The following is a 56,488-nucleotide window of genomic DNA, read 5'->3' on the forward strand; positions in this document are numbered from 1 at the left end:
GCCCGGTGTGTGGGGGGGGTGGGGGGCCCCGGGGGGGGGGCCGGGGCGCCGCCGCCGGGGGGGGGGGGGGGGCGGCCGTCCGGCGTACGGGTCAGGCGAGCGGCCCGTTCGGGACGATCTGCAACTTGCGGCCGGTGCCCTTCTTGAAGGTTTCCAGGGCCTCGGCGTACCGGTCGAGGCCGAAGCGGTGCGTGATCATCGTTTCGGAGTCGATGACGCCCTTGCCCAGGAGTTCCACGGCGCGGCCGTAGCTGTGCAGGATCGCCATGCTGCCGACGATGCGGATCTCGTCGTTGTAGATGCGGAACGGCGAGAACCGCGCCTTCTCCTGGTCGGGGGCGCAACCGAACTGCTGGAAGGTGCCGCCGCGGATCGGGCGGGTCAGACCATCCTCGATGGCGCGGATGTTGCCCGTGCAGTCGGTGACGACCTGCCAGCCGCGCGGGTGGTCGTCGGTGAGCGCGTCCGCTGTGGTGGCGACGGCGTCGGCGCCGAGTTGGCGGGCCACCGTGAGCCGGTCCTCGTTGATGTCGACGACCGATACGGAGGCGGCACCGGCCCGCTGGGCGACCTGGAGGTAGAGCAGGCCCATGGTGCCCGCGCCGTAGATCAGGAAGTTGTCGCCGAGCCGCGGGCCGACGATGTCGAAGCCGCGCACGATCGTCGACAGCGGCTCGATGAGCGGGGCGTGCTCCAGGCGGACGGTCGCCGGCAGCCGGTAGAGGTTACCGACAGGGACCTTGACGTATTCGGCGCAGGCGCCGTCGACGGTGATGCCGATGGTGCCCCACTGCTCGCAGAGGTTGCCGCGGCCGATGGAGCAGAAGTGGCAGGCGCCGCAGTAGAGGGCCGGGTCGGCGGCGACGGCGTCGCCCTCCGCGTAGCCGGTGACGCCCGCGCCGACCGCGACGATCTCGCCGGAGAACTCGTGGCCGGGGATCACCGGGTACCGGGTGGGCCCGAACTCGCCCGCGAGCATGTGCACATCGGTGCCGCACAGCCCGGCGGCCGTGACCTTGACGACGACCTCGCCGGGGCCGGGCGTGGGGTCCGCGACGGTGGTCACGGACAGCTTGTTCGGTTCCTCGATGACAACTGCGCGCATGGTCGTTACCGCCTTTCGGGAGAGATGCGGGAGAGGGTACGGGTGCTCCGGGGAGGGCTCCGGGGCGGGGATCCGCCGTCGTGGTCCGGTCCGGTCTCCGCCCCGGGCCCCGGTGGTCAGGCCGTGAGGAGGTTGCGGGACTCGACCTGCCGGATCTTCTCGACCTTGGGCGCCGAGCCGCCGCCCGCGAACTCCGAGACCAGCCAGTGCTCCAGGCAGACCAGCGCGGCCTCGACGCCCATCGTGCGGTTGCCGAAGCAGGCGATCTGCGCGTCGTTGGACTTCCGGGCGCGCTCGGCGCTGTAGCTGTCGGGGATCTGCGCGGCGCGGATGCCGGGGACCTTGTTGGCGGCGATGGCCATGCCGATGCCGGTGCCGCAGATCAGCACGGCGCGGTCGTGGTCGCCGCGCGCCACGCTCCGCGCGACGCGCTCGGCGACGTCGGGGTAGTCCTCGGACGGGGCGGCGCTCATGTCGGTGACGGGGTGGCCGCGTTCGGTGAGGTAGGCGATCATCGCGTCCCGCATGACGACGCCTGCGTCGTCGGCGCCGATGGCGATGCGGACGGTGTCCTGGGCGGTGGTCACGGTGTTCTCCTGAGGGGTGGGGCCGTGGGGCCGGGTGGATGCGGGTGGCGGAAGTGCGGGCCGGTCAACCGGCGGCGATCTCTTCGACAACCTTGCGCAGGCCCTCGGTGTCGTGCGCGAGACGCCCCAGGAACAGCCCGTCGACGGCGCCGCCCAGCTCGGTGTACGTCCCGGGGCCCGCGGTCCCGCCGTAGATCAGCCGGCCGCGGACGTCGTGGTCGCGCAGCGCACCGCGGATCGCGCCGGCGACCGCGCGGACATGGTGCGCGGGTGCCGGTTCGCGGGCGCCGATCGCCCAGACCGGCTCGTACGCGATCACGACCTCGCTGCCGGGGGCGGCGCAGGACAGGGCGGCGCGGACCTGGGTGAGCGTTTCCTCGACGGCGCCCGTGAGGTCGTCGGCGCGGCGTTCGCCGGCGCAGATGACGGGGACCAGACCGGCGTGGGTGGCGGCCCGGGTCTTGGCGGCGACCGTCTCATCGGTCTCGCCGAAGTGGCGACGGCGCTCGGCGTGGCCGACCGCGACATAGCGGGCGCCGGTCTCGGCGAGCATGCCCGCGGAGACCTCACCGGTCCAGGCGCCGCTCTCGGCCCAGTGGACGTCCTGGGCGCCGTAGCCGATGCCGGTTCCAGCCAGCAGCTCGCGGGCGTCGGCGAGCGCCGGGAAGGCCGGGAGGACGAAGAGGTCGACGGGGCGGGGGAGCGCGGCCAGGGCGTCGCGGAGCGCGGCCACCTCCGCGAGCCAGGCCCGGGTCCGCGCCAGGCCGAAGTAGAGCTTCAGCGAGACGCCGACCACCGGGCGCGGGCGCGCGGCGGACGTCGAGTTCTCAGGGATCACGTCGTTCATGATGCTTCAAACAGAATCACATGTGAAGTTCTCAAATCAAGACGTGAATTTCACAGCTTGGCTGTGATGAGGCGGCGCGATCCCGAGGCGTGTCACGGATCGGGCGGCCGCACCGCGCGACCGCCCGGCCCCCTCACCCCGGCAACCCCCACCGCGGCGCCGGACCGTCCGGCGTGACCGGCGCGGGCCGGGTGTCCGGCCGCTCCCCGGGCGGGGCGATCAGCGCGGTGCCGCCCTGGGCCAGCCGCAGCCGCAGCGTCCCCGGACCGGCCGCCTCGTACGGCAGCGGGCGGCCGTGCCCGTCGGTGACCGCCACCGGGCCGGGCGGCAGCGAATGCCGCACCACGCACGGTGCGCCCGCCTCGCTGAACAGCCGCACCCAGCGCGTACGGCCCCCGGCGCGGGCGGCGCTCAGCAGGAACGCGCCCTGGGTGCGGAAATCGTGCAGCCGCGCCTCCCGCCAGGCCGCCGGAACGGCCGGGAAGACCCGGATCACCCCGCCCCAGCTCTGGCAGAGCATGTCGTGCAGCGACTGCGCCGCCGACAGCGGCGTCTCGATGACCGGGCCCGACTCCTCGTACATCGTGTTCGGCCGGATGAAGCGGTCCAGCAGCGTCCGCAGATGGCCCAGCGCCTCCTCGCCCCGCCCCATCTGCGCGCACATCGACGCCGCGCCGGTGAACGTGTAGCCCTGCAACGCGCCCTCGAACCCCACCCAGTGCCGCAGCGACGTCTCGATCAGCTCCCGGTGCTCCGGCTGCTCCCAGGTGACGTCGTACAGCGGGTACACCGCCAGCAGATGGGAGTAGTGGCGGTGCGACTTCGCGAACGGGACGCCCGCGCCGATCATGAAGCCGTCGGCGTTCACCGGATACGGCGCGAGCCGGGCCAGCACCTCCCGCCAGCGGTCCGCCGCCGGATCGGACACCCCCAGCGTCCGCGCCGCGTCCAGCAGCGTCGCGCAGCCCCACCGCAGCAGCGCCAGATCGTAGGTGCAGTCCGGCGCGTTCACGCCGTACTCCGGTGAGAACGTCGCCGGCAGATGCAGCCGGCCGTCCCGCCCCGGCTCCAGGAACCGCAGGTAGTAGGCGACCGCCCGGCGCAGCAGCGGGAAGAGGACGTCGCGCAGCACGCCCTCGTCCATGGTGTGGCGGTAGGTCAGCCACACGTTGTGCAGCGCCCAGGTCAGATTGCCGGCCTCCGGCGTCGGCGGGTCCTGCCCCGGAACGCCGATCGGGTACCCGCCGTTCGCCACCGCCGCGCCGCCCCGAAGGAACCGGTCGGTGGTCCGCGGGATGCCCGCGCACCCGGCCCGGTACGGCGCCTCCAGCTGCTCCGACAACGCCTCCCGGTACTCGCTCAACGTCCGTGTCACGGCGTCGAGTTCGAGGTGGTTGGCGCCGTGGATCGGCCAGTACTCCAGCTGGACGTTGAGGTTCCACCAGGTGGCGGGCCACGGCGTCGGCTCCAGCCAGGGGCCGCAGGTCGCCATCACCGGCGCCGTGGCGCGCGCCGCGGACGCCGCCTTGTAGAGCTGGATCCAGTAGAACCGCTGGAGCCGGGAGTCCGGTACGGACAGGAAGCCGCGGCGGAAATAGGCGTGCCACCACGACCGGTGGTCCGCGGCCAGCGCGTCGTACAGCTGTGCGGCGGCGTCCCGCACCGTCCGCAGCGCCCGGCGCCGCACCGCGCGGTCCGGGCGCGCCGGGACGACGGCCGCGTACAGCGTCCGCGCCCCGTGCCCGCCGGTCCGCTCCCGCCACGCCGTGACGTGCGCCCCGCCGGCCAGCAGCGGCTGCACGGCGGCGCGCGCCCCGGTGTGCTCCTCGATCCGGGCGGGGGGATTGCCGGTGTACCCCTCGGGCACAGGCTTGAACGCGGCGCGCGGGCTGATCGCCTCGGCCGGGTGGAACCGCCAGCGGAACGCCCGCTCCCCGGCGCTCGGGACGACCTCGACGGCCAGCACGGAACGGGAGGTGTGCACCAGCGCGCGCACCGTGAGGGTGCCGCGGTCGGTGGTGACCGTGCCGGTCAGCTCCGCGTCGCGCAGCCGCAGCCGCCAGTCCACCGCGGTGATCGTGCCGGATGGCTCCAGCGTGAAGTGCCCCACCGGCAGCCGCGCCAGCCCGAACAGCGCGCCGAACTCCGGCCGGTGATCCTGGACTTCGCTGTGCTGCACGGTGAACCGCACCGCGTTCGCGCCCGGTTCGGCGTACACCTGGCTGCCCAGCAGCGCGTTCCCGAGGAACGGTGCCTCGTGCCACGCCGCGGGCAGTCGCCGCCAGGCGGGGTCGGCGTCGTCGAGGATCCGCACCCAGGGATCGGCGGGCTCCGCGGTGGGCTCCGGGGTGGGCTCCGGGGCGGGCCTCGGGGCGGCCGTGGACGTCTCCCCGCCCCCGGTGGCGCCCACCGCGCCGACGGCCAGCGCCACCCCGAGGACGCGCCGTCTCGGCGGGGAGGCGGGGGAGCGGTGCGACGGGGACGGTTCGACGGCCATGCGGCCTCCAGTCGGCGCGCGCGGCGGGGAACGGGCAGCACGGGACGGCCGCCCGCCGCACCGGCCCCACCGCATGGTGGGGCCCCACCGGTGGATCCGGAAGCCCTCGTACGGGGTGCAAGCCGGAGCGCTGAGCGGATTTCGGACGGCCAACCGGTGTGTGGGGGACGGGGGTTGATGCGCAGGACGGGGTGGGTTCCCGGTGCGGGGCGAGGGGCGTACGCCGCTCCGGGCCCCGCTCAGTACCCCGCCGGATCCGCCGCCATCCGCGCCCGCCGTTCGATGAGCAGCGCGCCGAGCGCCGGATCGTGGTCCCCGCCGTCCGGTGCCCTGCCGGGTCCGCCGCAGTTCGGCCGCACCGCCGTCCGGGCGATAAACCCGCAACCCACCCTTTCCACTGCTTATCTGAAGAACCATCCTGATATGCGTCAGGGATGATTCCGTACACCCGGTATGCGGCGACCGCCCTGCTCGCCGCCCTCGCCGTCGGCTGCGGTGCCCCGCCGGCCGCCCCGCCGTCCCGCCCGGCCCCGTCCGCACCGGCCGCGGCGGGCGGTCACGCCGGTGCCCCGCCGCCCTCGGCGGCCAAGGCGCCCTTCACCCTCGTCGCGTCCGGGGATGTCCTCGCCTCGTACCCGACGGTGCTGGACACCGCGAAGGAGGACGCGCCGGACGTCGCGCGGCGCGGGGTCGCGCCGACCGGGTACGACTACCGGCCGATGCTCAAGGGCATCAAACCCGTCATCGCCGAGGCCGACCTCGCGCTCTGCCACCTGGGGACCCCGCTCGGCCCGTTGACCGGACCCTTCACCAGCTCCGGCGCCTTCCAGGCCCCGCCCCAGGTCGCCACCGCTCTCAAGGACGCCGGGTTCGACTCCTGCGCCACCGCCTCCGGCCACACCCTCGACCGCGGCGACGCCGGGATCCGGTCCACCCTGGAGGCGCTCGACACCGTCGGGATGCGGCACACCGGTTCGGCGCGCGATGCCGCCGAGGGTTCCCGGCCCGCGCTGCTGCGGGCGCGCGGCGGCGCCGAGGTCGCGCACCTCTCCTACGTCCTCGGGGACCGCCGGGCCACCGCCCGCGGCGCCCGGCCCTGGGCGGTGAACCTCGTCGACGAACAGCGGATCATCGCCGACGCCCGCGCCGCCCGGCGGGCCGGTGCCGACCTCGTCGTGGTCGGCGTGGAGTGGGGCAGCGAGTACCGCACCGCCCCCGACACCACCCAACTCGCCCTGGCCCGCGCCCTCACCGCATCGGAGACCGACGGCCGCCCCGACATCGACCTGATCCTGGGCACCGGCTCGCGCACCCCGCAGGCGTACGAGAAGGTCAACGGCGTCTGGGTCGTCTACGGGCTCGGCGACCAGATCGCCGGTTCCATGAAGAAGCCCGAGGGCAACTGGGGCACCGTCGCGCGCTTCCGCTTCGCCCCGCCGGAGCGGTCCGGCGAGCGCTGGCAGGTGACCGACGCGGAGTACGTCCCCCAGCTCTTCACCCGCGACCAGCCGCTGCGCAGCATCAACCTCGGCCGCACCAAGAAGTGGGTCAAGGAGCGCGCCGCGATCGGAAAGACGGTGCTCAGCAGGGGGGCCGCCGCGTCGGGGCTCAAGGCGGGACGCTGAGCGCGGGGGTGTGGGCGGCGCCCGCCGTGCGCGTGGCGGAGGCTGCGGGGCGGGCCGGGCGGCCCGCGGTCCGGAACGCCGCGGCGGTTGCCCGGCGGGCGCGTCGGCGGGCGGCCGGTCCGGCACGCTGACGGCCCGCGCCGGTCCAGCACGCTGACGGCCCGCGCCGGGCCGGGCGCCCCGGCCCCGGGAGGGCGGCCGTCCCCGCCGGCCGCCCTCCCGTTCCCTGCCGGTATGTCGATCCACGGCGGCCGCGCCCTGCCTGTCATCCGCCGACGGCGGTACCGTCCTTGCGCCGGATGATCGACCCCAACCCACCCACACACCCCAGGAGTTACCGGCCATGAAGATCACCCTTGACGCCGACAAGTGCTGCGCCGCGGGCCAGTGCGTGCTCGTCGCCCCCGAGGTCTTCGACCAGCGGGACGAGGACGGCGTCGTCGTGCTGCTCGACGACGCGCCGCCCGCCGAGCGGCACGACGCGGTCCGCGAGGCCGCCGCCTTCTGCCCCGCCGGCGTCATCGAGCTGCACGCATGACCGCCCGTCCCGTCGCCGTCGTCGGCGCCTCCGCCGCCGGACTGGCCGCCGCCGAGACGCTGCGCCGCTCCGGCTGGACCGGGCCGCTGACCCTGATCGGCGACGAACCCCACCTTCCGTACGACCGCCCGCCGCTGTCCAAGCAGCTGCTGCACGGCACCTGGGAGCGCGAGCGGCTGCTGCTGCGCACCGCCGACCAGCTCGCCCCGCTCGACCTCGACCTGCGGCTCGGCACCCGCGCCACCGGCCTGGACGCCGCCACCCGCACCCTGACGCTCGCCGACTCCACCCGCCTGACCTGCGCCGGAGTGATCGTCGCCACCGGCGTCGCCGCCCGCACCCTGCCCGGCGCGGACGGCCTCGACGGCGTCCTCACCCTGCGCACCCTCGACGACGCCGTCGCGCTCCGCGCCCGGCTGTCCGGCGCCGGGCACCGCCTCGTCATCGTCGGCAACGGCGTCCTCGGCTGCGAAGCCGCCGCCGTGGCGCGGGAGCTGGGGCACGAGGTCACGCTCATCGGCCGCGACCGCGTCCCGATGGCCCATGCGGTGGGGCCCGAGGTCGGCAGGCTGCTCGCCGAGGAGCACCGCACCCGCGGCGTCCGCCTGCTCACCGGCGACGTCGCGGAATTCCTCACCGGTCCGGCACCCGGCACGGCCGGTGGCGTCCGGCTCGCCGACGCCACCGAACTGCCCGCCGACACCGTCCTGCTGGCCATCGGCTCCGAACCGGCCGTCGGCTGGCTGCGCGGCGAGCCCGCCCTCGACACCACCGACGGGCTGCGCTGCGACGCGTACTGCGCGGCGGCACCCGGCATCTACGCCGCCGGGGACGTGGCCCGCTGGGACCACCCGCTGCACGGCGTCCCGCTCCGCTTCGAGCACCGGATGAACGCCACCGAACAGGGCATGGCCGCCGCCCGCAACCTCCTCGCCGAACTCGTCGCGGAAGCCGCGCCCGGCGCCCCCGTCCCGGCACCCGCCCCCGAGCGCCGTCCCTTCGCCCCCGTGCCGTACTTCTGGTCCGACCAGTACGGCATCAAGCTCCAGGCATACGGGCTGACCGCGGGCGCCGACCGTACGGAGACCACCGTCCTGGACCGCGCCGCCCGCAGCGCCGTCGCCCTCTACGGGCGCGACGGCTGTGCCACCGGCGTCCTCGCCACCGGACTGCCGCCGCGCCAGGTCAGGGCGCTCCGCGCGGTCGTCGCCACCCCGCTGCCCTGGGAGGAGGCACGCGCCCGCGCGCGGGCGGTTCTCGCCCCCGCCTGACGGTGCCCGATCATGGAGGGATGACCGACTCGTACGTACGGGTGCGCGGCGCCCGTGAGCACAACCTCCGCACCGTCGATGTGGACATCCCGAGGGACGCGCTGGTCGCGTTCACCGGGGTGTCCGGATCGGGCAAGTCCTCGCTGGCCTTCGGCACCCTCTACGCCGAGGCGCAACGCCGCTACTTCGAGTCGGTCGCCCCCTACGCCCGCCGCCTGATCCACCAGGTCGGCGCACCCAAGGTCGAGGAGGTCAGCGGGCTGCCCCCGGCCGTCGCCCTCGAACAGCGCCGTTCCGCGCCCTCCGCCCGCTCCTCCGTCGGCACCGTCACCACCCTCTCCAACTCCCTGCGGATGCTCTTCTCCCGCGCCGGTGACTACCCCGAGGGCGCCGGGCGCCTCGACTCCGACGCCTTCTCGCCCAACACCGCCGCCGGTGCCTGCCCCGAGTGCCACGGACTGGGCCGCGTCCACCGCGTCACCGAGGACTCCCTTGTCCCCGACCCCACGTTGACGATCCGCGAGGGCGCCGTCGCCGCCTGGCCCGGCGCCTGGCAGGGCAAGAACCTCCGCGACATCCTCGCCACCCTCGGCCACGACATCGACCGGCCCTGGCGCGACCTGCCGCCCGCCGACCGCGACTGGATCCTCTTCACCGACGAACAGCCCGTCGTCACCGTCGAACCGGTCCGCGAGGCCGGCCGTATCCAACGCCCCTACAAGGGCCAGTACATGAGCGCCCGCCGCTATGTGCTGCACACCTTCGCCGACTCCAAGAGCGAGACGCTGCGCACCCGCGTCCGCGGCTTCCTGATCACGGAGCCGTGCCCGTCCTGCGCCGGACGGCGGCTGCGTCCCGAAGCCCTCGCCGTCACCTTCGCCGGACACGACATCGCCGACCTGGCCGCCCGTCCGCTCGGCGCGCTCGCCGCGCTGCTGACTCCCACCGCGCGCCGCGACGACGAGGGCGTCGCCGCCACCCTCGCCCGCGACCTCGTCGCCCGTATCGAGGTCCTCACCGAACTCGGCCTCGGCTACCTCGCCATGGACCGTCCCGCACCCTCCCTCTCCGCCGGGGAGCTCCAGCGGTTGCGCCTCGCCACCCAACTGCGCTCCGGCCTCTTCGGCGTCGTCTACGTCCTCGACGAACCCTCCGCCGGGCTGCACCCCGCCGACACCGAATCCCTCCTCGCCGTCCTGGGGCGGCTCAAGGAGGCGGGCAACTCCCTCTTCGTCGTCGAACACGACATGGACGTGGTGCGCAGCGCCGACTGGCTGGTCGACGTCGGCCCGCGCGCCGGTGAACACGGCGGCCGGATCCTGCACAGCGGACCCGTCGCCGGGCTCGCCGACGCCGCGGAGTCGGCCACCCGCCGCTTCCTCTTCGACCCCGCCCCGGCCCCGGACCGCACGCCCCGGAAGCCCACCGGCACGATCGCGCTGCGCGGTATCACCCTGCACAATCTGCGCGGACTCGACGCCGACGTCCCGCTCGGCCTCTTCACCGCCGTCACCGGCGTCTCCGGCTCCGGCAAGTCCACCCTCATCACCCGGGTCCTGGCCGACGCCGTCCGCGACCACCTGGGGACGGACGGGGAACCGACCGGAGCCCAGGACGCCGAGACCGCCGAGGACGCCGCCGACGACCGTGCCCGGATCGCCTCCGCCGAGGGCCTGTCCGCCGTCGACCGGCTGGTCCGCGTCGACCAGAAGCCCATCGGCCGCACCCCGCGCTCCAACCTCGCCACCTACACCGGGCTGTTCGACGCGGTCCGCAAGGTCTTCGCCGCCACCGACGAGTCCCGCGCCCGCGGCTACACCGCCGGACGCTTCTCCTTCAACGTCGCCGCCGGACGGTGCGCGACCTGCCAGGGCGAGGGCTTCGTCGCCGTCGAACTCCTCTTCCTGCCCGGCACCTACGCCCCCTGCACCGCCTGCCACGGCGCCCGCTACCACCCCGAGACCCTGGAGATCACCTACCGCGGCCGGACCGTCGCCGACGTCCTGGCGATGACCGTCGACGCCGCCGCGGAATTCCTCGCCGACGTCCCCGCCGCCGCCCGCAGCCTGCGCACCCTGCGCGAGGTGGGCCTCGGCTATCTGCGGCTCGGCCAGCCCGCCACCGAACTCTCCGGCGGCGAGGCGCAGCGCATCAAACTCGCCACCGAACTCCAGCGCACCCGCCGCGGCCACACCCTCTACCTCCTCGACGAACCCACCACCGGCCTGCACCCCGCCGACACCGAGGTGCTGCTGCGCCAGCTGCACGGTCTGGTGGACGCCGGGCACACCGTCGTGGTCGTCGAGCACGACATGGGCGTGGTCGCGGGCGCCGACCATGTCATCGACCTCGGGCCCGGGGGCGGCGCGGACGGCGGCCGGATCGTCGCCGCCGGGACCCCGCGGGAGGTCGCCGCCACCCCCGGCAGCCGCACCGCCCCCTACCTGGCCCGCGCCGGGGCCCGCCCGGAAACCCGCTGACCGTCGGTTGACGGACGCACGTACGCCGCGCGGGCCGACTCCGCCGCCGCCGCGTTCATCGGCGGCGGCGCGTCCGCCGCCCCGGTGCCCCACCCGGACGGCGAACCGCCCACGGTGAACGCCAGCTCCCGCGCCCCGCGCAGCTCGCCGGTGGTCAGATACGTCCGCTGCCGTGCCTCGCCGTCGAGCCGCACCGCCTGCACATAGCGGCCCTTCGCCGACGTACCGGGCGCCGTTACGGTGAAGCGGCCCGCCGGGTAGAAGCGGCGGTCCAACCGCAGGTCGACGCGGTCGAATACCGGGGTGCTCAGCCCCCAGGTGTCGGTGCCGGGCTGCACGGGGAACACCCCGATCGACGACAGCACCATCCACGCCGACATCGTCCCCAGATCGTCGTTGCCGGTCATCCCGGTCGGCGTGTCCGTGAACAGCGTCAGCGCCGCATGCACCACATCCGTCGTCTTCCACGGCTGACCGGCCGACAGATACGTGTACGGCGCGATGAGATCCGGCTCGTTCTGCGGGTTGTACTTGTCCGCGTTGTAGTAGTCGTACGGGCCGTTGACCCATACCTCGCGCGCCGTCTTCTCCGGGTCCTTCAGCAGCTTGTCGTAGGCGAAGAAGGAGTCCAGCCGCTCGGTGGCCTTCGCCTTGCCGCCGATGAGGGAGATCATCCCGGGCAGGTCCTGCGGCACCAGCCACTGGTACTGCCAGGCCGTTCCCTCGTGGAACCCCTCGCTCTTCGCCGGATCGGCGGGCCCGGTGAACGCGCCCTTCCCGTCCCGCGCCCGGAAGAAGCCGGTCGAGGCGTCGAAGACCGTGCGGTAGCTCTGCGCCCGGGCCGCGTACCGGTCGGCGTCCGCACCATGCCCCAGATCGCGCGCCATCTGCGCCAGCGCCGCGTCGGCCAGCGCGTATTCGAGCGTCGCCGACCCACCGTGGTCGAAGTCGGAGTCCCCGGGCTTGGTGTGCGGACGGCCCTTGAGGAACGGGACGAAACCGTCCTTGAGGTACTGCGCGTTGCCCTCCCGGCCCACCGCGGGCGAATCGGCCGGCGGCACCCCGTCGGCGTTCCGCTTCAGCGCCGCGTACGCCTCCTCCTCGTGCCCGGCGAGCAGCCCCTGCCGGTAGGCGTTGGTCAGGAACGGCGTGACCGGGTCGCCGGTCATGATGTTGGTCTCGACCGTGCCGTAGCCCCACTTGGGCAGCCAGCCGCTCTCCTTGCCGACGCGCAGCACCGACAGCGCCATGTCCCGCGACTCCCGCGGCGCGAGCAGCGCCAGCAGCTGCGCCTGGGTGCGGTAGGTGTCCCACAGCGACCAGTTCTGGTAGTACGTGAACCCGCGCGCCCGGTGGACGCGCTGGTCCCAGCCCCGGTAGCGGCGGTCCACGTCGGTGCCCGTGTTGGGCGCGAGGAACGAGCGGTACAGCGACGAGTAGAACGTCCGCCGCAGCGTCGGATCGCCGCCCCAGGCCCGCACCTGCCCGAGCCGCCGCTCCCACGCCGCGTCGGCCGCGGCCCGCGCATGGCCGAAGGAGGTGCCGCCCTCCGCCCGGAGGTTGCGCGCCGCGCCCGCCGCGTCCACATAGCTGATCGCCGTGGTCGCCTCGACGGTGCGGTCCTTCCGGGTGTCGAAGCGGACGTACGCGCCGTGCCGCCCCGCCGCCGTCGACCCCTTCGCACCGGCCGTCACCTTGTCGCCCTGCCACGTCCCGTAGGAGGCGAAGGGCCGGTGGAAGCGGGTGAGCGTGTACACGGTGTAGGGCTGGGTGTCCTGGCAGAAGCCGCGGCCGGTGACGGCGGTGCGCACGGTGCGCGAGTCCAGCACCTCGACGCGGCTGGACACCACCTTGTGCAGCGCCTGCCCCGCGTTGAGCAGCACATTGGCCTTGCCCGTCGCCGGGAAGACGTACCGCTGCCGCCCGGTGTGCGCGGTGGCGGTCAGCTCGGCGCCGATACCGCCGTACGACGTCAGCTTGACGCGGTACGAGCCGGGGCGGGCCGACTCGTCGTCGTGGCGGTAGGCGGCGGCGTACTTCGCGTAGTCGGTCTCGGTGACGTCGCCGGTGGTCGGCAGCGTCGGCAGATCGCCGCCGAGACCGCAGCCCACACCGGAGACGTGCACGGCGCTGAACCCGCGGATGTGGTCGTCGTCGTAGTCGTAGCCGGTGGTGTGGCCGGTGTCGGGGGAGAGCTGCACCATGCCGAACGGCACGGCGGCGCCCGGGTAGGTGTTGCCGTCGTTGCGGCTGCCGATGAACGGGTTGACCAGGTCGGTGAGGCGGCCGGACGGGGGCGCGGCCTGCGCGGCGGGGGCCGCGAGCGCGCCCCCGACGAGCGCGGCCGCCAGCACCGCACCGGCGGTGCGCAGCCGGGTGCGACGGGGCCATGGCATGGGTGGACCTCCGGGAGTGAGCGCTGCGCGGCCCACCGGGCGCGGCGGGGGGACCGGGCGTGGCGGGGCACCGGGGCCTCCGGCACGGCGGGCACCGGGGCGACGCGGCGGAGCGAGTCGACAACGTTGTCAGGGCGGGCTCATTCTTGGGGGCGGTCCGGTGCCCGTCAAGAGGGCGGAACGGCCCGGCCGTCGCCCGGCGTCTTGATGATGACACGTCAAGAAACTCCGTGGCATGGCCTTGTTCTCTGCGCGGGGCCGTGCCTCAATGGGCTCCGCATTCAGGTTGCTGAACATGCGTCAGATCCGTGTGCCGGCACGGGACCGCGCCGCGGCCCCGCGCGGACGCCCGCCGCCCGCACCACGACGGCCGGCGCCCCGACCTCGTCCTCCCCCCCCACGAAGGCGGACCCCCACATGAGGCACCTCAAGCTCGGCATCGGCAGCGCACTCGCCGTCGGCGCGGCACTCGCCGGCACCCTCGCCATGGCACCGGCCGCCGGTGCGGTGAACCCCGACACCGCCACCCTCGGCTTCGACTGCGGCAGCTACGGCAAGGGCACCGCCACCCTCACCGCCACCCAGGACGGAACGGCCGCGACCATCAGCGTCTCCACCTCGGCCATCACCGCCCCCATCGACGTGGCCGCGAACTCCGTCACATCCACCCTCACCCTCACCAAGAACGGCTCCGGCACCGCCACCTTCAGCGGCAGCTCCAACCCCGCGATCCCCTCCGGCAGTGCCGTCAGCACCGGCCCGCTCACCGGTACCGTCGCCTCCGGCGACAGCCTCGAAGCCACCTCCCTCAAGGTCGTCGTCTTCGGCATCACCGCCACCTGCAAGGCCACCGGGGCCCAGGACCCGGGGCCGTTCGTCTTCTGAGCCACGACGTGCTCTGAGCCGCGACGTGTTCTGAGTCACGAAGTGCTCTGAGCCACGACGTGTTCTGAGCCGCGACGTGGAAAGGCGGCGGGTCCCGGGGCGCTCCCCGGGGCCCGCCGCCCGTCCGTCGTCAGGACGTTCCGTCACCCGCCTCCCGCTGCTCGGCCTTCCCGACCTCCGAGCGCCGGTACGAGTAGCCGAAGTACACGCCCAGGCCGACCAGGAACCACACCACGAACCGCACCCAGGTCTGCCACTCCAGGAAGGTGATCAGCCAGAGCGAGAAGACCACGCCGAGCGCGGGCACCACCGGCATGCCCGGGGTGCGGAACGTCCGGGGCAGTTCCGGGTGTTTGTAGCGCAGCACGATCACCGCGATGCAGACGACCACGAACGCCAGCAGGATGCCGATGTTGGTCAGCTCCGCCGCCTCGCCGATCGGCAGGAATCCGGCGATGGCCGCCGACGCCGCCCCGACGATCCAGGTCACCCGGGTCGGGACGTGCCGCGTCGGATGGGTCTTGGCGAACCACTTCGGCAGCAGCCCGTCCCGGCTCATCGAGAACCACACCCGGGTCACGCCCAGCATGAAGGTGAACATCACGGTGAGGATGCCGATGATCGCGCCGACCGCGATGACGTCCGCGACGCTGCTGAGCCCCACCGACTTGAACGCCGACGAGAAACCGCTCTCCGGGTCGATGTCCTTGTAGTTCTGCATACCCGTCAGCACCAGGCACGCCAGGACGTACAGCACCATCGAGATGGCCAGCGAGTAGATGATCGCCTTCGGCATGTGGCGCTGTGCGTCCTTCGACTCCTCGGCCGCCGTGCTCATCGCGTCGTAGCCGAAGACGGCGAAGAAGACGGTGGCCGCGCCGGTGAACGCGCCGCTCACGCCGAACGGGAAGAACGGGTGGTAGTTCGCGGTTCTGATGTGGAAGAAGCCGACCGCGATGACGCCGATCACCACCAGCACCTTCAGCCCCACCACGATCATCTCGAAGCGGGCCGCGTTCTTGATGCCCAGCGTCAGCAGATACGCGATCAGCAGGCAGAGGACCGCCGCGAAGAGGTCCACCCGGTGGCCCGGTCCGGTGCCGGGCGCGCCCAGCATCCAGTCCGGCAGCTTCGCCCCCATCTCGCCCACCAGGAAGCTGAAGTAGCCGGAGATGCCGATGGCGACCACCGCCACGATCGCGGTGTACTCCAGCAGCAGATCCCAGCCGATGAACCAGCCCGCCAGTTCACCGAGGACCGCGTAGCCGTACGTGTACGCCGATCCGGCCTTCGGGATCAGACCGGCGAACTCCGCGTACGAGAACGCCGCCGCGGCGCTGGCGATGCCCGCGATCAGGAAGGAGATCAGTACGGCGGGTCCGGCCTTGCCGTTGGCGACCGTACCGGCCAGGGTGAAGATTCCGGCACCGATGATGCCGCCGACGCCGATCGCGGTCAGTTGCCACAGGCCCAGCACCCGCGTCAGTTGCTGGGCCGATCCGCCCTCCGCCTCCTCGATGTGCTCGATCGGTTTGCGGCGCAGTACTCCGTGTCCCGGGCGCAACCCCATTGGTGACCTCCGTACCCTCCGTCGTGGCCTGACGGCGGCTCATGATGGACCCTCGACGGCCGGCAGGGAAGGCATCTCCCCGGGGGTTCACGCCGGCCGGGCGGGGAGTTCACCGGGGCATGCCGCGGCGGGCGTCAGCCCGCGTCCTCCAACCGGAAGCCGACCTTGAGGCAGACCTGGTAGTGCTCGATCTCGCCGTCGGTGAGGTTGCCGCGCACCTGGGCCACCTCGAACCAGTCGAGGTTGCGCAGGGTCTGCGAGGCCCGCCGTACGCCGTTGCGGATCGCGGCGTCGACGCTCTCGTGGGACGTGCCCACGATCTCTGTCACACGGTAGGTGTGGTCGGTCACGGTGGTCTCCCTGGCCGGGGCGGCGCTCCGCCCGTGCACCTCTCACCGTGCCTCAGCGCCACCGGGCCCACCAGCGGAGTTGACCCGCCCGGAGCGGTACCGGCCGTGGGGCCTGTCGGCGCGGGGCGGACGGGAGTGTGACGACGGGCCCTACGGGACGACCGTCACGGGCCAGCGTCCGGCCTTGACCAGGCGGACCGCCACCGAGCCCATGATGCGGTGCCCGGCCGACTCGGAGGCGCCCACGACCACGGCGTCCGCCCGCAGTTCGTCGGCCATCTGCACCATCCCGGCGTACGGGTCACCGCGCAGCGTGTGGAACTCCCAGCGCATGTGGTACAGGCCCTGCAGCCGCTCCGTCGACCGGCGGATCTCCGCCATCAACTCCTCGGCCACCTCATGGGCGGCGTCGACGACCGGCGCGCCCATCGCCGCCCCGGCGGGCAGCACCGGCTGGATGTAGACCAGCGCCAGCTTCGCGCCCTGGCGGCGGGCCAGCCCCGCGGCGTAGGCGGCGGCGCGCCACGACGAGTCCGAGCCGTCGACGCCGACGACGATGACCTTCGGGCCGTCCGTGCCCCGCTCGAACGCGGGCTGCTGCTTCTCCTCCACCCCTTGAGATTATCCGTACGTCTGTCCGCACGGACGGCCGGGCAGCGGGTGGAGCGACGTCCGGTCAGGCGGCGCGCGGCGGCCAGCTGCCCGGCTCCAGTACGCCCAGGACGTAGGCGCGGGCCACCAGCGCGGTACGGCCCTGGACCCGCCAGCGGCGCGCCAGCCGGGAGAGGTGGTAGTTGACGCCGTCCACGGTCAGCCCCAGCGCCGAACCGATCGCCGCGGTGGTGGCGCCGCCCGCGGCCAGCGCCAGGATGCGGCCCTCCACCGGGCTGACCCGGCCGCGCGGCGCGGGCGGCGGCGCCGACTCCCGGACCTTCAGCAGCGCCAGCAGCGCCGGGGGCCGCGCCGACGGATCGCCCACCGGGTCGAGGGACAGCTCGCCCTGCCGCGCCACGCCGTCCGTCCCCCGCCAGCCCACCGCCACCGGATACCGGGAACGGCGGCCCAGCCGCAGTGCCTCCGTCAGCCGGTCCAACTGGGCCGTGTCACGCGGCCGGAAGAGGTCCAGCAGGTTACGGCCGCACAGCCGCCCGGGGGCGACGCCCCACTCGGCGGCCATCGCCGGGTTGGCGATCAGCACCCCGCCGTCCGCCCGGCACACCGCGACCGGGGTGGGGAGCCGGTCGAGCAGGGTCAGGAAGTGATTGCGCCACGGGCTCTGCGGGGCCGGTCCCGGCGGGCACGGAGGCGGGAGCGGCGCGGCCTCCGGCGCGTCCCCGGCGGCCTCCGGACCGCCTCCGTCCGGTGTTCCGCTGCGCACCGTGCCCGGCTCGGCTCCGTCCGCCATGCCCTGTCGACCCTTCCTCGTCCCGCCTCTGAGCGGCGGGGAAAACCACTGCACAATCATGCAGTCGCCGACCCGGGCGGGGTACCCCTAAACCTGCGGTCCGCCGCGGTGACCTGTACCGGCGTCCCCTCGACAATCGCACATCAGGGGGTGCCCGTCCGGGGTCCGCGTGCCAGGGGCGGGGATCTCGCCCGTGCCGCGCCGACGGGCCCGTGACCGGCCGCGGCGTTCCCCGGCGGGCGCGGCGGAGCGGCGGGTACGTTGACGGGGCCGCCGGGCCACGGGCCGGGGGCACACGGCGCGGCGCCGGGCCACGCCGCCTCCGCCGGCCCGCGGCCGGTGCCGGAACAGGGGAGCGTATGGCGAGGAAGGCTCTGATCGTCGGCGGCGGCATCGCGGGCACGGTGACCGCACTGGCGCTGCACAAGGCGGGCATCGCGGCGGAGATCTTCGAGGCGTATCCGACGGGCGCCGATGACGTCGGCGCGTTCCTCGTCGTCTTCACCAACGGCCTGGAGGCGCTACGGGTGATCGACGCGCACGGGCCCGTCGTCGCGCACTCCTTCCCGGCCCGGCGGGTCGCCCTGATCGGCGCGGACGGCGCGCCGCGCGGCGAACGCCCGATCTCCGGCGGGGACGGCACCGGCCTCGGCCCACGCACCCTGCGCCGGGCCACGCTCTACCGGGTCCTGCACGACGAGGCGGTCCGCCGCGGTATCCCCGTCCACCATGGCAAGCGGCTGATCGGCGCCGATACCGTTCCCGGCCCGCACGGTGACCGGGTGGCGGCCGCCTTCGCCGACGGCACCACCGCCGAGGGCGACGTCCTCATCGGCGCGGACGGGCTGCACTCGGTGACCCGCACCCTCATCGACCCGGACGCCCCGCGTCCGCGCCACACCGGGCAGAACACGGTCTGCGGCTACGCCCGCGCCGACGACGTCCCGCTGGCGCCCGACACCTACACCATGGTCGCCGGATCGCGGGGCTTCCTCGGCTGCACCCGGGCGCCCGGCGGGGTGGTGTGGTGGTTCGCCAACGTTCCCGGCGCGGAGCGGCCCCGGGGCGGCGGCGCGCCCACCGCCGCCGAGTGGCGCGCCCGGCTCGCCGCACTCTTCGCGGACGACGCCACGCCCGCCGCCGCCCTGGTCCGGGCCGCCGGGGACACCGTCGTCGCCTCCAGCTCCTACGACATCGCCCGCACCCCGCGCTGGCACCGCGGCCCGCTCGTCATCCTGGGCGACGCGGCCCACGCCGCCGCGCCCAACGCCGCGCAGGGCGCCTCCATGGCCATCGAGGACGGCGTGGTGCTCGCCCGCGCGCTGCGCGACCACGCCGACGCGCCCACCGCGTACGCCGCGTTCGAGGCGGCGCGACGTGAGCGCGTCGAGAAGGTGGTCGCCGCCAGCGCCGGGCTGGCCGGACGGGTGGGAACGGCCGACGGCAACCGGGAGCGGGAGGCCGAGGGGCGCCGCCACGCCGAGGGGGACGGCGGCTCGGACTGGCTGACGGGGTATCGCCTCAGGTGGTGAGGCGGGGGTGCGGCGGCGCCCGGCTGCCGTCCGCGGCGCCGGGCCCGTAGGGGCCCAGCATTCCCCGGGGCGGCTGTCAGCCGTCCGTCCGCCGCCCCGCCCCCTGCACCACCAGCAGGGCCAGGCCCGCGACCGTGACGTTGCGGGTCGCCGCGTCCAGACCGTTCCACTGCTTCGACTGCCACATCGCGAACCACTCGCCGCCCACCGCGAGGAAACCGGCACCGAACAGCACCAGCACCATCAGCAACCCGGCCACCGCCACCGTCCGTGCCCGCCCGGGGGTGTCCCGCCGCAGCCGCAGCGCCCACCACACCGTTCCCGTGGCCAGCAGCGCCGCGGCCGTCGTCTCCCAGACGATGATCGCTATGTATGCGCCGTCCTGCACCGTGCGGGAGGTCACCGCCCGCCACATCAGGTCCTCGTCCCGGAACGTCGTGTCCATCGCCAGGACATGACGGACGAACTCCTGGTTGGTGCCGAAATCCGTGAGGTTGCCGAACGCGACGAGCGCCATGTACAGCGCGACGATCCCACTCAGCACGACCGCGGCGACCGGCGATCCGCCTCGCGTGGTCCGTTCGGACATGGTTCCTCCCCTGGTCGGCCGGGCCCCTGCGGCCACGGCCCGTGCAGCCTGCCACGGCCGCCGCCCGAACGTGCCCGACCTGCCGTTCTCCGCCACCGCCCGGCGCCAACTCCCGTACTCTGCTGCCCATTCGGCCGGGTGAGCGACCGGCGGACGGCGGCGCGGTGCGCGGTCGCGGATCGAGACGGAAGAGCGGGACGGATGAAAAAGGTGTGGGGCGTCGGAGCGGTGGCCGTGGCGGCGGCCGGGATGATCACGGTGGCGGCCACCGCGGGCGCGGAGACAGCCCCGGCGACCTACGCCACCAGCACCTCCGTCGGCGTCCACAACGCCTACGAGAAGGACAAGTACCCGTATCTCGCGGATGCGTTGGACTCCGGTGCGTCCCTCGTCGAGCTGGACGTCTGGACCAACGGTCTCGGCCGCTCCTGGCGCGTCTCGCACAGCAACCCGCTCGGCAACAACAGCAACTGCGAGGGCGCCACCACCCCGGCCGACCTGCGCACCAAGGGCCGCGACCAGGACTTCGGCGGCTGCCTCGCCGATATGCGCGCCTGGCACGACGCGCACCCCGGCCACCGGCCGGTGCTCATCAAGGTCGAGATGAAGGACGGTTTCAACGACAAGGGCGGCCGCGGCCCCGCCGCCTTCGACGCCCTGGTCCGCGGGAAGCTGGGCGGCGCGGTCTACGGCCCCGGCGACCTCACGGCTGGACACGCCACCCCGGACGAGGCGGTGCGCGCCGGAGGCTGGCCCGAACGGGACGCGCTCAAGGGGAAATTCCTCTTCGAGCTGATCCCCGGCACCGTCGAGGAGAACAACCCCTTCGACAAGCTCTGGACGGACGTCGAGTACGCCCGCCACCTCAAGGACCTCGCCGCCACGGGCAAGGTGTCGCAGGCCACGGCCTTCCCCGCGGTGCACGGCGCGGCCGCCGGTGACCCCCGCAGCCGGTACGCGGACGCGTCGCTGCGCCCGTGGTTCGTGATGTTCGACGGCGACGCCTCGACGTACCTCGCCGACGGCATCGACACCGCCTGGTACGACACCCGCCACTACCTGCTGATCATGACGGACGCCCACAAGGTGGCCCCGGCGATCGACGGGACCCGTCCGCCGGAGGGCGACGCGCTGGCCCGGGTCCGGCAGCTCGCCGGGGCGCACGCCAGTTTCACCACCGCCGACTGGTACCCGCTGCCGTCCGTCCTGAAGACGGTGGAGCCGCGCGGCGGGAAGTGACGTGGGGGCGCCGGGCCTTGCGGGTCCGGCGTGTTACTTCTTCAGCTCGGGCCTGCGCCGGTGGAAGAGACGCGCGCCCTCCGCGAGGCCGCGCTCGACCACTTTCGGGTTCTGCCGCAGCCAGGCGAGGGCCTGCGCGTGGCCGGGCTCGGGCATCAGCCCGTACTGGAGGAGGTAGGCGGCGAGCCGGTTCAGGATGCGGCTGTTCTCTACGCCTTCTCTCAGGAAGGCTGCCAGAAGGTCCTTACCGGCCGCGTCGTACGAGGCGAGGTGCTGGAACTCCACGACCAGGGACTGCTGTTCCGGCGAGATCGACGAGGACGGCAGGCCCTTCGCCAGCTTGCTGAACGGCTTCTCGGACGCCTCGTAGGTGTCGCCGATGGCCAGCTTCGCGGCGGCGGCCGCCTCCACCCCGAAGGCCCGCAGCTCCGCGGCGATCTGCGCCGTCTTCCGCTGCGTGGCGCTGTCCCCGTCGTACTTCGCCTCCTTGTCGGCCGGGAAGCGCTTCTCCACGAAGTCCACGGCGTGCTGGAGTTCATGGGTCAGCGTGGTGGCGAAGTCCCGCAGCTCCCGGGCGGTCGCGGTCGCGGACGGCGGGTCGATGGTGAGGACGCCCTCGCCCTCCTCGACCGAGAACGCGGCCCGGCCCCGCGGCGGCTTCGCCTCCCGGAACGTCACATGCCGTCCGGCGTGTTCCACCTTCGCGATGAGGGAGTCGAAGGGCGCCTCGATGCCCTGCGCCCGCGACCCGGGGTCCGCGGCGTTCAGCAGCGGCATGAACTCCTTCTCCTGGAGGTACTTCCGCGACCACGGCCCGTAGGACAGGGTGCGCTGCACCGGCGCCGCGTCCTGATGGCCGCAGCCGGGGCCGTGGGTGTGCCGGGCGGCGCCCATCAGCCGGGACGCCGCCGCATTGCCGATGCTGCGCTGCAACGCGTGCATTGCCGCCACCGGGCCGACCGCGGGCGTCCGGGGTACGGCGGCGCGCGGACGGTCCCGGGCGGCGTCCTGGTTGCGGTTCTTGACGGGTTCCTGCGCGCGCATGGGCGGCCTTTCGGAAGAACACGGGGGCGTTCTCCCCTGCCTACCGGCCACATGCGGGGAACGGTAAGAGCCCCCGGGGCAGACCTCCTGCCCGAACGGGCAGCCGAACTGCCCGGCGGCCGGGGCCGGTTCCGCCCGTCCCGTCAGGCGTCAGCCGCGAGGAACCGGCGCCCCCGCGCGCCTTCCTGCACCAGGGCGTCCCCGACGTTGTGCCGGATCAGGGTCTCGGCCATACCGGTCTCGTTGGGGAAGTCCATCGGCACGATGCCAAGACCCTGCCAGCCGGCGCCCTCGCCCTCCAGCAGGCTCTTGACCTTCGGGTTGAGCCGGTCCGCGTTGGAGCGGGGCGGCAGCAGCGCCGCGGTGCTGACGTGGTTGACGAACAGCTTGCCCGGCTCGGCGACGGCCTTGCGGAACTGCGCCTCGACCTTCGGGAACTTCCCGATCGGCTCCGTCATGTAGTCGTCCTGGATGTCGAACAGCTCCGGCGCGCCGTAGCGCACGCCCGGCATGCCGTCGGCGTCCGCGAGCAGCACGACCCGGCCGCGCGCCTCGCCCAGCGTCGGCAGCCCGCCGTCCAGCCGGAACAACGGGCGGTAGCCCTTGGCGTCGAGGTAGATGTCGAAGATCCGGCGGAACTCCTCCGCCGCCACCTCGGAGTACTCCTGCTGCACCCGCATCAGCACCGTCTCCGACGGCTGCGCCGCAAGGAAGTCCCCGCAGGCGTTGAGCACGTCGCCGAACATCAACTCCTGGTAGAACGCGCCGTGGTGGATGGCGAAGACATCCTCGATGGCGCGGCAGCGGACGTCGAGAAAGCGGATACCGCTCGCCAACTGCTCGCCGATCGCGGTGTTCTGGCACTCCACCCAGGGGCCGCCGTGCCGCGCGCCCGAGTCGTGCGTACCGGGGATCGAGAGCCGCTGTACGGGGGTGGCGTCGCCGACCGCCGCCAGCCAGTTCTGCGCGGTGACCGTGGCCGTACGGCGGCCGGGCGCGGCGACCGCGGAACCCGCCCCGGCGCCCGCCAGCATCCCGGCGCCCGCCAACGCGGCCGCACCCTTGAGGAAACCCCGCCGATCCAGCCCCATCCCCGCCACCCCTGCCCCTGGTCCGTCGTACGCCCGGACCTACCGGTGCGTACAGGTGATCGAGATATCGAACCATATGGCCCCGCCGCACGACACCCGTGCGACGGGGCGGAGCGGGCGGCGCAGGGGCCGGAGCGGGTCAGCGGCGTACCGACAGCGACAGCGCGAAACGCCTCGCCGCGTCCGTCCACCAGTGCGTCAGTTCCATTCCGGCGGCGGCGAGTTCGGCGCGTACGCCCGCCTCGCGGAACTTCGCGGAGACCTCGGTGCGCAGCTCCTCACCGGCGGCGAACGGCACCGCCAGGCCGAGCGCCGGGACCTTCACCGTCAGCGCGTGGCGGGCGCGCAGCCGCATTTCGATCCAGGCGTCGTCGGCGTTCCACCGTGCGAGGTGGGTGAAGGCGTCCGGGTCGAAGTCGGCGTCCAGTTCGCGGTTGATGACGTGCAGGACGTTCTTGTTGAACGCGGCGGTGACGCCCTGCGGATCGTCGTACGCCGCGACCAGCGTCGCCTCATCCTTGACCAGGTCCGCGCCGAGCAGCAGCGCATCGCCCGGGGCGAGCAGGGCGTGCATCTCGCGCAGGAACACGGCGCGTTCGGCGGGCAGCAGATTGCCGAGGGTGCCGCCGAGGAACGCCAGCAGCCGTGGGCCGGGGGTGTCCGGCAGCGTCAGTCCGTGCTGGAAGTCGGCGACCAGGGCGTGCACCGTCAGCCCGGGATGGCCGGCGAGGAGCGCCCGCCCGGCCGTCTCCAGGGCGGACGCGCTGACGTCGACCGGTACGTAGGTGTGCAGGCTCTCCAGCGCGCCGATGAGGTGACGGGTCTTGTCCGACGAGCCGGAGCCCAGCTCGATCAGGGTGCGGGCGCCCGTCGCCGCGGCGATCGCGCCGGAGCGGGCGAGCAGGATCTCGCGTTCGGCGCGGGTCGGGTAGTAGACGGGCAGCCGGGTGATCTCGTCGAACAGTTCGCTGCCGCGGGCGTCGTAGAACCACTTCGGCGGCAGCTCCTTGGGGCGGTGGGTCAGCCCCCGCCGGACATCGGCGCGGAGCGCCGCCGCGGTGGCGTCGGCGGGCAGGGTACGGGTGAGGGAGAAGGGGCTCACGGGGTGCGCTCCTTGAGCGGGGTGAGGTGGACGCCGCCGCGGGTGGCCCGCAGCAGGGTGCCGTCGGGCACCTCGGTCCAGTGGGGGGAATCGTCGTACGGCTCGGAGGCGACGACCGTGCCGCCGCCCGGGATCGACAGATGGAACAGGGTGTCGCCCCAGGCGGTGGCGGCGATGGCGGTGCCGTCGGTCAGCAGGAACGTCAGCCGTGAACCGGGCGCCGCCTCGGCCACCGCCTCGACGGTGTGCGCCAGCGCCTGACCCATGTCGTCGCCCCGGGCGAGCCGGCGTCGGATGAGGGCCCAGCAGAACGCGGCGTCGCAGCGGGCCGCCAGCCGCAGCAGATCGGCCGGCGGCAGCGACGTGGTGAGCGGCGCCAGCGACTCCGGCCAGCCGCGGACCGCGCCGTTGTGGCTGAAGAGGTGCCCGCCACCGGTGTACGGCGCGGCGGCCGCCTCGGCGTCGGCACCCGATTCGGTGGCGTCGCGGACCGCGGCCAGCAGCGCGCCGGTGCGGACCACCCGCGCGATGCCGGGCAGGCATTCGTCGGCCCAGATCGCTCCGGCGCGGCGGTAGCGGGCCGGTTCGGGGTCGTCCGGTGCGTACCAGCCGACGCCGAAACCGTCGGCGTTGACCGTGCCGTGCCGCTGGTGGCGGGGTGCCCACGACTGGCGGTACAGGCCGTGCGGCGGATCCAGAACGACCTGCCGCACGGGCACGGGCGGGCCCAGATAGGCGAGATGACGGCACATCGCTCACCGCCCTCCCCGGAACGGCCCGGACGTCCCGGGGCGCCTCATGCGTCCCCCGGGGCGGCGTCGCGGGCGGTACGGAACCCGGCGAAGATCTGCCGCCGCACCGGCAGGTCCCAGTTGCGGAACGTGCCCCGGCAGGCCACCGGGCCGACGGCGAACGACCCGCCCCGCAGCACCTTGTACGCCCCGCCGAAGAACACCTCCGAGTACTCCCGGTAGGGGAACGCGGCGAACCCCGGATACGGCAGGAAGTCGTCGGCGGTCCACTCCCACACATCGCCGATCAACTGCCCCACACCCAGCGGCGAACGGCCCTCCGGATAGCTGCCGGCCGGGGCGGGCCGCAGATGGCGCTGGCCGAGGTTGGCATGGGCGGGCGCCGGGTCCGCATCGCCCCACGGATAGCGCCGGGAGCGGCCGGTCGCCGGATCGTGGCGGGCGGCCTTCTCCCACTCGGCCTCGGTGGGCAGCCGCCGCCCCGCCCAGCGCGCGTAGGCGTCGGCCTCGTACCAGCTCACGTGCAACACCGGCTCGTCGGGCGGCACCTCCTCGGTGACGCCGAAGCGGCGGCGCACCCAGCCGCCGTCGTCGCGCCGCCAGAACAGCGGGGCGCGCAGGCCGTGTTCGCGGACCTGCGCCCATCCCTCGGCGGCCCACCAGCGGGGCTCGTCGTAGCCGCCGTCCTCGATGAAGCGCAGATAGGCGGCGTTGCTGACGGGCGCGGTGTCGAGGTGGAACGGTGCCACGAAGCGGTGGTGTGCGGGCCGTTCGTTGTCCAGCGCCCACGGTTCGGTGGAGGTACCCATGGTGAACGGGCCGCCGGGGACGAGGACGTCGGCGGGCAATGGGCCGTCGGCGGTGTCCGGGGGCGGCGGCGCCGTGAGGACGGCCGGGCCGCGGCGCAGCTGGTGGGTGATGAGCATCGTCTCGTCGTGCTGCTGCTCGTGCTGGGCGATCATGCCGAACGCGAACGCGGCGTCGAGCAGCGGGCCGCCGCGCAGCGCGGAGCCCTCCAGGATGTCCAGGACCCGGCCGCGGACCTCGGCGACGTAGCCGTGCGCCTCGGCGGGACCCAGCAGCGGCAGCGACGGGCGGCTGGCGCGGGGGTGCGCGAACGCGTCGTAGACGGAGTCCAGCTCCGGGCGGAGGGCGTCGCGGCCGCCGACGGTGCGCAGCAGCCACTGCTCCTCCTGATTGCCGATGTGTGCGAGGTCCCACACCAGCGGCGACATCAACGGGGAGTGCTGGGCGAGGAGATCGGGCTCCTCGACGCAGCCGGTCAGCAGGTGGGTGCGGTCGCGGGCGGCGAGCAGCGCGGTGGCCGCGCGGGTCCGCAGCGCCTCGGGATCGTGGGTCACGGGCTGTCCTTCCCAGAGGTGGGACCGGCCTCGGGCGGACCCGCGGCGGCCGCTGTGTCCAGGGCGTCCAGGTGATCGTCGGCGGGGCAGCGGCCACGGGCGACATAGCGCGCGGTGAACGCGTCGACGGCTGCCAGGACCTCGGGCGCGGCGCCCAGCCGGGGCAGCGCCTCGCGCGCGGCGTCGAAGCAGGTCAGCGCGGCGGCGTGCAGCTCCGGGTCGGTCAGCGCGGCGCGCGCCGCCCGGCGCCACAGCGGATTACGGGGCGCGGGGCGGGCACCGGCGGTCTCCGCGAGAGGCTTGACGGCGCGGTAGGCGCGCTCCGCGGCCTCGGGGTCGTCGAAGAGCGCGGCGGTGACGGCCAGCGGGACCACCCAGCCGCGCTCCCCGGCCTGCGCGTCGATCATCCGCAGCTCCAGATGGCCGCGCGGGCGCACCGGCGGGAACAGCGTGGTGACGTGGTAGTCGAGGTCCTCCCGGGTCGGTGGCCGGGGCGCCCCGCCGCGGACCCAGTCGCGGAAGGTGAGCTGTTCGGGGGCGTCCCAGGGGCCGTGCGGGCCACGGATGCACATCACCGGGGCGTCGAGGACGTACCGGGCCCAGGCGGTGCGCGGGTCGTCGTCCTGCGGCGGGGCGAGGGTGCGCGCCGGGTCGAGCCGGGACCACACCAGCTGCCGGGTGGTGCGGTAGCCGGTGGGGCAGCCCTCGCTGGTGGGGGAGTTGGCGAACGCGGCGGACAGGACGGCGCCCAGCAGATGCGCCATCAGCCAGCGGCGGCCCAGGCCCAGCGGCCCGGGCTCCTCGTGCCCGGCGTCGACGCAGACCTGCACCGAAGCGGTGGCGCACATCATGGAGCGCCCGGCCGGGCCCCAGCGGTCGAAGTACGCCTCCATCGCGTCGTACCGGGGCTCGGCGAGGACCCGGCTGGGGGCGTGCCAGGGGTTGTGGCCGTGACCGGCGAGTCCCAGGCCGTGGGCCCGCATGACGGGCCGGACCTGTGCCAGGTCGGCGGCGACCGTCTCGACGCAGGCCATCAGGGAGGCCGCGGGCGGGGAGCTGAGCTCCAGCTGGCCGCCCGGCTCGAAGGTGAGGAGGGACGCGAGGGGGAGTTCCCGCAGCGCGTCGGCGGCGGTGTGCAGGCGGGACGGTGCGACGGGACATCGGGGGGCGCGGGCGTCGTGGACCAGCCACTCGACCTCGACGCCGAGCCGGCGGGGCGGACCGGTCTTGAAACAGATTCCGCGCAGATGGGCTTCGAGTTCGGCTTCGGTGACCGCGGGTCGTACGGGCATCGCTTCCCTCTCCCCTCCGGGGCGGCTGGGCTGCCGTTCTCCACCTAAGCCGCTGTGGCGGGTGTGCTCAAGGGGGCTTGGCGACCCCGGAGGCGGCGGGCGGCACCCGGCGGGCCGGAGCGCTGCGGCGCGCCGGGGGAGCGGGGTGCCCCCGGGCGGTACGGCCGTCCGGGTGAGGCGGTGCGGCGGTGGCCCCGGGGACGGCGTGGTGCCACCGGACCAGGGGCGCCCCGCCCGGTGGCCGGTCACTGGCGGTAACCGGCGAGGAAGCGGCCGATGCGGCGGATGGCGGCGTCCAGGTCGTCGGCGTACGGGAGGGTGAGGATGCGGAAGTGGTCCGGGCGCGGCCAGTTGAAGCCGGTGCCCTGGACGACCTGGATCTTCTCCCGCAGCAGCAGATCGAGGACGAACTTCTCGTCGTCGTGGATCCTGTGCACCTTCGGGTCCAGCCGGGGGAAGGCGTACAGCGCGCCCCGGGGCTTGACGCAGGAGACGCCCGGGATCTCGTTCAGCCGCTCCCACGCCACGTCCCGCTGCTCCCGGAGGCGGCCGCCGGGCAGCACCAGGTCCTCGATGCTCTGGCGGCCGCCCAGCGCAGCCTGGACGGCGTACTGCGCGGGCGCGTTGGGGCACAGCCGCATGGAGGCGAGGGTGCCCAGGCCCTCCAGATAGTCGGCGGCGTGCTGCTGCGGCCCGGAGACCACCAGCCAGCCGGAGCGGAACCCGGCGACGCGGTACGCCTTGGACAGCCCGCTGAAGGTGAGGCACACCAGGTCGGGGGCGAGCGCCGCGGCGTGGTGGTGGATCTCGCCGTCGTAGAGGATCCGGTCGTAGATCTCGTCGGCGAAGACCAGCAGCTGATGGCGGCGGGCGAGGTCGAGCATGCCCTCCAGGAGCTCGCGGGGGTAGACGGCGCCGGTGGGGTTGTTGGGGTTGATGACGACCAGCGCGCGGGTGCGGTCGGTGATCTTCGACGCGAGGTCGTCCAGATCCGGCAGCCAGTCCGCCGACTCGTCGCAGAGATAGTGCACCGCCTTGCCGCCGGCCAGCGTCGTCACCGCCGTCCACAGCGGGAAGTCGGGGGCCGGGATGAGGACTTCGTCGCCGTCGTCGAGCAGCGCCTGGACGGCCATGGAGACCAGCTCGGAGACGCCGTTGCCCAGGTAGACGTCGTCGGCGCCGACCTCGGGCAGTCCACGGCCCTGATAGTGCTGCGCCACCGCGCGGCGCGCCGCGAGGATGCCGCGGGACTCGGTGTAGCCGTGCGCCCGGGAGAGGTTGCGGATGACGTCCTGGAGGATCTCCTCGGGCGCCTCGAAGCCGAACAGCGCGGGATTTCCGGTGTTCAGCCGCAGCACGCTGTGCCCGGCCTCCTCCAGCGCGTCGGCGTGCTCGATCACCGGACCCCGGATCTCGTAGCAGACGTCGGCCATCTTGCTGGACTGCTTGAACTGCATACGGCGTCCTCCCCTTCGTCGTTCGCCGGGCTCGGTGGCCGGTCTCGCGCGGTGGGCGGTCTCCCGCCCGCGCGTCGTCGCCGACCGGTCCGCGTCCGCCGCGCAGTGCGGCGGATTCCCGGTTTTCTCACCCTACTTGGTTTTACCAAGTCCCCACTTGGAAAGTCCAACCATATGTCTATGCTGGAGCCATGCCGCGCCGAAGTTATGACCAGTACTGCGCCGTCGCCCGCGCCCTCGATGTCGTCGGCGACCGCTGGACGCTCCTCATCGTCCGCGAACTGCTGGGCGGAGCCCGCCGCTACACCGACCTGCACACCGACCTCCCGGGCGTCAGCACGGACATGCTCGCCTCCCGCCTCAAGGACATGGAGCGCGAGGGCCTCGTCACCCGCCGCCGCCTCGCGCCACCGGGCGCCGCCTTCGTCTACGAACTCGCCCCGCGCGGACAGGAGTTGCTGCCGGTCCTCACCGCCCTCGCCGACTGGGGAGCCCCGGCCCTCGGCGACCCCCGCCCCACCGACGCGGTACGCGCCCACTGGTTCGCCGTCCCGCTCCTCACCCGCCTCGCCGCCCACTTCGCAGGCGACCCGGGAACCCCCGCCGCTCCCGGTGCCGGCGTGCTCGACATCGTCCTCGACGAGGGCACCTTCCATGTCACGCTCGCCGGCGACACCCCGATCTACGGGGACGGCCCGGCCCCGGAGTCCGACGTCAGCCTCCGGATGACCACCGCCACCTGCGTCGACGTCGCATACGATCACGTCTCCTTCGCGCAGGCACTGGAGTCGGGGCGGATCGAGGCCACGCCGTGTGGGGAGACGGGCGGCGCCGCGTCCGCAGGGACACGGGGAGAGGGCGGCGCATCATGACGCGACCTCCCCTGGCAGTCTTCGACCTGGACGGCACCCTCGCCGACACCGGGCACCGCCAGCGCTTCCTCGCCCAACGCCCGCGTGACTGGGCGGCGTTCTTCGCCGCCGCGCCCGACGATCCACCGCTCGCCGAGGGCGTCGCCCTGGCCCTGGCCGACGCCCGCGACTGCGAGATCGTCTACCTCACCGGCCGCCCCGAGAAGTACCGCCGCCCCACCCTCGACTGGCTCACCGCCCACGGCCTGCCCGAGGGTGCGCTCTGGATGCGCGCCAACGCCGACCGCCGCCCGGCCCGCCACGCCAAGCTCGACCTGCTCCGCCGCCTCTGCCCGAGGCCGGAAGGTCCGCCACCTCGTCGATGACGACGCCCTCGTCTGCGACGCGAGCGCCCGCGCGGGCTTCCCCGTCGTCCATGCCCAATGGGCCACGCCGTCGGCGGCCCTCCTCGACGCTCAGGAGCGGGAGGGGCGGACGTGAGGGGGGAGGGGCGGACGTGGCCGGGGGCGGCCCCGCGCTGCTGCATACCTGGGCCCTGAGCCCCGCGGATTTCCGCCGCATCGCACCCCCCTGGCACCCCATCAGCCCCTCCCTCATACGGCCGTACCCCCACCCCGCCGGGCACCGTTCGGCGGATCCGTGCGGGACGTCTCCCGTGTCATCGGGCAAGGCTCGGATCATGGACCGTCCCTCGCCGTCCCTGGCCCGTACCGGAACCACCCTCCTGCTCACCGTCGCCGCGCTGGCCGGACCGCTCGCCGCCGCCGTCGCGGCCGCGCCCGTCGCGACCGTCTCCGACACCGCCGCCCCCACCCCACCTGCCGGAGCGTCAGCCCCCGCGGCGCGCCACGCAAACCCCCACGCCGATCCGCCCCGTACCGCCACCAGCCCCCGCACCGCCTCCGCCTGGCTGCCCTACTGGGGTGACGTCGACGCCGCCTACCGTGACGCGCTGCGCCACGCCGATCAGCTGCACACCGTCAGCCCGTTCTGGTACGAGGCGACCGGTGACAGGGCCGTCGCCGCTCACCCGGGGGCCGAGCGGCGCGACATCGTTCAGGGGTTGCAGCGGGCCGGTATCAAGGTGGTGCCGACCGTTACCGAGACGCTGGACGCGAAGGACATGGCCGAGCTGATGCACGACCCGCGGCGGCGTGCCGTTCATGTCGATGCGCTGGTCCGTACCGTGCGCGGCCACGGGTACGACGGCATCGACCTCGACTACGAGAAGATGGCCCTCACCGGTACCGCCGCCGAGCGTGCCCGTGTCGCCACCGGGTACAACGTGCTCACCGCCGACCTCTGCGCCCGGCTGCACACCCTCGGGAAGCAGTGCGTCGTGACCGTCGTGCCGCAGACCGGCGGCTCCGGTACGGCGTACGACTACCGGCAGTTGGGGAAGGTCGCCGACCGGTTCCGGATCATGGGCTACGACCTGCACTGGTCCGGTGGAGAGGCGGGGCCGCTCTCGTCCCGGCAGTGGTACGACGCGTTTCTGAGACGCGCCACCGCCACCGTTCCCCGCCACAAGACCGAGGTCGCCTTCCCCGGCTACGGCTGGGACTGGGACCGGACCGCCGGTGGCCGCGCCACCCACCGGACCTGGAAGGAGGCGGAGGCGCTGCGCCGCCGGACGGGCGCCGCGTACCGCTTCGATGCCGTCTCCGGCACCCCGCACTTCACCTACCGGCGCGACGGCCACACCCACGAGGTCTGGTACCAGGACGCACGCGGCGTCGCGGCGCACAAGGAGGTGCTGGACCGGTTCGGCATCCGCGGCACCGGACTGTGGGCGCTCGGCTTCGAGGACCCGGGGAGCTGGGCCGAGCTGCGGGCCCATGCGGTGCGGCACCGCCCCGTCCGGTGAACCGTCCGCCCGGCGCGCCGGTTCGCGCCGGGCGCCGGGCCGCGGGCGGGTGCGCGGGGCCCCGGCGCGCCCGCCGGACGGTTTCCGGAAGCGGTTCCCTCCGGGATACCGACCGCTTAGTATGCCCGTGGCGCGCCGGAGCCCCCACGGTCCGCGCGCCGTCCGCGTACCGACGGCCCGGGAGGCAGCTGGTGAAGGCATGGCGCGTACACGCGAACGGCGAACCGCGTGAGGTGATGCGGCTGGAGGAGGTGCCGGAGCCTCAGGCGGGCCCCGGGCAGCTGCTGCTGCGGGTGCGGGCCGCCAACATCAACTTCCCGGATGCACTGCTCTGCCGCGGCCAGTACCAGGTGCGGCCGCCACTGCCGTTCACCCCGGGCGTGGAGATCTGCGGCGAGGTGCTGGCCGTGGGGGAGGGCGCGCGCGGCGCGGTCGGGCAGCGGGTGCTGGCCCAACCGCCGCTGCCCGACGGCGGGTTCGCCGAACGGGTGGCCGTCGACGCCACGACCGTGCGCCCGGCGCCCGAGTCCCTGGACGACGCCGGTGCCGCCGCCCTCCACATCGGCTACCAGACCGGCTGGTTCGGCCTCCACCGCAGGGCCCGGATCCAGGCGGGGGAGACCCTGCTGGTGCACGCCGCGGCCGGTGGCGTCGGCAGCGCCGCCGTCCAGCTCGGCAAGGCCGCGGGCGCCCGCGTCATCGGCGTGACCGGCGGCGCCGAGAAGGCCCGTATCGCCCGTGACCTGGGCTGCGACCTCGTCGTCGACCGGCGCGCCGACGACATCGTCGCCGCCGTGAAGGACGCCACCGACGGCCGCGGCGCCGACGTCGTCTACGACCCGGTCGGCGGCGACGCGTACGCCAAATCCGTCAAATGCATCGCCTTCGAGGGCCGCCTCGTCGTCGTCGGCTTCGCCAGCGGCGCGATCCCCACCGCCGCCCTCAACCACGCCCTGGTGAAGAACTACGCGATCCTCGGCCTCCACTGGGGCCTGTACCTCACCAAGGATCCGCGCGCCGTCGACGCCTGCCACGAAGCCCTCACCGAGCTGGCCGCCAAGGGCGCCGTCGCCCCGCTGATCGGCGAGCGGGTGCCGCTGGCGGGCGCCGCCGACGCCGTACAGCGCGTCGCCGACGGCACCACCACCGGCCGTCTCGTGGTCATCCCCGGAGCGGAGGAGGGACGATGACCGACGCCGTCGACCTGCGCGCTCGCACCGCCCGGCTGCTGGCCGCGCACCCGCCCGCCACCACCGCGCCGCTCGACTTCCTGCGGGCCCGCTTCGACGCCGGGCTCGCCTGGGTCCACTTCCCCGAAGGGCTCGGCGGGCTCGACGCGCCGCGCGCCCTCCAAGCCGTCGTCGACCAGGGGCTGGCCGCCGCGGGCGCCCCCGACAACGACCCCGGCCGCCTCTCCATCGGCCTGGGCATGGCCGCCCCCACCCTGCTGCGTCACGGCACCGACGACCAGCAACGCCGCTACCTGCGGCCGCTGTGGACCGGCGAGGAGGTCTGGTGCCAGCTGTTCAGCGAACCGGGCGCCGGCTCCGACCTCGCGGCGCTCGCCACCCGCGCCGTCCGCGACGGTGACCGCTGGGTGATCGACGGCCAGAAGGTCTGGACGTCCAGCGCCCACCTCGCCCGCTGGGCCATCCTCGTGGCCCGCACCGACCCGGCGCTCCCCAAGCACCAGGGCCTGACGTACTTCATCTGCGATATGACCGCCCCGGGCGTGGAGGTCCGGCCGCTGCGGCAGATCACCGGCGAGGCCGAGTTCAACGAGGTCTTCCTCACCGGCGTCTCGCTGCCCGACAGCCACCGCATCGGCGAGGCCGGCCAGGGCTGGGAGGTGGCCCGCACCACCCTGATGAACGAGCGGGTCGCCATCGGCGGCGCCGCCACCCCGCGCGAGGGCGGCATGATCGGCATCGCCGCCGCCGACTGGCGCGCCCGCCCCGAACTGCGCACCCACGACCTTCACCAGCGGCTGCTCACGCTCTGGGTGGACGCCGAGGTCACCCGGCTCACCGGGGAACGGCTGCGCCAGCAGCTCGCCAAGGGCGCCCCGGGCCCGGAGGGCAGTGGCATGAAACTGGCCTTCGCCCGCCTCGCCCAGCAGATCAGCGGCTGGGACCTGGAATTCCTCGCCGAGGACGGCCTGACGTACGACGACTGGACGCTGCGCCGCCCCGAGACCGTCGACCTCACCGGGCGCGAGGCCGGGTACCGCTATCTGCGCGCCAAGGGGAACTCCATCGAAGGAGGCACCTCCGAGGTGCTGCTCAACATCGTCGCCGAACGCGTCCTCGGACTGCCGCCCGAGCCGCGGACCGACAAGGACGTCGCGTGGAAGGACCTCCCCCGATGACCGCCGACACGCCCGCATCCGACCTGCTCTACGGCGAGACCGAGGACGATCTGCGCGCCGCCGTCCGCGCCCTGCTCGCCGCCCGCAGCGACCCCGCCACCGTCCTCGCCGACCTCGAATCGGGCCGCGCCTGCGACACCGGTCTGTGGGACGCGCTGGCGAACGGCATCGGCGCGGCCGGGCTGTTGGTCCCCGAGGAGTTCGGCGGGGCGGGCGCGGGCGCCCGGGAGGCCGCCGTCGTGCTGGAGGAGACCGGCCGCTCCGTCGCCCGCGTGCCCTATCTGACCAGCGCCGTCATCGCGGTCACCGCGCTGCTGGGCTGCGACACCGGGCGCGAGCCGGTCGCCGCGCTGCTCACCCGGCTGGCCGCCGGCACCGTCGGCGTCCTCGCCGTGCCGCTGCCCACCGCCCCCGACCAGCCGTTCCGGACCGCGCCGCCGCCGGTCCGGGCCGATGCGGACGGCGTCCTCCGCGGCACGGTCACCTCCGTCGCCGACGCCCCGTCCGCCGAGGTGCTGCTCGTCCCCGCCGACGGCCCGCGGGGCCCCGCCCTGTACGCGGTCGACGTGCCCGCCGCGGGCCTGATCACGACCCCGCTCACCCCGCTCGACCTGACCCGCCCACTCGCCACGCTCACCCTCGACGGCGTCGTCGGGACACCGCTGGCCACCGGCGAACGCGCCATCGCGGCGGTCCGCGCCGCGCTCACGGCGGGCGCCGGGCTCCTCGCGTCGGAACAGCTCGGCCTCGCCGAATGGTGTCTGACGACGGCCGTCCGGCACACCACCACCCGCACCCAGTTCGGCCGTCCCGTCGGCTCCTTCCAGGCGCTCAAACACCGGATGGCCACGCTCTGGCTCGATATCGCTTCCGCCCGCGCCGCCGCCCGCCATGCCGCCGACGCGCTGGCCACCGGCAGCCCGGACGCGCCGGTCGCGGTCGCGGTGGCCCAGGCGTACTGCGCACCGGTCGCGGTGCGGGCCGCCGAGGAGTGCCTTCAGCTGCACGGCGGCATCGGTATGACCTGGGAGCACCCAGTGCACCTCTTCCTCAAGCGGGCCAAGAGCGACGAGAGCGCGCTCGGTGCCCCGGGCCGCCACCGCGCGGCCCTGGCGGATCTGGTGGAGCTGCCCGCACCGTGACCGTCCGGGGCGGGGAGGAACGCGCGACGGCCGTTCCCCGCCCCGGCCGTCCGGGTGTCGTCCACGGCGGCTCCCCGGGCACCCGGCGTCGCTTCTCGCCGTCGCGACTGATGTCTTGAATACGCCGTTCGGGTAGCGTCGTGGGCATGAAGACCGTCAGCCGTCGTGTGCTGCTCATCCCCTTCCTGGTCCTTCTGGCTGCGCTGCTGGTGCCTGTGGTGACACCGGCGTCCCCGGCGCGGGCGGCGGGCGGGCTCGACGAGGCCGCCGCGGCCCTCCGCAAGGGCCCGGTCTACGTCGACCCGCGCGCCGCCTCCCAGTTGCCCCCCGAGCGGGCCGACGCCCTCGCCAAGAAGATCGAGAACTCCGGCAAGCCGGTCTTCGTCGCGGTGCTGCCCCGCGCCGCCGAGTACCGCCCCGACACCCTGCTGCGCGATCTGCGCACCAAGACCGGCATCAGCGGCGTCTACGCCGTGGAGCTCGGCGACGGCTTCAACGCCGGGGCCGACGCCCGGGTGATGTCGCGGAGCGCCGTGCAGAACCTCGTCGGCGCGGTCAAGCGCTCCGGGTACCCGTCCGTCGATGAGCGGCTGAACAGCTTCGTCGACACCGCCGTCCAGCAGGCGGGCGGCCACGCGCCGGCCGCCTGGGAGGGCGACGGCGGCGGGGGACCGGGCACCGGCACCCTCGTCGGGCTGGGCGTGCTGGCCGTCGTCGGCGGTGGCGGCGCGTACGCCTTCGCCCGCCGCAACCGGCGCCGCCGCGCGGAGCAGGAGCGGGCCGCGCTGGAAGACCTGCGGGTCGTCGTCGACGAGGACATCACCGCGTTCGGCGAGGAGCTGGACCGGCTGGACTTCCGGCCCGGTGAGCCCGGCGCCGACGAGGCGATGCGCGCCGACTACGGCCACGCCCTCGACGCGTACGAGACCGCCAAGTCGGCGATGGCGGCGGCGGAGCAGCCGGACGATGTGCGGGCGGTGACCGAGGCGCTGGAGGACGGGCGGTTCTCGCTCGCGACGCTGGCCGCCCGCCGCACCGGCGCCCCGCTGCCCGAGCGGCGCCTGCCGTGCTTCTTCGATCCGCGTCACGGACCGTCCGTGGTCGACATGGAGTGGGCCCCGGCGGGCGGCGCCCCGCGCACCGTCCCGGTCTGCGCCGCCGACAAGGCGCGCCTCGACGACGGCCGGGAGCCGCTGGCCCGCACGGTCCGCACCGCCGACGGCGACCGCCCCTACTGGGACGCCGGTCCCGCCTACGCGCCCTGGGCGGGCGGCTACTTCGGCGGCGGGCTGCTGCCCGCGATGCTGGTGGGCACCGTGCTCGGCAATCTGATGACGGCCCCGCACGCCTACGGCGCGGACCTCGGCGGCACCGACGGTGGCGACTTCTCCGGCTCCGACTTCAACCCCGGCGACTTCGGCGGCGGATTCGGGGACGGCGATGGCGGTGGCTTCGGCGGAGGCGGCGGGGACGGGTTCGGCGGGGGATTCTGACGGGGCCGGCGACCCGAAGGCGGTCGGCATCCACTCCGGCGGTTCCACCGCAACGTGCAGCAGCGGCGGCGACACCATGACGGCCTTCCAGCCGGTCGACGAGGCGCTGACGAAGTGGCAGCTCACCCTCACGACCGGCGGCGCCTGACCGGCCGTGGGCCCCGGATCCGCGGCGGGTCCGTCACGGATCCGGGGCCCCGGGTGCGTCAGCGGACCTGGACCGTCGCCACGGTCGAGGTCCGCCACTGCTTGGGGTGCTGGTCGTGCGGTCCGGTCAGCCCGTATGCCACCGCACGGAACTCCACCGGGCCGCGATGCGCGCTCTTCGGGTGCGCCACGGCCTGCGCCTCCGCGCCGCCCCGCTCGACGACGGCACCGCAGCTCACCTGGTGCCACGCCTGCCCGCCGCTCCGCTCCTGCAGGCATATCCGCAGGTAGGAGGCGGCGTCATCGTCGCCGTGCGCGGTGACCGTGAAGGTCTTGCCGACGGCCGCCGTGCGGGGCGCCGTCACCTCCACGGTGCCCTTGGCGTGCGCGGGCACGGCGGTGAGCGCCACCGCGGCCAGCCCCAGCACGCCGGTCACGGCCGCGCGCCGCCAACTCGGCATGGTCGTCTCGGTCTTTACCGTCCTGGTCATGGACTTCCCTTCCCGCGGAGCTCCCCCAGGTGGCATCCACGGAGCATGTCGTCGTTCACTCGTGGTGTAACGGTCGAGCGGGAGCGGTCATGCTCCTGCCACCCCTCCAGAGGGGCGGAGCACACCGCGGGTTGCGTCCGGTGTGGGCGGCATTACGGATTCATGACCATTCGCCGTCGAGGTGCGGACAGCGCGGCACGGGGGAGCCGGACGGCCCGCGTCGGACCGGGACGGTTCCGGTGCGCACCGGAGGGCGGTCCTCGGTCCGCTGGAGGGCCCGGAACGCCTCGTACCAGGCCGGGTTGGGGGCGGGCACGCCCTACGGCCGGATGCGGAACACGCCGCCGCACTCCTCCGGTTTCCGGTGCCCGTGCTCGCACCGCCACCGGATCTGCGTGGCGAGATTCACCTGGAGATGCTGGGTGCCGAGCCCGTTGCCGGGCCCGCCCTCGGTGACCAGGGGCTCGGCGTTGAGCCGGGTGTGGTGCTCCGCGCCGTCATCGGTCGTGAAGTGCGCTTCCAGGTCCCAGGTGCAGTACGCGCCGGGGCCGGCGACGCCCAGGACGCTCAACGTCTGCGGGGCCGCCGCGCCGCCGAGCGGAATCGTGTGGTGAGCGAAGTACGGCTCACCCCAGTGCGGGTCCTCGGTGTCGGTGATGAACCCGTTCGGCGCCCCGGCGCGGTCCTGAAGCCTGTACGCCAGCCCCTTGATCGGCGACTCCCCCTGAGCGGGGGTGTAGATCTCGGTGACCATCCCGGATTTCCGGCAGCGGATGTGCGTCGCGTCGATACCGGTCACGGTGATCATCGAGCTGCTGTCGCTGACCAGGTCGACGTAGGAGACCTGACCGCTGCCGGGCGAGGCGTCCCGGACGCCGAGGCTGAACCCGGTGGCCGCCACGCCGTCCCGCAGCACGGAACTGTCGTACTCACCGCGGTGGATCCCGTCGATCTCGCGTGCGCTCAGCGGCGTCCGGGAGAAGGCGGAGAACGGGGGCCCGTAGGCGCTGCGGGGCATGGGGCGGAACGCGGCGTGGAGATAGCCCTTCTCGGCGTCGAGAGCGCTCTGCGCGTTGTCCCCGATGCGCGCCTCGGTCCCGGCGGTGAAGTAGGAACGCGCCAGGCCCAGGCCCACCAGGAACGCCGCGCAGAGAAGCGCGACGCCGTAGGCGGCCAGCCGCCGCCCGCGGCTCATCCCGGCCGACTCCGGATGGACCGTGTCGGCGACGAACCGGCCTTCGGCCCGGATCCACCGCCACGCCCGCGTGCGTCGCCCCGGCCGCGTCGGCCCCCGTCCCGTCCCACCGCTCTGATCGCCGCTCACGGTCGCCCCCGTCCCCTTCGGGGCAGCAGTCTGCCACCGAGGTCCGCACGCCGGAACCGCTGCCGCACCGGCCGCCCGGGGCCGCGGCGGGTGCCCGACCGGCCATCGTCCGGTACCGGCCCCTATCAGGCCCGCCCCGCTTCGTCAGCGCCCCTTTACGTACGCTTTAATTGCGTTGACCATGCAATAGCAATTCCTATGCAGAGGAGTCATGAGGATGACGGCCCGGTTCCTACGGGGAGCCGCCGCGGTGACGCTGGCGGCCGGCCTCGCGCTGAGCGCGGCGGCCTGTTCCACACCGGACGGCGGCAAGGCTGCCACCGGACGCACGGATTCCGCGGTGGTCGGCATCGCGTACGAACCGGAGACGCTCAGCCCGCTCCTCGGCTACGGCAAGGACGGCAACTCCAAGATCTTCGACGGGCTGCTCACCCACGACGCCGACATGCGTCTCCAGCCCGCGCTCGCCACCGCACTGCCCAAGATCACCGACGGCGGCCGGACCTACACCTTCGGCCTCCGCCACGGCGTGACCTTCAGCGACGGCAAGCCCTTCACCGCCGACGACGTCGTCTTCACCTACTCCACCATCCTCGACTCCCGGACCAACAACGCCTCCAAGGCGGAGCTGGACGCCCTCAAGAACGTCGAGAAGAAGGACGACCACACCGTCGTCTTCCACCTCAAGTACCCCTACGCGCCGTTCGCCGAGCGCGCCGTCCTGCCCATCGCCCCGCAGCACATCGCGGGCACGCAGGACATCAACCACGGTGCGTTCACCACCAAGCCGATAGGCACCGGCCCGTACGTCCTCACCCGCTGGTCCAAGGGCGAGAAGCTCACCTTCAAGGCCAACCCGCACTACTGGGGCGGCACGCCGAAGGTGAAGAACTTCACCATGGCGATCATCAAGGACGACGACATCCGCGCCACCCGGCTGCGCTCCGGCGACCTCGACGGCGCCATCCTGCCACCGGAACTCGCCGCCACCTTCAAGGGCGACAAGCACCGCACCACCGTCACCGCCACGACCTTCGACTACCGCAACGTCACGCTGCCCACCGGCAACCCGGTCACCGGCGCCAAGGCCATCCGCCGCGCCCTCGACCTCGCCGTCGACCGCGAGGCCATGGCCAAGGGCATCCTCAACGGCGCCGGAAAGCCCGCCTACGGCCCGGTGCCCACCGACAGCCCCTGGTTCGCGAAGGGCACCGAGCGCCCGCACGACCTGAAGAAGGCCGAGCGCATCCTGGACGACGCCGGCTGGAAGAAGGGCCCGGACGGCATCCGCACCAAGGGCCACCAGCGCGCCTCCTTCACCCTCTGGTACCTCTCCGGCGACAAGCTCCGCCAGGAACACGCCCTCGCCTTCGCCTCCGACGCCAAGAAGGCCGGTATCGAGGCCAAGGTCGAATCCGGCACCTGGGAGGCCATCGAGCCGCGCATGGCCAAGGACGCGGTCCTCGCCGGCGGCGGCAGCCCCGCCGACCCCGACTTCGACCAGTACCTCCTGCTGCACTCCTCGCTGGCCGGGGACGGCTTCAACAACATGTCGCGCTACGCCGACAAGACCGTCGACGCCAAGCTCACCGAGGCCCGCCACACCGACGACAAGGCCACCCGCAAGGCCGCCTACGACGCCGTCCAGCGCCGCCTCGTCGAGAACCCCGCCTACACCTTCCTCACCCACGTCGACCACGTCTATGTGATCGCCGACCGCTGGAAGGGCCTGACCACCCAGACCGAACCGCACGACCACGGCCTGGCCTCCGGGCCCTGGTGGAACGTCGAGGACTGGCAGCCCGCCACGTGATGACGCGCACCTCCCCGCCCTGGGCGGCGATGGCACGGATGACCGGCCGGCGGGCGCTGCTCGCCGTGCCGGTCCTCCTCGCCGTCACCTTCGGGGTCTTCGCCGTCGCCGCCGCCTCGCCCTTCGACCCGGTCCGTGCCTACGCGGGCGACGCCGGGCTCACCGCCTCGCAGGCCAACCTCGACCAGCTGCGCCACAACCTCGGCGTCGACCAGCCGCTGATCAGCCGGTGGTGGCACTGGCTCACCGCCGCGTTCACCGGCGACCTCGGCGACTCCGCCACGCTCCGCGCCCCCGTCACGCAGGTCATCGGCGAACGCCTCGGCTGGTCCGTGCTGCTGTGCGCGCTCGCCTTCGTCCTCGCCGTCGTCGTCGGCACCGCGCTCGGCGTGGCGGCCGCCCGCCGCCGTGGCGGTCTCCTCGACCGCGCCGTCACCTCCGTCGCCTACGCCCTGGAAGCCGCGCCGCCGTTCTGGCTCGGCCTCCTCGCCGTCTGGCTGTTCGCCCTGAAACTGGGCGTCCTCCCGGCCGGTGGCCTCACCGACACCGGCACCGACGTCGCCACCGTCGGCCAGATCGCCCGCCATGTGACGCTGCCCGCCCTGGTCCTCGCCGTCTCCCAGCTCCCGTGGTTCGTGCTGTACGTACGGCAGGGCGTCGGCGACGCGCTGGAGGAGGACCCGGTGCGCGGCGCCCGCGCCCGCGGCCTGCGCGAACGCACCGTCCTGCTCCACCACGCGCTCCGCTCCGGACTGCTGCCGGTCCTCACCCTCATCGGCTCCCGGGTACCGGAACTGATCACCGGCGCGCTGCTGGTCGAGACGGTCTTCAGCTGGCCCGGCATCGCCGCCGCGACCGTCGAGGCAGCGACCGCCGTGGACTTCCCGCTGCTCGCCGCCCTCACCGTCCTTGCCACCGCCGCCGTCCTCGTCGGCAACCTCCTCTCCGACCTGCTGTACGGTCTCGCCGATCCGAGGGTGGGCTTCGATGGCTGACTCGCACACCACCACCGAGCGGCACACCACGGCCGGGCCGGATGCCGCCACGAAGGCCGCACCGGCGGTGACCTGGCACCGGCGTCCCGGCGCGGGCCGTCAGCGGCGCACCCGCACGGTGCGGGTGTGGGTCAGCGCCGTCCTCGTTGCCGCGGTGATCCTGGCCGTCCTCGTCGTCCCGCTGTTGTTCCCGCTGGACAGTCAGTCCGTCGACCTGGCCCAGAAACTCCGCTCACCGTCCCCGGCCCACCCCTTCGGCACCGACGAGGTCGGCCGTGACCTGCTGCTGCGCTGCGTCTACGGTCTTCGGGTCTCGCTGCTGGTGGGCGTGGTCGCCGCGCTGGTCGCCGTCGGGTTCGGCACCGCCGTCGGCGCGCTGGCCGGGGCGCTCGGCGGCTGGGCCGACCGCGCCGTGATGCGGCTCGTCGATCTCTTCTCGTCCGTCCCCCATCTGCTGCTGGGCATCTTCATCGTGGCGATGTTCCGGCCCGGCGTCTGGCCGGTGATCCTCTCCGTGGCGCTGACCCACTGGCTGTCCACGGCGCGCATCGTCCGCGCGGAGGTGCTGTCGCTGCGCTCCCGCCCCCATATCGACGCGGCGGTCTCCGGCGGCGCCTCCCGGTGGCGGGTGGCCGTGCGGCATCTGCTGCCCGGCGTGCTGCCGCAGGCGGGACTCGCCGCCGTGCTGATGGTGCCGCACGCCATCTGGCACGAGTCCGCGCTGTCCTTCCTGGGCCTGGGGCTCCCGGCCCACGAGGCGAGCCTCGGCATCATGGTCAACGCCGCCCGCGGTTCGCTGCTGGCCGGCGCCTGGTGGCCGACGCTCTTCCCCGGCCTCTTCCTCATCGTGCCGACCCTCGCCCTCGCCGGTCTGGCCGGTGCCTGGCGGGAACGGATCAACCCCCGCCGCCGATCGGAGCTGATGCTGTGACCGCGCCCCGCACCGCCGCACCCCCGGCCCCCGTCCTGTCGGTGCGCGATCTGTCGGTCCGCTTCCGGATGCGTGGCGGCCGGCACGTCCACGCCGTCTCCGGTGCCTCCTTCGACCTGGCGCCGGGCAGCTGCCTCGCCCTGGTCGGCGAGAGCGGCTGCGGCAAGTCGGTCCTCGCCTCCGCGCTGCTCGGCCTGCTGCCGGGCAACGCCGAGACGTCCGGCGCGGCTCACCTGACGGCCGCCGGCGGTGCGCCCGCCGTGGAACTGCTCACCGTCGGCGAACGGCAGCTGGCCCGCACCGTCCGCGGCCGCCGCATCGGCCTCGTCCCGCAGAGCCCCGCCGCCCACCTCACGCCCGTTCGCACCATCCGCGCCCAACTGGAGGAGACCGTACGGGAGCTGACCGGCGGACGGGCCGAACCGGCGACGGCCGACCCGTCGACCGGACGGCGGCCCGGGCGTCGCGCGGCGCGGGAGGCGCTGCACGCGGCGGTGGAACGGGCCGCGACCCGCGCCGCGTTCCCCCTGGACCACCTGGACCGCTACCCGCACCAGCTCTCCGGCGGTCTCGCCCAGCGCGCGGCGAGCGCCCTCGCGCTGGTCGGCGACGCCCGGCTGCTGCTCGCCGACGAACCCACCACCGGCCTCGACCGGGACCTCGTCGACCACACCGTCGACGCGCTGCGGGCCCACGCCGACGACGGCCGGGCGCTGCTGATGATCACCCACGATCTGGCGGCCGCCGAGCGGATCGCCGACCACGTCGCCGTCATGTACGCGGGACGGATCGTCGAGCACGCTGACGCCGTCACCTTCTTCGGCACCCCCGGCCCCCGCCATCCGTACGCCCGCGGGCTGCTCGACGCGCTGCCCGGCCGCGCGTTCACGCCGATCCCCGGACTGCCGCCCGAGCTGGGCGCGCTGCCGGACGGCTGCGCTTTCGCCGCCCGCTGCGCCCGCGCGGACACCCGGTGCGCCATCCGCCCCGAACCGTCCGGCGGCGTCGCCTGCCACCATCCGCACCCCGGCCCGCCCCCGGCCGACGTCCCCGAGAAGTCCGAGGAGAAGGGCGACCGCCGTGCTCGAACTGTGTGACATCACCGCCGGATACGAGCGGCGGCGCCCGGTCGTCTCCGGCGTCTCCCTGACTGTCGGGCCCGGCGAGTCGGTCGGGCTGCTCGGCCCGAGCGGCTGCGGCAAGTCGACGCTGGCGCGGGTCGCGGCGCTGCTGCACCGGCCGGACGCCGGGACGGTGACCGTGGACGGTGTGACGGCCCCGGGCTGGCGCCACCGCGCGCCTCGCACCCTGCGCACCTCCTTCGGCGTGCTCTTCCAGCAGCCCCGGCTCTCCGCCGACCCCCGGCTGCGGCTCGCCGATCTCATCGCCGAACCGCTGCGCGCCACCGGCCGCCGCACGGAGGCGTCCGCCGCCGTCGCGGAGCTGGCCCCCGCCGTCGGCCTCACCGCCGATCTGCTGACCCGCCGCCCGCACGAGGTCAGCGACGGGCAGCTGCAACGCGCCTGCCTCGCCCGCGCGCTGGTGCTGGAGCCGCGCTGGCTGATCTGCGACGAGATGACCGCCATGCTCGACGCGTCCACCACTGCGGCGCTGGTCGACGTCGTCGAGGGGTACCGCGCCCGCACCGGCGCCGGTCTCCTCGCCGTCGGCCACGACCGCACGCTGCTGGAGCGCTGGTGCGACCGGACGGTGCGGTGGGCCGGCCTGGGGGCGGAACGGGGCACGGTTCCGGGGGAGGGGCCGGAGGCGGCGGCGTAAGGCCGCCGGGGCCCGACCGCGCAGAGCAGCCGCGCCACATCGCCCCACACCCAGGCCCCGAGCCAGGCCCCCACCACCGTCACGATTTCGTATTCCGTCATACACGCAACGTAACCGAGGGGTCTGACAACGCCCGCCCGACGAGGGCCCCGCGCCCGCCCGACGAGGCCCCATACGACCTGGCCCACCGCCCAGCGCGGCCCCGCCCCGGCCGTCGCGGCACCCTGGCCCGCCCCGCAGCCCCGTCGCGGCGCCCCCCGTAAACCCTCAGCCCCTCACGGCGCCACCAACGGCTCCGCCTCATGCGCACGCTGCAGCAGCGCCACGAAGTCCGGGGCCTCGGGCAGGACTTCGTCGCCGATGCGGTGGACGGCGACGGCGGGCGCCCGGGAGTTGAGGACCACCGCGCCGCGGGCCCACCGGGCGAGGCCGTCGGCCCGTACCTCGGCGTCGCGCTGGGGGATGCCGCGCTTCGCCAACTGCCGTTTGACCATGCCCTGCATGACGCCGTCCAGGATCCCGGCGACCGGCCACACCACCGCCGTGCCGTCCCAGAACGCGAGGTTCCAGATCGTGCCCTCGCTCAGCCGCCCGTCCCGGTCGACGAACGCGGCGTCGTCGAACCCCTCCGCCACCGCCTGCCGCAGGAAGAACCGCTTCGCGGGCTCCCCGACATGCTTCACGGCCGGTTGGAACCGTTCGTGCGCCACCGCCGCCAGCGCCAGCGGACCCGTCGGCGGGACCCCGGCGGACGCCGTACGGACCAGCATCGCGGGCTCGTCCGGTCCGGCCGCGAGCGGATCGCCCGGCGCGTGGACCAGGACCCGCAGCGACACATCGGCGGGGCTCGCCGCCAGCGCCGCCCGCAGCTGGGAGCGGACCTCCTCGTCGGGGACCGCCCGCCCGAACAGCTCCAGCGAAGCCGTACGCAGCCGCGCCAGATGGAGGTCGAGCCCCCGGACCAGACCGCCGCGTACCTGCATGGCGGTGAAATGGGCCGGGCTGCCGAACGCGACCGCCGCCAGCTCCTCCGTGGTCGCGTCCCGGCCGTCGCAGTGCACCACATAAGTCGTCATGTGCGGCCAACGCCTCACCCGGGGCCGTGGTTCCCGTACGGCCGGCCGGAAACGCACCGCGCGCCCCTCCCGGAGGAGAGGCGCGCGGCGTACGGGTGCGGACCGGTCAGCGGCGCCGGACCAGCGGGAACGGCAGCGTCTCGCGGATCGACAGACCGGTGAGGAACATGACCAGCCGGTCCACGCCGATGCCCAGACCACCGGTGGGCGGCATGGCGTATTCCAGAGCCTGGAGGAAGTCCTCGTCCAGCTCCATCGCCTCCACGTCGCCGCCCGCAGCCAGCAGCGACTGGGCCGTCAGCCGCCGCCGCTGCTCCACCGGGTCGGTCAGCTCGGAGTAGGCGGTGCCCAGCTCCGTGCCGAACGCGACGAGGTCCCAGCGCTCGGCCAGCCGTGGGTCCTTGCGGTGCTGGCGGGTCAGCGGTGAGACGTCCGTGGGGAAGTCCTTGTAGAACGTCGGCAGCGTCGTGCGCTCCTCCACCAGCCGCTCGTACATCTCCAGCACGATGTCGCCGCGGCCCATCTCCGGCTTCACCGGTACCGACGCGGCGTCGCACAGCCGCCGCAGCACCCGCGTGTCGGTGTCCGCGTCGACCTCCTCGCCCAGCGCCTCCGACAGCGCGCCGTAGACCGTCTTGACCGGCCAGGCCCCGGAGATGTCGTGCTCGACCAGCCGCCCGTTCGCATCCGCCTTACGGGCCGTCGCGGTCCCGAACGCGGCGACCGCGGCGCCCTGGATCAGCTCCCGGGTCAGGTCGAGCATCACGTCGTAGTCGGCGAACGCCTGGTACGCCTCCAACATCGTGAACTCGGGGTTGTGCTTGTAGGAGATGCCCTCGTTGCGGAAGGTCCGCCCCATCTCGAAGACCTTCTCCATACCGCCCACGCACAGCCGCTTGAGATACAGCTCGGGCGCGATACGCAGATACAGGTCGAGGTTGTAGGCGTTGATGTGGGTGTGGAACGGCCGGGCGTTGGCGCCGCCGTGGATCTGCTGGAGCATCGGCGTCTCGACCTCCAGATAGCCCCGGTCGATCAGCCCCTGGCGCAGCGCCTGCACGGCCGTGCTGCGGGCCCGTACGGTCTCCCGGGCGTCCGGCGAGACCACCAGGTCGACATAGCGGTGGCGGACCTTCGCCTCCGGGTCGGTCAGACCGCGCCGCTTGTCCGGCAGCGGCCGCAGGCACTTCGCCGTCAGCCGCCACTCGGTGACGAAGACGGTCAGCTCGCCGCGGTCACTGGCGCCGACCTCGCCCTCCGCCTCGACATGGTCGCCGAGGTCGATGTCGGAGCCGAAGCGCTCCAGCAGCTCCTTGCCGGTGGTGTCGCGGGTCAGCGCGATCTGGAGGTCACCGGACCAGTCCCGCAGCACGGCGAAGAGCACCCCGCCGTGATCGCGGGTGAGCAGCACCCGCCCGGCGATACGCACCGTCTCACCGGTGTGCGTACCGGCTTCCAGCCCCGGATGCGCGGCGCGGACCTCACCGAGCGTGTGCGTACGCCGCACACCGACCGGATACGGGTCGGTGCCCTCGGCGCGCAGCCGCTCCAGCTTGAGGTGGCGGGTGCGCACCTGCTCGGGCAGCGCGGCCAGCTCCCGCTCCCGCTGCTCCTCGGCGGTCGGCGCCTCGCTGATCAGCCCCAGCTCCTCCAGGGAGGGCAGTCCGGCGGTGCTCGCCGGGGCCAGCAGCTTCTTCTTGTGGCCCTTGCCCCACAGCTTGCCGAGGCTCGGTACGGCGACGAAGCCCTCGGCGATGCCGGAGGCGAGGCCGATCCGGGCCAGCGCACCGGTGTCCGCGTAGCACAGGAACCGCGGGTACCACTCGGGGTTGTACTTGGCGTTGGAGCGGTAGAGGGCCTCCAGCTGCCACCACTTGGAGAAGAAGAGCAGCAGGCGGCGCCAGAACTTCAGCACCGGGCCCGCACCGATCCGCGCGCCCTCCTCGAAGGCGGAGCGGAACACCGCGAAGTTCAGCGAGATGCGGTGCACCCCGAACTGCCCGGCCTGCGCGCACAGCTGCGCGACCATGAACTCCATGACGCCGTTGGGCGCGCTGCGGTCGCGCCGCATCACGTCCAGCGAGATGCCGTCGTCGCCCCAGGGTACGAACGACAGCAGCGCGATCATCCGGCCCTCGCCGTCGAACGCCTCGGCCAGCAGACAGTCGCCGTCCTCGGGGTCGCCGAGGCGGTCCAGCGCCATGGAGAAGCCGCGCTCGGTCTCGGTGTCGCGCCAGGCGTCGGCGCGGTGGATGACCTCGCGCATCTCGGCATCGCTGAGTGCCGAGTGACGCCTTATCCGGCAGGTCGCGCCGGTGCGCTGGACGCGGTTGACGGCCTGCCGGGTGACCCGCATGTCGCGGCCGTCCAGCTCGAAGTCCTTGACGTGCAGGATCGCCTCGTCACCGAGCTGCAGGGCGCCCAGACCGCAGCGGGCGAACGCCTTCGCGCCCTCCTCGCTGGCGCCCATCACAGCCGGCTGCCAGCCGTAGCGCCCGGCGACCTCCAGCCACGCCTCGATGGCCTGGGTCCACGCCTCGCGGTCGCCGACCGGGTCACCGCTGGCCAGGCAGACGCCCGCCTCGACGCGGTAGGTGACGGCCGCCTTGCCGCTGAGGGAGAAGACGACGGCCTTGTCGCGGCGGGTGGCGAAGTAGCCCAGCGAGTCGTCGCCGCCGTAGCGGGCCAGCAGCGCCCGGATACGGGGTTCCTCGTCGCCGTGCAGCGCCGCCTCCAGGCGCTGCGAGCGGAAGAGCGTGGTGGCGGCGTTGAGCAGCGCGAGCGCGCCGAAGAGGCCGAGCAGGATGATGATCCAGTGCGGCGGGTGACCCTCGACGATCCGGCCGCCGACCAGCCCGCCGCAGACGCGGTTGGCGGCCCACAGCAGCCGGTTGGCGGCGCCGTGCTCCAGCGAGCCGGGGAACAGCGTCACCAGGCCCCAGCCGAGCAGCACCGCGGCGACCAGCCCGGCCGCCAGGACGCCCGCGGCGCGGACGAAGGCGCCGCGCCGGGTGATCGCGTAGAACTCGCGGTGCGAGACGACGAGCAGCACGAGGATGGCGGTGCACACCGCCAGCGAGACGGCGAACTCCCAGTACCCGGCGGCGAGGAACAGCGCGTCGGCGAGGGCGACCAGCAGCATGTAGGCGACGACGAACCACAGCGCCACCCGTTTGCGGGCGGCCATCGCCGCGCCGAGCAGGAAGAGGAAGGCGGCGTACGCGAAGTTCGGCGCCACGGGGATGGTGAGGGTGTCCAGCCAGTAGATCACCGGGTGCAGCCCGCGCCGCAGCGGTCCGAAGAGCGCCGTGACGGCGCAGAAGAGGCCCAGCACACCGAAGGCGATGGCGAAGCCGTTGGGGACGCGGCGCCGGAACCGCCGCCACCCCGTGAGTTGATCCTGGTCCTGCACGGTGCTCATTCCGTCACATTAAACTTTGAAAGGGGATATTCGGTCGACGCGAGGGCGCACGGCCACCGCGTACGGCGGTCCGCATGTCCCACGGTTCGTCGCGGGGCGCGCTGTCGGGTCATGGCGGTACTTCCGTCGGCCGGGGGTGTGCGCCGACACGGAAGGCGCCTGGCGTATCCGTCGCTAAGACGGCTGATCGGGAGGACCCGTTGCCCACAGGGAGAGTGATCCGTGACACATGGGAACCGGGAACTCCGGGGTGCCTCCGGGGCGAAAAGGCGCGTGACCCGCAGTGATCACCCGGATGGGTCACCGGATCGCGGGCCGGATTGCGCCTGAAATGCGCCAAACTTGCCACTCCTAGCCGTCCTGTCGGGCGGCCGTCGCGGAGGTGCACCCATGGCTCTGACGATCTCGGTCGTCCTGTTGCTGCTCATTCTGACAGCGATCTTCCTGCGCAGCGGCAAGCTCAAGCTCTCGCACGCCGTCGTCTGCGCGCTGCTCGGCTTCCACCTGGCGAGCAGCAACATCGCCCCGGACCTCCGGCACAGTCTCTCCGGCGCGGCCGATGTGATCAGCAGCGTCCGCCCGTAACCGGACCCGACGGCGGGCCGCATGCCGTCCGGGCGCGGAGTCAGCCGCCCGCGAACGCCCCGAGCGCGTTCAGCGCCGGGCGCTCCATGCCGTCCGGCGGATGGTTGCGCCCCACGGCCGGCCCGCCGTGCGGTGCCCGGGTCACCGACGTCGTGGAGCCGCCGTCGTCCCCGATCCCGGCGTGACGGCCGTCTCGGGAACGGCCGTCGCGCCCGGGTGGCGGACTGTCAGGCCCGGCCCTTGATCAGCTCCATGTAGCGGGCCCAGTCCCAGTACTGGCCCGGGTCGGTGTGGTCGGCGCCGGGGACCTCGACGTGGCCGATGATGTGCTCGCGGTCCTTGGGGATGCCGTAGCGGTCACAGATCGCCGCGGTCAGCGCGGCGGACTGCCGGTACAGGGCGTCGGTGAACCACTTCGGGGCGTCGGCCCAGCCCTCGTGCTCGATGCCGATGCTGCGGGTGTTGTAGTCCCAGTTGCCCGCGTGCCAGGCGACGTTCTTCTCGCTGACGCACTGTGCGAGGTAGCCGTCGGAGGAGCGGACGACGTAGTGGGCGGCCGCCTTGTGGGCCGGGTCCTGGAAGACCTTGAGGGTGTCGGCGAACGTCTCCTGCGTCACATGGATCACGACCATCTCGACCGGGTACTCCGTCGGGCGGTCGGCCTCCGTGAAGTTGGCGGCGTTGGCGGGGCTCCAGTGCACGGACGGATAGGCGGCCGCCCGGGGCCGCGCGGTGCGGGTGCGGGCGGCGGCGCTGCCGGACGGGACCAGCGCGGCGGCCGCGGCGAGCGCGGCGGCGCCGGTGAGCAGGCGGCGGCGGGGCAGGGAGGTGTGGTCGTACTCCATGCGAACTCCTGACGAGGCCGAGGGGGGACGCGTACATGACACGTACGGCCGGTGTGTTCATGATGCGCAGCCGTCCCTCGGACGCCAAGGCCCTTCAGCTGGTGTCAATGGGCGAACCAAAGGCGGAACTCGCAGGTCACGCAGGCGAGTTGGAGGTGACACGCCGTCACTCGAATGTCGTAGCGATCCCTGTGGCGGCCGGGCGCGCCGCGCGGCCCCCGGGGCGGGGGAGCGGAGGGGATGCGTCCGGCCGGTGCCGCGGCGCCCGGCCCCGAGCGGGACGGAGGCGCCCGGCTCTACGCGGAGGAGCGGCCCGGACGCGTCCGTCGCCCGGCCCTTCACCTCCGCAGCAGCGCGTCCCCGTCGGCCAGCGTGGCGGTCAGCCGCTCCCATGCGGCGGTGTCGCGTTCGCGCGCTGCGTACGCGGTGCCGCGGGCGGTGCCCCAGCGCTGCGCCACCGCCGCCGGGTCCTCGCCCAGCAGCAGCCCCGCGGCCTGCGCCGCCGCGCCCAACGCGACCAGTTCGCGGGCCTCGGGCACCTCCACCGGGCGCCCCGACAACCGTCGCACCGTCTCCCGCCAGGCCCGGCCCCGCGCGCCGCCGCCGATCAGCAGCAGCGGCGCATCGGCCGCCGACTCGGCGTCCAGCACCTGGTCCACCGCCTTCAGCAGCGCGAACACCGCGCCGTCGTAGGCCGCCTGCAGCACCTGCCCCGGCGTCGTGTCGTGCCGCAGCCCGTGCAGCAGGCCCGACGCGCCCGGCAGGTTCGGGGTGCGCTCCCCGTCGAGGAACGGCAGCAGCACCACGTCGCCGCCCGCCTCGACCGCCTCCCGGTCACGGCCCAGCAGCGTGGCGATCCGGTCCACGGCCAAGGTGCAGTTGAGCGTGCAGGCCAACGGCAGCCAGTCGCCGCGCGCGTCCGCGAAACCGGCGACCGTACCGGACGGATCGGCCGGACGCCGCCGGGAGACCGCGTAGACCGTGCCGGACGTCCCCAGGCTCAGCACCGGCCGGCCGGGCCGCAGCCCGAGCCCCAGCGCCGCCGCCATGTTGTCGCCGGTGCCCGCCGCCACCAGCGCGCCGTGCGGCAGCGGCAGCTCATCGGTCCGTACGGTGCCCACCACCTCCCCGGGGCCGACGACGCGGGGCAGCGCCGCCGGGTCCAGCCCGATGTGATCGAGGACCGCGGTGTCGTACGCCTCGGTGGCCGACGCCCACCAGCCGGTGCCGGACGCGTCGCCCCGGTCGGTGACCGCCTCGCCGGTCAGCCGCTCGGTGAGGTAGTCGTGCGGCAGCCGTACCGCGGCGGTGGCGGCGGCCGCGGCCGGTTCGTGCTCGCGCAGCCACGCCCACTTGGACACCGTGAACGCCGCGCCCGGCACGCTTCCGACCCGCTCGGCCCACGCGGCGGGCCCGCCGCGCTCCGCCACCAGCCGTTCCGCCTGCGGCGCGGACCGTACGTCGTTCCACAGCAGCGCGGGCCGCACCGGCGCGCCCGCCGCGTCCAGCGTGACCAGACCGTGCTGCTGCCCGGCCACGGACACCGCGCCCGCCTGTCGCGCCGCGTCCCCGCACTGCCCCAGCGCCTCGGCGAGCGACGCCCACCAGCACCCCGGATCGCTCTCCTTGCCCACGCCGCCGCCGACGGCGTGCGGGGCCCGGCCGCGGGCGACGACCGTGCCGGATGCCGCGTCCACCACCAGCACCTTGGTGGACTGCGTCGAGCTGTCCACGCCGACGACGAGCGGTCCCGCTGCCTGTGCGCCCATCGCGCTCTCTCCCTCCGCCCGGCCGCGGACCGGGCCGTTCGGCCACCGCGTGCCCGGGGCACTCCCCGGTGCGTGCCGCATGGTAGTGCGCCCGGGGCGCCCCGTCCTCACGGCGCAGGGCGCCCCGACCCCACGGCCCGGGGCGCCGCGACGGCTCAGCCGAACAGCTCGCGGACGAACCGGATCTGCTCCGTCCGCTGATGCCCGCCGCCACCCTCGTGCCCGTTGAACCGCCACACCTGCTGCTCCTTGGGGCCCGCGTAGTGGTGGTACGCGGCGAAGCCGGTGGACGGCGGATCAGCGCCCCGGCGGCCTCCGGCACCAGGCCCGCCACCGCCAGCGCGCACGCCCCGCCCTGACTGCGCCCGGACACCACGATCCGCGCCGGATCCACCACCGGGTGGGCGCCCGCCGCCACCGCGCGGACCGCGTCCGTGTACAGCCGCCGGTAGTAGTACGTGTCCGGGAGCGCCATCCCGGCGTCGACGGCGGTGAAGCGGGCGTCGAGGTCATGGGCGCGGGTCTCCGTCAGCGTCCGGTGCCAGAAGGCGTCGAAGCCCGGGGGTTCGGGCAGCGGCGGGCGGTAGCGGCGCAGTTCGCCCAAGGGCAGGTCGATGAACACGTCACACCTCCGGGCCGTAGGGTGGAGCGGGTGTGGCTGTGGACCGACCCGTGCCCAGTCGCCGGACATTGCAGCTGCCGTCCGTACCAGCTCTGTCATCGAGTTTCCCAAGACCCTGCAAAGAAGCGATTATCTCTGTCATGAGCTTTCCGCCGCCTCCGCCGCCCCCGCCGAACCAGCCCCCGAACGACGGCCAGGGCGGGTTCGGCCCGCCTCCCGGCGGCTACGGTGCCGGGGGCCCGGTCCAGGGCGGGTACGGCCAGGGCGGGTACGGCCAGGGCGGGTTCCCGCCGCCCGGAGGACAGCCGGCCGGTCCGCCGCCCGGCGGCTTCGGTCCGGTCGGCCCCGGCTTCGGCCCGGCGGGTCCCGGCGGCCCCGGGGGCTGGCAGCCGCCGCCCCCGCCGCCGTCCGGCGGCGGCAACGGCAAGATCATCGCGGCGATCATCGGCGGCGGTGTCCTCGTGCTCGCCGTGGTCTTCGGCGTCTTCGCGATGAGCGGCGACGGCGACGACGACAAGAAGAACCGCGCCACGCCGTCCGAGAGCACCGACGCCTCGCCGAGCGCCACGCCCGACGACGGACCCACCACGCCCGCGGACTTCCCGTCCGCCCCCGCGAGCGCCTCGCCGTCGGAGAGCACCATCCCGTTCTACAAGCTGGAGGTCGGCGACTGCTATGACCTCCCGGCGGACGGCAGCGGCAACAACGAGGCGGCGTCCTGCGACGATGCGCATGACGCCGAGGTCGTCACCGTTCACCAGCTGCGCTCCGGCCTCACGTCCAGCTCCGACATCAAGGACGAGGCCGCCAAGATCTGCAAGAGCGACCTGGAGAGCAAGGCCGCTCGCCAGCCCGCCGGGACCGCCGAGGGCACCTATGTGCAGTTCCCCAATCTCAAGGGCTACGACCTCGGTATCAAGAGCGTCAGCTGCAGCCTGATGGGCAACAGCTCCGGCACGAAGAAGCTGCACGCGCCGTTGTCCTGACGGGTGTGGGGCGCGGTCCTGACGGGTGTGGGGCGCGCCGCTCCGCCTGGGGCGGCGCGTGCGGAGGCGTGCGTTGCCGCACGGCTGTCCCCGGGCGAACGGGCCGTCGGCCGGGGCTTCCGGCGGGCGCTCCCCGGGCAGGGCGCTCCCCGGACCGGGGCTTCCGGGCGGACGTTGAGTGGGGCGTTCCCCGGGCGAGCTGACGGCCTCCCCGCCCGCTGGCCCCGCGAACGCCTGCCCCTCATCCCCGCAACTGCGCGGCCAGCGCACGGATCTGATCGGGTCCCACCCGGCAGCAGCCGCCGATCAGCCGCGCCCCGGCCGCCGCCCAGGTGGCCACCTGCTCCGCGCGGAACTCCGGCGCACCGCACCACGTACGGGCCCCGGCGTCCCAGCTCTCCCCGCTGTTCGGATAGACCACCACCGGCTTGCCGGTCACCCGCGCCGCCACCTCGACGGCGTGGTCCGCGTCGGCGGGTGCGCAGCAGTTGACGCCCACCGCGACGATCTCGTCCGCGTCCGCCGCCACCGCGAACGCCTCCTCCAGCGACTGCCCCGCCCGGGTACGCGCCCCCGCCACGCTGTACGAGAGCCACGCCGGGATGTCCAGCCCGCGCACCGCCCGCACCAGGGCCCGCGCCTCGTCGGCGTCCGGCACCGTCTCCAGGGCCAGCACATCCGGCCCGGCCGTCGCCAGAACCTCCAGCCGGGGCCGGTGGAAACGCTCCAGTTCGGCCACGGTCAGCCCGTACCGGCCCCGGTACTCCGAACCGTCCGCCAGCATCGCGCCGTACGGTCCGGCGGACGCGGCGACGTACAGCGGACCGGTGACCCCGCCCGCCCGCGCCCGGTCGGCCGCCTCCCGGGCCAGCGCCACGGAGCGGCCGAGCAGCACCCTGGCCTCGTCGGCGTCGGTCCCGCGCCGCGCGAACCCCTCGAACGTCGCCTGATAGCTGGCGGTGATGGCCACCTGAGCCCCCGCCGCGTAGTACGCGCGGTGCGCCTCGATCACCGCCTCCGGATCCTCGGCGAGCAACCGTGCCGACCAGAGCGCGTCCCCGAGATCGTGCCCCGCGGCCTCCAGTTGGTTGGACAGCCCGCCGTCGAGGACCACGGGGCCCGCGGCGAGGGCATCGGCGAACTGTGGGGATGTGCGGACCATAGGGAACCTCTCCAGGGGAACGGCGAAGCGGGGACGGACGCCACGGGCATCGCCCGGGCCCCGCCTGCCCGGATCGTCACGCCGCCCGGGCGCGGCGGATGGTGACGGTGAGCGCGACGGATCCGGCGCGACTCTGGTCAGCGCGGTGTGCAGCTGCTCCAGCAGGATCCGGACGGCCGGCCCCGGAGAGCCGTCCGCCCGCCAGGCCAACGCGACCCGGCCACGCAGCGGCGGCTCGGTCAGCTCACGGGTCCACAGCCCGGCCTCCGCCGCGACCGGATCCGGCAGCGCGGGCACCACGGCCACCCCGAGGCCCCGCGCGGCCAGCTGGGTGACCAGCCCCGGGGACGCCGCCTCGAAGGCGATGTCCGGCCGGAACCCGGCCCGCGTACAGGCGCGTTCGAGCACCGCGCGCAGGCCGGTGCCGCGCGGCAGACCGATCAGCCGCAGCCCCTCCAGCGCGGTGAGCGGCAGCGCTCCGCCGACGGCACGGTCGAACACCGGACGGCGACGGTCGCGCTCTCGCCCGTCGCCACGCGGTGTTGGTGTACGCGGGCGCGCCGTGCCCTGGAGCACCCAGTGGCCCGGTACCCGCAGCTCCGCCCAGTGGGCGTCGTCGAAATCCAGGTCGGCGAACGCGGTGTCCCGGGCGGCGGCCGTCGGCGACAGCCGAAATCGCCAGACGCCGTTCAGCGACAGCCGTGCGGCGTCCGACCCGGCGTACCAGGGCCGGGGCGGCAGCGTCCCGCTCCCCGGCGACCGGTCCTCGTGATACGGCACGGTGGCCCTGCCGGGCGCCGGTGGGGTACCGGTCATGACTCCTCCTCGCTGCGGGGCACCGGCCCGGCGGCGGGCTGCGGTGCGACGGGGACCGGGACGGTCGGGATCGGTGCGCAGGGGATCGGTTCAGCGAAGCACGCCCCGCCGCCCACCCGCAGGAGGGCGACGGGGATCGGCCGACGGACACCCGGACGCACCGGGGACCGTCCGGCGCTATCTGTCGTCCGGTCCCGCACCCGTCCGCGAATCCGGGGCGCTCGCGGCGTCCGAACCGGATATCGCGGTGGCGAGCGCCGCCGCCGGATCCTCCACCGCCGGGCCGACGGGCGCCCAACGGCCCTGCTCCTTGCGGTACGGCCACCAGCGTCCGTCCCGCCCGTGGCGCACCTGCGTGTCGGCGCCCCGCACCGTCCAACGGCCGTGCGACATCCGCAGCTCGGGCTGGTCGGCGTCCTGCGGCCAAGCGGCGGCCAGCTGCGCCCGGGCGCGCACCAGATCGGCTGGATCCGGCACCCGGTCCTCCTCCAGGACGTCGAGTGCCTCCACCCCGCCCAGCCGCCAGGCCCGGACCGCCAGCGTCATGGCCCGCGCATCGCGCCCCGAGCCCGCCGCCAGACGCGCCGTCACCGCGGGCCCCGGACCGGTGGCCGCCAGCCGCACGGCGTCCTGCGCGCGGGTGAGCGGGGACAGCGCCCGACCGGGCCGGTCGGCGAGGGCCCCGGCCAGCAACTGCCGGGCCCGCGCCGCCGTGTCCGCCCGCAGCAGCTCCAATGCGGCGACCTCCACCCCTGGCTCGGGCGGGGTGCCGCCCCCGAGGGGAGCCGGGTCGTCCCAGGCTTCCACCGGTGGCGGCAGGGCGGGCAGCGGCGGCAGCGCCTCCCGCGCCGCGTACGCCTGCGCCGCGGGGGTGCCGACGGCCGCCGACGGCCGCTCCCCGGAGGCGTCGGTGGCCCGCGCCGCGCTCCGGGTCTGCAGTTCGTCCAGCAACTCCCGCTCCCCGCGACC

The 56,488-nt window shown here is 74.2% G+C and carries 46 protein-coding genes and 3 pseudogenes (1 of these 49 cut by a window edge); 22 read left to right on the plus strand and 27 right to left on the minus strand.

Annotated elements, in window-relative coordinates:
* Positions 1-91 precede the first annotated feature (91 nt).
* From ACFWWQ_RS02885 to ACFWWQ_RS02900, 4 genes are all read right to left on the minus strand, one after another.
* The gene (locus ACFWWQ_RS02885; RefSeq protein WP_384589033.1) at positions 92-1,105 is read right to left on the minus strand and encodes a zinc-dependent alcohol dehydrogenase family protein; all 1,014 of its coding nucleotides are present in this window, start codon (positions 1,103-1,105) and stop codon (positions 92-94) included.
* 116 nt (positions 1,106-1,221) lie between these two features.
* Positions 1,222-1,692, minus strand: coding sequence for an RpiB/LacA/LacB family sugar-phosphate isomerase (locus tag ACFWWQ_RS02890; RefSeq protein WP_384589036.1), 471 nt, complete (start codon positions 1,690-1,692; stop codon positions 1,222-1,224).
* Positions 1,693-1,756: 64 nt separating this feature from the next.
* Positions 1,757-2,530 (minus strand): triose-phosphate isomerase family protein, encoded by a 774-nt coding sequence (locus ACFWWQ_RS02895; protein ID WP_384589039.1) that lies wholly within the window; start codon positions 2,528-2,530, stop codon positions 1,757-1,759.
* Positions 2,531-2,672: 142 nt separating this feature from the next.
* Positions 2,673-5,036, minus strand: a complete 2,364-nt coding sequence (locus ACFWWQ_RS02900; protein ID WP_384589042.1) for a Tat pathway signal sequence domain protein — start codon at positions 5,034-5,036, stop codon at positions 2,673-2,675.
* 434 nt (positions 5,037-5,470) lie between these two features.
* On the opposite strand from ACFWWQ_RS02900, the gene ACFWWQ_RS02905 reads away from it, so the two are divergent.
* The 4 genes from ACFWWQ_RS02905 to ACFWWQ_RS02920 all read left to right on the plus strand — a co-directional run bounded on the left by ACFWWQ_RS02905 (position 5,471) and on the right by ACFWWQ_RS02920 (position 10,950).
* The gene (locus ACFWWQ_RS02905; RefSeq protein WP_384589045.1) at positions 5,471-6,661 is read left to right on the plus strand and encodes a CapA family protein; all 1,191 of its coding nucleotides are present in this window, start codon (positions 5,471-5,473) and stop codon (positions 6,659-6,661) included.
* A 343-nt stretch (positions 6,662-7,004) separates the two neighbouring features.
* Complete coding sequence (locus ACFWWQ_RS02910) at positions 7,005-7,199, plus strand: ferredoxin (RefSeq protein WP_143941284.1); 195 nt, start codon at positions 7,005-7,007, stop codon at positions 7,197-7,199.
* Positions 7,196-8,470 (plus strand): NAD(P)/FAD-dependent oxidoreductase, encoded by a 1,275-nt coding sequence (locus tag ACFWWQ_RS02915; protein ID WP_384589049.1) that lies wholly within the window; start codon positions 7,196-7,198, stop codon positions 8,468-8,470. Before ACFWWQ_RS02910 ends, ACFWWQ_RS02915 begins: the two co-directional genes overlap by 4 nt.
* Positions 8,471-8,490: 20 nt before the next feature.
* Positions 8,491-10,950 (plus strand): ABC transporter, encoded by a 2,460-nt coding sequence (locus ACFWWQ_RS02920; protein ID WP_384589052.1) that lies wholly within the window; start codon positions 8,491-8,493, stop codon positions 10,948-10,950.
* On the opposite strand, the gene ACFWWQ_RS02925 is transcribed toward ACFWWQ_RS02920, so the two are convergent.
* Positions 10,911-13,346, minus strand: coding sequence for a GH92 family glycosyl hydrolase (locus tag ACFWWQ_RS02925; protein WP_384589055.1), 2,436 nt, complete (start codon positions 13,344-13,346; stop codon positions 10,911-10,913). The two genes, ACFWWQ_RS02920 and ACFWWQ_RS02925, sit on opposite strands and share 40 nt — an antisense overlap.
* Before the next feature lie 417 nt (positions 13,347-13,763).
* Here ACFWWQ_RS02925 and ACFWWQ_RS02930 point away from each other — a divergent pair, with 417 nt between their 5' ends.
* Positions 13,764-14,231: a hypothetical protein gene (locus ACFWWQ_RS02930; RefSeq protein WP_384589058.1), complete on the plus strand. Its 468-nt coding sequence runs from the start codon at positions 13,764-13,766 to the stop codon at positions 14,229-14,231.
* Between the two features lie 130 nt (positions 14,232-14,361).
* Here the strand turns inward: ACFWWQ_RS02930 and ACFWWQ_RS02935 are convergent, their stop codons facing one another.
* From ACFWWQ_RS02935 to ACFWWQ_RS02950, 4 genes are all read right to left on the minus strand, one after another.
* Positions 14,362-15,801: an amino acid permease gene (locus ACFWWQ_RS02935; RefSeq protein WP_384589061.1), complete on the minus strand. Its 1,440-nt coding sequence runs from the start codon at positions 15,799-15,801 to the stop codon at positions 14,362-14,364.
* A gap of 134 nt (positions 15,802-15,935) precedes the next feature.
* On the minus strand, positions 15,936-16,151 hold the full coding sequence (locus tag ACFWWQ_RS02940; protein ID WP_384589064.1) for a dodecin: 216 nt from the start codon (positions 16,149-16,151) through the stop codon (positions 15,936-15,938).
* A 150-nt stretch (positions 16,152-16,301) separates the two neighbouring features.
* On the minus strand, positions 16,302-16,763 hold the full coding sequence (locus tag ACFWWQ_RS02945; protein WP_384589067.1) for a universal stress protein: 462 nt from the start codon (positions 16,761-16,763) through the stop codon (positions 16,302-16,304).
* 64 nt (positions 16,764-16,827) lie between these two features.
* A complete protein-coding gene (locus tag ACFWWQ_RS02950) occupies positions 16,828-17,556 on the minus strand; it encodes a PAS domain-containing protein (protein WP_384589070.1) in 729 nt (242 codons plus the stop codon).
* A 359-nt stretch (positions 17,557-17,915) separates the two neighbouring features.
* Here ACFWWQ_RS02950 and ACFWWQ_RS02955 point away from each other — a divergent pair, with 359 nt between their 5' ends.
* Complete coding sequence (locus ACFWWQ_RS02955) at positions 17,916-19,088, plus strand: FAD-dependent monooxygenase (RefSeq protein ID WP_384589073.1); 1,173 nt, start codon at positions 17,916-17,918, stop codon at positions 19,086-19,088.
* A gap of 76 nt (positions 19,089-19,164) precedes the next feature.
* On the opposite strand, the gene ACFWWQ_RS02960 is transcribed toward ACFWWQ_RS02955, so the two are convergent.
* Positions 19,165-19,677 carry a DUF2165 domain-containing protein gene (locus ACFWWQ_RS02960; protein WP_384589076.1) on the minus strand — a complete coding sequence of 171 codons (513 nt, stop codon included), beginning with the start codon at positions 19,675-19,677 and terminating at the stop codon, positions 19,165-19,167.
* A 201-nt stretch (positions 19,678-19,878) separates the two neighbouring features.
* Between ACFWWQ_RS02960 and ACFWWQ_RS02965 the strand changes: the two genes are divergently transcribed.
* The gene (locus tag ACFWWQ_RS02965) at positions 19,879-20,916 is read left to right on the plus strand and encodes a phosphatidylinositol-specific phospholipase C domain-containing protein (RefSeq protein WP_384589079.1); all 1,038 of its coding nucleotides are present in this window, start codon (positions 19,879-19,881) and stop codon (positions 20,914-20,916) included.
* Between the two features lie 33 nt (positions 20,917-20,949).
* Here ACFWWQ_RS02965 and ACFWWQ_RS02970 read toward each other — a convergent pair whose 3' ends face one another.
* The 7 genes from ACFWWQ_RS02970 to ACFWWQ_RS03000 form a co-directional block, all read right to left on the minus strand.
* Positions 20,950-21,960: a hypothetical protein gene (locus ACFWWQ_RS02970; RefSeq protein WP_384589082.1), complete on the minus strand. Its 1,011-nt coding sequence runs from the start codon at positions 21,958-21,960 to the stop codon at positions 20,950-20,952.
* Positions 21,961-22,103: 143 nt separating this feature from the next.
* Entirely contained in the window at positions 22,104-23,051 is a 948-nt protein-coding gene (locus ACFWWQ_RS02975) for a phosphatidylinositol-specific phospholipase C (RefSeq protein ID WP_384589085.1), read from the minus strand.
* 139 nt (positions 23,052-23,190) lie between these two features.
* Positions 23,191-24,153, minus strand: a complete 963-nt coding sequence (gene egtD / locus ACFWWQ_RS02980; RefSeq protein WP_384589088.1) for an L-histidine N(alpha)-methyltransferase — start codon at positions 24,151-24,153, stop codon at positions 23,191-23,193.
* Positions 24,150-24,905: an ergothioneine biosynthesis protein EgtC gene (egtC, locus tag ACFWWQ_RS02985; RefSeq protein ID WP_384589091.1), complete on the minus strand. Its 756-nt coding sequence runs from the start codon at positions 24,903-24,905 to the stop codon at positions 24,150-24,152. Before egtC ends, egtD begins: the two co-directional genes overlap by 4 nt.
* A gap of 44 nt (positions 24,906-24,949) precedes the next feature.
* Entirely contained in the window at positions 24,950-26,266 is a 1,317-nt protein-coding gene (gene egtB / locus ACFWWQ_RS02990; protein ID WP_384589094.1) for an ergothioneine biosynthesis protein EgtB, read from the minus strand.
* Positions 26,263-27,558 (minus strand): ergothioneine biosynthesis glutamate--cysteine ligase EgtA, encoded by a 1,296-nt coding sequence (gene egtA / locus ACFWWQ_RS02995; protein WP_384589097.1) that lies wholly within the window; start codon positions 27,556-27,558, stop codon positions 26,263-26,265. Before egtA ends, egtB begins: the two co-directional genes overlap by 4 nt.
* Positions 27,559-27,803: 245 nt before the next feature.
* Positions 27,804-29,015 carry a pyridoxal phosphate-dependent aminotransferase gene (locus ACFWWQ_RS03000; protein WP_384589100.1) on the minus strand — a complete coding sequence of 404 codons (1,212 nt, stop codon included), beginning with the start codon at positions 29,013-29,015 and terminating at the stop codon, positions 27,804-27,806.
* Positions 29,016-29,206: 191 nt separating this feature from the next.
* On the opposite strand from ACFWWQ_RS03000, the gene ACFWWQ_RS03005 reads away from it, so the two are divergent.
* From ACFWWQ_RS03005 to ACFWWQ_RS03040, 8 genes and pseudogenes are all read left to right on the plus strand, one after another.
* A complete protein-coding gene (locus tag ACFWWQ_RS03005; RefSeq protein WP_384589103.1) occupies positions 29,207-29,887 on the plus strand; it encodes a winged helix-turn-helix transcriptional regulator in 681 nt (226 codons plus the stop codon).
* Positions 29,884-30,367: pseudogene (locus ACFWWQ_RS03010) on the plus strand (hypothetical protein). The gene ACFWWQ_RS03005 and the pseudogene ACFWWQ_RS03010 overlap by 4 nt, the downstream one beginning before the upstream one ends.
* A 199-nt stretch (positions 30,368-30,566) precedes the next feature.
* Positions 30,567-31,754 (plus strand): glycosyl hydrolase family 18 protein, encoded by a 1,188-nt coding sequence (locus ACFWWQ_RS03015; RefSeq protein ID WP_384589106.1) that lies wholly within the window; start codon positions 30,567-30,569, stop codon positions 31,752-31,754.
* A 191-nt stretch (positions 31,755-31,945) separates the two neighbouring features.
* Positions 31,946-32,944 carry an NADPH:quinone oxidoreductase family protein gene (locus ACFWWQ_RS03020; protein WP_384589109.1) on the plus strand — a complete coding sequence of 333 codons (999 nt, stop codon included), beginning with the start codon at positions 31,946-31,948 and terminating at the stop codon, positions 32,942-32,944.
* Positions 32,941-34,122: an acyl-CoA dehydrogenase family protein gene (locus ACFWWQ_RS03025; RefSeq protein ID WP_384589112.1), complete on the plus strand. Its 1,182-nt coding sequence runs from the start codon at positions 32,941-32,943 to the stop codon at positions 34,120-34,122. The genes ACFWWQ_RS03020 and ACFWWQ_RS03025 overlap by 4 nt, the downstream gene beginning before the upstream one ends.
* On the plus strand, positions 34,119-35,264 hold the full coding sequence (locus ACFWWQ_RS03030) for an acyl-CoA dehydrogenase family protein (RefSeq protein ID WP_384589115.1): 1,146 nt from the start codon (positions 34,119-34,121) through the stop codon (positions 35,262-35,264). Before ACFWWQ_RS03025 ends, ACFWWQ_RS03030 begins: the two co-directional genes overlap by 4 nt.
* Positions 35,265-35,410: 146 nt before the next feature.
* The gene (locus ACFWWQ_RS03035) at positions 35,411-36,757 is read left to right on the plus strand and encodes a hypothetical protein (protein ID WP_384589118.1); all 1,347 of its coding nucleotides are present in this window, start codon (positions 35,411-35,413) and stop codon (positions 36,755-36,757) included.
* Complete coding sequence (locus ACFWWQ_RS03040; protein ID WP_384589121.1) at positions 36,711-36,905, plus strand: hypothetical protein; 195 nt, start codon at positions 36,711-36,713, stop codon at positions 36,903-36,905. Before ACFWWQ_RS03035 ends, ACFWWQ_RS03040 begins: the two co-directional genes overlap by 47 nt.
* 58 nt (positions 36,906-36,963) lie before the next feature.
* Here the strand turns inward: ACFWWQ_RS03040 and ACFWWQ_RS03045 are convergent, their stop codons facing one another.
* Together ACFWWQ_RS03045 and ACFWWQ_RS03050 are read right to left on the minus strand one after the other, a co-directional pair.
* The gene (locus ACFWWQ_RS03045; protein WP_384589124.1) at positions 36,964-37,395 is read right to left on the minus strand and encodes a hypothetical protein; all 432 of its coding nucleotides are present in this window, start codon (positions 37,393-37,395) and stop codon (positions 36,964-36,966) included.
* A 319-nt stretch (positions 37,396-37,714) separates the two neighbouring features.
* A complete protein-coding gene (locus ACFWWQ_RS03050; protein ID WP_384589127.1) occupies positions 37,715-38,590 on the minus strand; it encodes a hypothetical protein in 876 nt (291 codons plus the stop codon).
* A gap of 346 nt (positions 38,591-38,936) precedes the next feature.
* Between ACFWWQ_RS03050 and ACFWWQ_RS03055 the strand changes: the two genes are divergently transcribed.
* The 5 genes from ACFWWQ_RS03055 (at position 38,937) to ACFWWQ_RS03075 (ending at position 44,237) form a co-directional block, all read left to right on the plus strand.
* Entirely contained in the window at positions 38,937-40,532 is a 1,596-nt protein-coding gene (locus ACFWWQ_RS03055; RefSeq protein WP_384589130.1) for an ABC transporter substrate-binding protein, read from the plus strand.
* The gene (locus ACFWWQ_RS03060; RefSeq protein WP_384589134.1) at positions 40,532-41,527 is read left to right on the plus strand and encodes an ABC transporter permease; all 996 of its coding nucleotides are present in this window, start codon (positions 40,532-40,534) and stop codon (positions 41,525-41,527) included. Before ACFWWQ_RS03055 ends, ACFWWQ_RS03060 begins: the two co-directional genes overlap by 1 nt.
* Positions 41,520-42,458: an ABC transporter permease gene (locus tag ACFWWQ_RS03065; RefSeq protein ID WP_384589138.1), complete on the plus strand. Its 939-nt coding sequence runs from the start codon at positions 41,520-41,522 to the stop codon at positions 42,456-42,458. Before ACFWWQ_RS03060 ends, ACFWWQ_RS03065 begins: the two co-directional genes overlap by 8 nt.
* 68 nt (positions 42,459-42,526) lie before the next feature.
* Positions 42,527-43,555 (plus strand): oligopeptide/dipeptide ABC transporter ATP-binding protein, encoded by a 1,029-nt coding sequence (locus ACFWWQ_RS03070; protein WP_384589513.1) that lies wholly within the window; start codon positions 42,527-42,529, stop codon positions 43,553-43,555.
* Positions 43,539-44,237: an ABC transporter ATP-binding protein gene (locus ACFWWQ_RS03075; RefSeq protein ID WP_384589142.1), complete on the plus strand. Its 699-nt coding sequence runs from the start codon at positions 43,539-43,541 to the stop codon at positions 44,235-44,237. The genes ACFWWQ_RS03070 and ACFWWQ_RS03075 overlap by 17 nt, the downstream gene beginning before the upstream one ends.
* Positions 44,238-44,512: 275 nt before the next feature.
* On the opposite strand, the gene ACFWWQ_RS03080 is transcribed toward ACFWWQ_RS03075, so the two are convergent.
* Positions 44,513-45,313: an aminotransferase class IV gene (locus ACFWWQ_RS03080; RefSeq protein WP_384589145.1), complete on the minus strand. Its 801-nt coding sequence runs from the start codon at positions 45,311-45,313 to the stop codon at positions 44,513-44,515.
* A 106-nt stretch (positions 45,314-45,419) separates the two neighbouring features.
* Positions 45,420-48,734 (minus strand): bifunctional lysylphosphatidylglycerol synthetase/lysine--tRNA ligase LysX, encoded by a 3,315-nt coding sequence (lysX, locus tag ACFWWQ_RS03085; RefSeq protein ID WP_384589148.1) that lies wholly within the window; start codon positions 48,732-48,734, stop codon positions 45,420-45,422.
* Positions 48,735-49,124: 390 nt separating this feature from the next.
* Here lysX and ACFWWQ_RS03090 point away from each other — a divergent pair, with 390 nt between their 5' ends.
* The gene (locus tag ACFWWQ_RS03090; protein WP_384589151.1) at positions 49,125-49,319 is read left to right on the plus strand and encodes a hypothetical protein; all 195 of its coding nucleotides are present in this window, start codon (positions 49,125-49,127) and stop codon (positions 49,317-49,319) included.
* Positions 49,320-49,546: 227 nt separating this feature from the next.
* Here the strand turns inward: ACFWWQ_RS03090 and ACFWWQ_RS03095 are convergent, their stop codons facing one another.
* The 3 genes and pseudogenes from ACFWWQ_RS03095 to ACFWWQ_RS03105 all read right to left on the minus strand — a co-directional run bounded on the left by ACFWWQ_RS03095 (position 49,547) and on the right by ACFWWQ_RS03105 (position 52,555).
* Positions 49,547-50,164, minus strand: coding sequence for an N-acetylmuramoyl-L-alanine amidase (locus ACFWWQ_RS03095; protein ID WP_384589154.1), 618 nt, complete (start codon positions 50,162-50,164; stop codon positions 49,547-49,549).
* Positions 50,165-50,502: 338 nt separating this feature from the next.
* Positions 50,503-51,933, minus strand: coding sequence for a xylulokinase (xylB, locus tag ACFWWQ_RS03100; protein WP_384589157.1), 1,431 nt, complete (start codon positions 51,931-51,933; stop codon positions 50,503-50,505).
* Positions 51,934-52,088: 155 nt separating this feature from the next.
* Positions 52,089-52,555, minus strand: a pseudogene (locus ACFWWQ_RS03105) (acetylxylan esterase).
* Positions 52,556-52,695: 140 nt separating this feature from the next.
* On the opposite strand from ACFWWQ_RS03105, the gene ACFWWQ_RS03110 reads away from it, so the two are divergent.
* Positions 52,696-53,541 (plus strand): hypothetical protein, encoded by an 846-nt coding sequence (locus tag ACFWWQ_RS03110; protein WP_384589160.1) that lies wholly within the window; start codon positions 52,696-52,698, stop codon positions 53,539-53,541.
* Between the two features lie 241 nt (positions 53,542-53,782).
* Here the strand turns inward: ACFWWQ_RS03110 and mmuM are convergent, their stop codons facing one another.
* The 3 genes and pseudogenes from mmuM to ACFWWQ_RS03125 all read right to left on the minus strand — a co-directional run.
* Complete coding sequence (gene mmuM, locus ACFWWQ_RS03115) at positions 53,783-54,703, minus strand: homocysteine S-methyltransferase (RefSeq protein WP_384589516.1); 921 nt, start codon at positions 54,701-54,703, stop codon at positions 53,783-53,785.
* A 153-nt stretch (positions 54,704-54,856) separates the two neighbouring features.
* Positions 54,857-55,519, minus strand: a pseudogene (locus tag ACFWWQ_RS03120) (LysR substrate-binding domain-containing protein); the annotation flags it as partial.
* Between the two features lie 177 nt (positions 55,520-55,696).
* Positions 55,697-56,488: the 3' portion of an SWF or SNF family helicase gene (locus ACFWWQ_RS03125; RefSeq protein WP_384589519.1), read on the minus strand. The gene runs 564 nt beyond the window's last position; only the last 792 of its 1,356 coding nucleotides appear in the window; its start codon lies off the right edge, out of view — the gene reads right to left on this strand; its stop codon occupies positions 55,697-55,699.

Origin of the sequence: Streptomyces sp. NPDC059080 (assembly GCF_042739975.1) — a bacterium.
Lineage (GTDB): Bacteria > Actinomycetota > Actinomycetes > Streptomycetales > Streptomycetaceae > Streptomyces > Streptomyces benahoarensis.

Bases quoted from the DNA above. Each gene is read 5' to 3' on its own strand.
- ACFWWQ_RS02950 (WP_384589070.1), bottom strand. From the start codon at position 17,556: ATGGCGGACGGAGCCGAGCCGGGCACGGTGCGCAGCGGAACACCGGAC.
- ACFWWQ_RS03045 (WP_384589124.1), bottom strand. From the start codon at position 37,395: ATGACCAGGACGGTAAAGACCGAGACGACCATGCCGAGTTGGCGGCGC.
- ACFWWQ_RS02930 (WP_384589058.1), top strand. From the start codon at position 13,764: ATGAGGCACCTCAAGCTCGGCATCGGCAGCGCACTCGCCGTCGGCGCG.
- ACFWWQ_RS02960 (WP_384589076.1), bottom strand. From the start codon at position 19,677: ATGTCCGAACGGACCACGCGAGGCGGATCGCCGGTCGCCGCGGTCGTG.
- ACFWWQ_RS03060 (WP_384589134.1), top strand. From the start codon at position 40,532: ATGACGCGCACCTCCCCGCCCTGGGCGGCGATGGCACGGATGACCGGC.
- ACFWWQ_RS03050 (WP_384589127.1), bottom strand. From the start codon at position 38,590: ATGAGCCGCGGGCGGCGGCTGGCCGCCTACGGCGTCGCGCTTCTCTGC.
- egtA (WP_384589097.1), bottom strand. From the start codon at position 27,558: ATGCCCGTACGACCCGCGGTCACCGAAGCCGAACTCGAAGCCCATCTG.
- ACFWWQ_RS03025 (WP_384589112.1), top strand. From the start codon at position 32,941: ATGACCGACGCCGTCGACCTGCGCGCTCGCACCGCCCGGCTGCTGGCC.
- ACFWWQ_RS02935 (WP_384589061.1), bottom strand. From the start codon at position 15,801: ATGGGGTTGCGCCCGGGACACGGAGTACTGCGCCGCAAACCGATCGAG.
- mmuM (WP_384589516.1), bottom strand. From the start codon at position 54,703: ATGGTCCGCACATCCCCACAGTTCGCCGATGCCCTCGCCGCGGGCCCC.
- ACFWWQ_RS02975 (WP_384589085.1), bottom strand. From the start codon at position 23,051: ATGGGGCTGGATCGGCGGGGTTTCCTCAAGGGTGCGGCCGCGTTGGCG.
- ACFWWQ_RS03095 (WP_384589154.1), bottom strand. From the start codon at position 50,164: ATGGAGTACGACCACACCTCCCTGCCCCGCCGCCGCCTGCTCACCGGC.
- ACFWWQ_RS02955 (WP_384589073.1), top strand. From the start codon at position 17,916: ATGGCGAGGAAGGCTCTGATCGTCGGCGGCGGCATCGCGGGCACGGTG.
- egtC (WP_384589091.1), bottom strand. From the start codon at position 24,905: ATGTGCCGTCATCTCGCCTATCTGGGCCCGCCCGTGCCCGTGCGGCAG.
- ACFWWQ_RS03065 (WP_384589138.1), top strand. From the start codon at position 41,520: ATGGCTGACTCGCACACCACCACCGAGCGGCACACCACGGCCGGGCCG.
- ACFWWQ_RS02915 (WP_384589049.1), top strand. From the start codon at position 7,196: ATGACCGCCCGTCCCGTCGCCGTCGTCGGCGCCTCCGCCGCCGGACTG.
- ACFWWQ_RS03035 (WP_384589118.1), top strand. From the start codon at position 35,411: ATGAAGACCGTCAGCCGTCGTGTGCTGCTCATCCCCTTCCTGGTCCTT.
- ACFWWQ_RS02970 (WP_384589082.1), bottom strand. From the start codon at position 21,960: ATGCGCGCGCAGGAACCCGTCAAGAACCGCAACCAGGACGCCGCCCGG.
- lysX (WP_384589148.1), bottom strand. From the start codon at position 48,734: ATGAGCACCGTGCAGGACCAGGATCAACTCACGGGGTGGCGGCGGTTC.
- ACFWWQ_RS03110 (WP_384589160.1), top strand. From the start codon at position 52,696: ATGAGCTTTCCGCCGCCTCCGCCGCCCCCGCCGAACCAGCCCCCGAAC.
- ACFWWQ_RS02910 (WP_143941284.1), top strand. From the start codon at position 7,005: ATGAAGATCACCCTTGACGCCGACAAGTGCTGCGCCGCGGGCCAGTGC.
- ACFWWQ_RS03015 (WP_384589106.1), top strand. From the start codon at position 30,567: ATGGACCGTCCCTCGCCGTCCCTGGCCCGTACCGGAACCACCCTCCTG.
- ACFWWQ_RS03090 (WP_384589151.1), top strand. From the start codon at position 49,125: ATGGCTCTGACGATCTCGGTCGTCCTGTTGCTGCTCATTCTGACAGCG.
- ACFWWQ_RS02925 (WP_384589055.1), bottom strand. From the start codon at position 13,346: ATGCCATGGCCCCGTCGCACCCGGCTGCGCACCGCCGGTGCGGTGCTG.
- ACFWWQ_RS03055 (WP_384589130.1), top strand. From the start codon at position 38,937: ATGACGGCCCGGTTCCTACGGGGAGCCGCCGCGGTGACGCTGGCGGCC.
- ACFWWQ_RS03030 (WP_384589115.1), top strand. From the start codon at position 34,119: ATGACCGCCGACACGCCCGCATCCGACCTGCTCTACGGCGAGACCGAG.
- ACFWWQ_RS03000 (WP_384589100.1), bottom strand. From the start codon at position 29,015: ATGCAGTTCAAGCAGTCCAGCAAGATGGCCGACGTCTGCTACGAGATC.
- ACFWWQ_RS02885 (WP_384589033.1), bottom strand. From the start codon at position 1,105: ATGCGCGCAGTTGTCATCGAGGAACCGAACAAGCTGTCCGTGACCACC.
- xylB (WP_384589157.1), bottom strand. From the start codon at position 51,933: ATGGGCGCACAGGCAGCGGGACCGCTCGTCGTCGGCGTGGACAGCTCG.
- ACFWWQ_RS02905 (WP_384589045.1), top strand. From the start codon at position 5,471: ATGATTCCGTACACCCGGTATGCGGCGACCGCCCTGCTCGCCGCCCTC.
- ACFWWQ_RS03070 (WP_384589513.1), top strand. From the start codon at position 42,527: ATGCGTGGCGGCCGGCACGTCCACGCCGTCTCCGGTGCCTCCTTCGAC.
- ACFWWQ_RS02900 (WP_384589042.1), bottom strand. From the start codon at position 5,036: ATGGCCGTCGAACCGTCCCCGTCGCACCGCTCCCCCGCCTCCCCGCCG.
- ACFWWQ_RS02920 (WP_384589052.1), top strand. From the start codon at position 8,491: ATGACCGACTCGTACGTACGGGTGCGCGGCGCCCGTGAGCACAACCTC.
- ACFWWQ_RS02965 (WP_384589079.1), top strand. From the start codon at position 19,879: ATGAAAAAGGTGTGGGGCGTCGGAGCGGTGGCCGTGGCGGCGGCCGGG.
- ACFWWQ_RS03005 (WP_384589103.1), top strand. From the start codon at position 29,207: ATGCCGCGCCGAAGTTATGACCAGTACTGCGCCGTCGCCCGCGCCCTC.
- ACFWWQ_RS03080 (WP_384589145.1), bottom strand. From the start codon at position 45,313: ATGACGACTTATGTGGTGCACTGCGACGGCCGGGACGCGACCACGGAG.